The organism is Simplicispira psychrophila DSM 11588 (assembly GCF_000688255.1).
GTDB classification, from domain to species: domain Bacteria; phylum Pseudomonadota; class Gammaproteobacteria; order Burkholderiales; family Burkholderiaceae_C; genus Simplicispira; species Simplicispira psychrophila.
Map to the genome: position 1 here is coordinate 170,635 of NZ_JHYS01000003.1, position 56,038 is coordinate 226,672.

General features: G+C 59.4%; 57 protein-coding genes and 1 tRNA gene (2 of these 58 running past the window's edge). 27 read left to right on the forward strand and 31 right to left on the reverse strand.

Going from position 1 to position 56,038, the window contains the following annotated elements:
• The 17 genes from tolB to Q390_RS19015 all read left to right on the forward strand — a co-directional run.
• Positions 1-426: the end of a Tol-Pal system beta propeller repeat protein TolB gene (gene tolB / locus Q390_RS0104650; protein WP_027995021.1), read on the forward strand. Its footprint begins 894 nt before the window's first position; 426 of the gene's 1,320 nt are visible here — the last part of the coding sequence; the start codon falls outside the window, past its left edge; its stop codon occupies positions 424-426.
• 46 nt (positions 427-472) lie between these two features.
• On the forward strand, positions 473-1,015 hold the full coding sequence (gene pal / locus Q390_RS0104655; protein WP_027995022.1) for a peptidoglycan-associated lipoprotein Pal: 543 nt from the start codon (positions 473-475) through the stop codon (positions 1,013-1,015).
• Positions 1,015-1,806, forward strand: a complete 792-nt coding sequence (ybgF, locus tag Q390_RS0104660) for a tol-pal system protein YbgF (protein ID WP_027995023.1) — start codon at positions 1,015-1,017, stop codon at positions 1,804-1,806. Before pal ends, ybgF begins: the two co-directional genes overlap by 1 nt.
• Positions 1,806-2,612, forward strand: coding sequence for a tRNA threonylcarbamoyladenosine dehydratase (locus tag Q390_RS0104665; RefSeq protein WP_245606865.1), 807 nt, complete (start codon positions 1,806-1,808; stop codon positions 2,610-2,612). The genes ybgF and Q390_RS0104665 overlap by 1 nt, the downstream gene beginning before the upstream one ends.
• Positions 2,613-2,679: 67 nt before the next feature.
• Positions 2,680-2,755 (forward strand) — tRNA-Lys (locus tag Q390_RS0104670).
• Between the two features lie 391 nt (positions 2,756-3,146).
• Positions 3,147-4,634, forward strand: a complete 1,488-nt coding sequence (gene atpD / locus Q390_RS0104675) for a F0F1 ATP synthase subunit beta (protein WP_027995025.1) — start codon at positions 3,147-3,149, stop codon at positions 4,632-4,634.
• Positions 4,624-5,013, forward strand: coding sequence for a F0F1 ATP synthase subunit epsilon (locus Q390_RS0104680; protein WP_027995026.1), 390 nt, complete (start codon positions 4,624-4,626; stop codon positions 5,011-5,013). Before atpD ends, Q390_RS0104680 begins: the two co-directional genes overlap by 11 nt.
• Positions 5,003-5,338, forward strand: coding sequence for an AtpZ/AtpI family protein (locus Q390_RS0104685; protein ID WP_027995027.1), 336 nt, complete (start codon positions 5,003-5,005; stop codon positions 5,336-5,338). Before Q390_RS0104680 ends, Q390_RS0104685 begins: the two co-directional genes overlap by 11 nt.
• Before the next feature lie 6 nt (positions 5,339-5,344).
• Entirely contained in the window at positions 5,345-5,674 is a 330-nt protein-coding gene (locus Q390_RS0104690; RefSeq protein ID WP_027995028.1) for an ATP synthase subunit I, read from the forward strand.
• Positions 5,675-5,743: 69 nt separating this feature from the next.
• The gene (locus tag Q390_RS0104695) at positions 5,744-6,442 is read left to right on the forward strand and encodes a F0F1 ATP synthase subunit A (RefSeq protein WP_027995029.1); all 699 of its coding nucleotides are present in this window, start codon (positions 5,744-5,746) and stop codon (positions 6,440-6,442) included.
• An 18-nt stretch (positions 6,443-6,460) separates the two neighbouring features.
• Entirely contained in the window at positions 6,461-6,751 is a 291-nt protein-coding gene (locus Q390_RS0104700; protein WP_027995030.1) for a F0F1 ATP synthase subunit C, read from the forward strand.
• Positions 6,752-6,754: 3 nt separating this feature from the next.
• Positions 6,755-7,525 (forward strand): ATP synthase subunit B, encoded by a 771-nt coding sequence (locus Q390_RS17530; protein ID WP_051603034.1) that lies wholly within the window; start codon positions 6,755-6,757, stop codon positions 7,523-7,525.
• Complete coding sequence (locus Q390_RS0104710; RefSeq protein WP_027995031.1) at positions 7,522-9,120, forward strand: alternate F1F0 ATPase, F1 subunit alpha; 1,599 nt, start codon at positions 7,522-7,524, stop codon at positions 9,118-9,120. The genes Q390_RS17530 and Q390_RS0104710 overlap by 4 nt, the downstream gene beginning before the upstream one ends.
• The gene (locus Q390_RS0104715) at positions 9,117-10,055 is read left to right on the forward strand and encodes a F0F1 ATP synthase subunit gamma (RefSeq protein ID WP_027995032.1); all 939 of its coding nucleotides are present in this window, start codon (positions 9,117-9,119) and stop codon (positions 10,053-10,055) included. Before Q390_RS0104710 ends, Q390_RS0104715 begins: the two co-directional genes overlap by 4 nt.
• Before the next feature lie 10 nt (positions 10,056-10,065).
• Positions 10,066-12,441, forward strand: coding sequence for a phosphoketolase family protein (locus tag Q390_RS0104720; RefSeq protein ID WP_027995033.1), 2,376 nt, complete (start codon positions 10,066-10,068; stop codon positions 12,439-12,441).
• Positions 12,442-12,814: 373 nt separating this feature from the next.
• Complete coding sequence (locus tag Q390_RS19010; RefSeq protein WP_156949825.1) at positions 12,815-13,807, forward strand: hypothetical protein; 993 nt, start codon at positions 12,815-12,817, stop codon at positions 13,805-13,807.
• Positions 13,808-14,256: 449 nt separating this feature from the next.
• Entirely contained in the window at positions 14,257-15,348 is a 1,092-nt protein-coding gene (locus Q390_RS19015; protein ID WP_425423933.1) for a sigma-54 interaction domain-containing protein, read from the forward strand.
• A gap of 31 nt (positions 15,349-15,379) precedes the next feature.
• Here the strand turns inward: Q390_RS19015 and lexA are convergent, their stop codons facing one another.
• On the reverse strand, positions 15,380-16,051 hold the full coding sequence (lexA, locus tag Q390_RS0104735; protein ID WP_027995035.1) for a transcriptional repressor LexA: 672 nt from the start codon (positions 16,049-16,051) through the stop codon (positions 15,380-15,382).
• 97 nt (positions 16,052-16,148) lie between these two features.
• Between lexA and Q390_RS0104740 the strand changes: the two genes are divergently transcribed.
• The gene (locus Q390_RS0104740; RefSeq protein WP_027995036.1) at positions 16,149-17,120 is read left to right on the forward strand and encodes an asparaginase; all 972 of its coding nucleotides are present in this window, start codon (positions 16,149-16,151) and stop codon (positions 17,118-17,120) included.
• Positions 17,121-17,182: 62 nt separating this feature from the next.
• On the opposite strand, the gene adk is transcribed toward Q390_RS0104740, so the two are convergent.
• The 6 genes from adk to Q390_RS0104770 all read right to left on the reverse strand — a co-directional run bounded on the left by adk (position 17,183) and on the right by Q390_RS0104770 (position 21,119).
• Positions 17,183-17,839 carry an adenylate kinase gene (gene adk, locus Q390_RS0104745; RefSeq protein WP_027995037.1) on the reverse strand — a complete coding sequence of 219 codons (657 nt, stop codon included), beginning with the start codon at positions 17,837-17,839 and terminating at the stop codon, positions 17,183-17,185.
• A gap of 163 nt (positions 17,840-18,002) precedes the next feature.
• Positions 18,003-18,809 (reverse strand): 3-deoxy-manno-octulosonate cytidylyltransferase, encoded by an 807-nt coding sequence (kdsB, locus tag Q390_RS0104750; protein WP_027995038.1) that lies wholly within the window; start codon positions 18,807-18,809, stop codon positions 18,003-18,005.
• Positions 18,806-18,988 carry a Trm112 family protein gene (locus Q390_RS0104755; protein ID WP_027995039.1) on the reverse strand — a complete coding sequence of 61 codons (183 nt, stop codon included), beginning with the start codon at positions 18,986-18,988 and terminating at the stop codon, positions 18,806-18,808. Before Q390_RS0104755 ends, kdsB begins: the two co-directional genes overlap by 4 nt.
• A gap of 20 nt (positions 18,989-19,008) precedes the next feature.
• Positions 19,009-20,049 (reverse strand): tetraacyldisaccharide 4'-kinase, encoded by a 1,041-nt coding sequence (gene lpxK, locus Q390_RS0104760; RefSeq protein ID WP_084153775.1) that lies wholly within the window; start codon positions 20,047-20,049, stop codon positions 19,009-19,011.
• Between the two features lie 6 nt (positions 20,050-20,055).
• Positions 20,056-20,493, reverse strand: coding sequence for an ExbD/TolR family protein (locus Q390_RS0104765; protein WP_027995041.1), 438 nt, complete (start codon positions 20,491-20,493; stop codon positions 20,056-20,058).
• On the reverse strand, positions 20,490-21,119 hold the full coding sequence (locus Q390_RS0104770; protein ID WP_027995042.1) for a MotA/TolQ/ExbB proton channel family protein: 630 nt from the start codon (positions 21,117-21,119) through the stop codon (positions 20,490-20,492). Before Q390_RS0104770 ends, Q390_RS0104765 begins: the two co-directional genes overlap by 4 nt.
• A gap of 325 nt (positions 21,120-21,444) precedes the next feature.
• On the opposite strand from Q390_RS0104770, the gene xseA reads away from it, so the two are divergent.
• Together xseA and Q390_RS0104780 are read left to right on the forward strand one after the other, a co-directional pair.
• On the forward strand, positions 21,445-22,773 hold the full coding sequence (gene xseA / locus Q390_RS0104775) for an exodeoxyribonuclease VII large subunit (protein WP_027995043.1): 1,329 nt from the start codon (positions 21,445-21,447) through the stop codon (positions 22,771-22,773).
• Between the two features lie 203 nt (positions 22,774-22,976).
• Positions 22,977-23,558, forward strand: coding sequence for a superoxide dismutase (locus Q390_RS0104780; protein ID WP_027995044.1), 582 nt, complete (start codon positions 22,977-22,979; stop codon positions 23,556-23,558).
• 162 nt (positions 23,559-23,720) lie between these two features.
• On the opposite strand, the gene Q390_RS17545 is transcribed toward Q390_RS0104780, so the two are convergent.
• Complete coding sequence (locus Q390_RS17545) at positions 23,721-24,239, reverse strand: DUF192 domain-containing protein (protein ID WP_084153776.1); 519 nt, start codon at positions 24,237-24,239, stop codon at positions 23,721-23,723.
• A gap of 121 nt (positions 24,240-24,360) precedes the next feature.
• The gene (locus tag Q390_RS20610) at positions 24,361-24,768 is read right to left on the reverse strand and encodes a hypothetical protein (protein ID WP_342666079.1); all 408 of its coding nucleotides are present in this window, start codon (positions 24,766-24,768) and stop codon (positions 24,361-24,363) included.
• Between the two features lie 75 nt (positions 24,769-24,843).
• On the opposite strand from Q390_RS20610, the gene Q390_RS0104795 reads away from it, so the two are divergent.
• Entirely contained in the window at positions 24,844-27,081 is a 2,238-nt protein-coding gene (locus tag Q390_RS0104795; RefSeq protein ID WP_027995046.1) for an NADP-dependent isocitrate dehydrogenase, read from the forward strand.
• A gap of 182 nt (positions 27,082-27,263) precedes the next feature.
• Entirely contained in the window at positions 27,264-28,526 is a 1,263-nt protein-coding gene (gene icd / locus Q390_RS0104800; RefSeq protein WP_027995047.1) for an NADP-dependent isocitrate dehydrogenase, read from the forward strand.
• 90 nt (positions 28,527-28,616) lie between these two features.
• Here the strand turns inward: icd and Q390_RS17550 are convergent, their stop codons facing one another.
• The 4 genes from Q390_RS17550 to Q390_RS0104820 all read right to left on the reverse strand — a co-directional run bounded on the left by Q390_RS17550 (position 28,617) and on the right by Q390_RS0104820 (position 33,546).
• Entirely contained in the window at positions 28,617-29,606 is a 990-nt protein-coding gene (locus Q390_RS17550) for a CBASS cGAMP-activated phospholipase (protein WP_051603037.1), read from the reverse strand.
• A gap of 101 nt (positions 29,607-29,707) precedes the next feature.
• Entirely contained in the window at positions 29,708-30,601 is an 894-nt protein-coding gene (mmsB, locus tag Q390_RS0104810; RefSeq protein WP_027995048.1) for a 3-hydroxyisobutyrate dehydrogenase, read from the reverse strand.
• Between the two features lie 105 nt (positions 30,602-30,706).
• On the reverse strand, positions 30,707-31,873 hold the full coding sequence (locus Q390_RS0104815; protein ID WP_027995049.1) for an acyl-CoA dehydrogenase family protein: 1,167 nt from the start codon (positions 31,871-31,873) through the stop codon (positions 30,707-30,709).
• 152 nt (positions 31,874-32,025) lie between these two features.
• Complete coding sequence (locus Q390_RS0104820; protein WP_027995050.1) at positions 32,026-33,546, reverse strand: CoA-acylating methylmalonate-semialdehyde dehydrogenase; 1,521 nt, start codon at positions 33,544-33,546, stop codon at positions 32,026-32,028.
• A gap of 174 nt (positions 33,547-33,720) precedes the next feature.
• On the opposite strand from Q390_RS0104820, the gene Q390_RS0104825 reads away from it, so the two are divergent.
• From Q390_RS0104825 to Q390_RS20485, 3 genes are all read left to right on the forward strand, one after another.
• Positions 33,721-34,611, forward strand: coding sequence for a LysR family transcriptional regulator (locus Q390_RS0104825; protein ID WP_027995051.1), 891 nt, complete (start codon positions 33,721-33,723; stop codon positions 34,609-34,611).
• Positions 34,612-34,949: 338 nt separating this feature from the next.
• The gene (locus Q390_RS19365; RefSeq protein ID WP_084153778.1) at positions 34,950-35,882 is read left to right on the forward strand and encodes a DUF4214 domain-containing protein; all 933 of its coding nucleotides are present in this window, start codon (positions 34,950-34,952) and stop codon (positions 35,880-35,882) included.
• A 304-nt stretch (positions 35,883-36,186) separates the two neighbouring features.
• The gene (locus Q390_RS20485; protein ID WP_281174772.1) at positions 36,187-36,312 is read left to right on the forward strand and encodes a hypothetical protein; all 126 of its coding nucleotides are present in this window, start codon (positions 36,187-36,189) and stop codon (positions 36,310-36,312) included.
• Between the two features lie 304 nt (positions 36,313-36,616).
• Here Q390_RS20485 and Q390_RS0104840 read toward each other — a convergent pair whose 3' ends face one another.
• The 8 genes from Q390_RS0104840 to Q390_RS19375 all read right to left on the reverse strand — a co-directional run bounded on the left by Q390_RS0104840 (position 36,617) and on the right by Q390_RS19375 (position 43,646).
• Entirely contained in the window at positions 36,617-37,231 is a 615-nt protein-coding gene (locus Q390_RS0104840) for an ATPase (RefSeq protein WP_027995053.1), read from the reverse strand.
• The gene (locus Q390_RS0104845; protein ID WP_027995054.1) at positions 37,228-37,560 is read right to left on the reverse strand and encodes a TA system antitoxin ParD family protein; all 333 of its coding nucleotides are present in this window, start codon (positions 37,558-37,560) and stop codon (positions 37,228-37,230) included. The genes Q390_RS0104840 and Q390_RS0104845 overlap by 4 nt, the downstream gene beginning before the upstream one ends.
• A gap of 188 nt (positions 37,561-37,748) precedes the next feature.
• On the reverse strand, positions 37,749-38,948 hold the full coding sequence (locus Q390_RS17560; RefSeq protein ID WP_211250414.1) for a type II toxin-antitoxin system HipA family toxin: 1,200 nt from the start codon (positions 38,946-38,948) through the stop codon (positions 37,749-37,751).
• A gap of 2 nt (positions 38,949-38,950) precedes the next feature.
• Positions 38,951-39,205, reverse strand: coding sequence for a helix-turn-helix transcriptional regulator (locus Q390_RS0104855; protein WP_037472232.1), 255 nt, complete (start codon positions 39,203-39,205; stop codon positions 38,951-38,953).
• A gap of 244 nt (positions 39,206-39,449) precedes the next feature.
• Positions 39,450-39,608, reverse strand: coding sequence for a DUF3309 family protein (locus Q390_RS19370; RefSeq protein ID WP_084153779.1), 159 nt, complete (start codon positions 39,606-39,608; stop codon positions 39,450-39,452).
• A gap of 286 nt (positions 39,609-39,894) precedes the next feature.
• A complete protein-coding gene (locus Q390_RS19865; protein ID WP_156949827.1) occupies positions 39,895-41,127 on the reverse strand; it encodes a hypothetical protein in 1,233 nt (410 codons plus the stop codon).
• Positions 41,128-41,180: 53 nt separating this feature from the next.
• The gene (locus Q390_RS17565; RefSeq protein ID WP_037472176.1) at positions 41,181-42,731 is read right to left on the reverse strand and encodes an MBOAT family O-acyltransferase; all 1,551 of its coding nucleotides are present in this window, start codon (positions 42,729-42,731) and stop codon (positions 41,181-41,183) included.
• A 756-nt stretch (positions 42,732-43,487) separates the two neighbouring features.
• Positions 43,488-43,646 carry a DUF3309 family protein gene (locus Q390_RS19375; protein ID WP_084153780.1) on the reverse strand — a complete coding sequence of 53 codons (159 nt, stop codon included), beginning with the start codon at positions 43,644-43,646 and terminating at the stop codon, positions 43,488-43,490.
• Positions 43,647-44,026: 380 nt separating this feature from the next.
• Between Q390_RS19375 and Q390_RS0104880 the strand changes: the two genes are divergently transcribed.
• Positions 44,027-44,278, forward strand: a complete 252-nt coding sequence (locus Q390_RS0104880; protein ID WP_027995058.1) for a DUF2789 domain-containing protein — start codon at positions 44,027-44,029, stop codon at positions 44,276-44,278.
• Positions 44,279-44,445: 167 nt separating this feature from the next.
• Here Q390_RS0104880 and Q390_RS0104890 read toward each other — a convergent pair whose 3' ends face one another.
• The 10 genes from Q390_RS0104890 to Q390_RS0104935 form a co-directional block, all read right to left on the reverse strand.
• The gene (locus Q390_RS0104890) at positions 44,446-45,633 is read right to left on the reverse strand and encodes a VanZ family protein (RefSeq protein ID WP_027995059.1); all 1,188 of its coding nucleotides are present in this window, start codon (positions 45,631-45,633) and stop codon (positions 44,446-44,448) included.
• A gap of 170 nt (positions 45,634-45,803) precedes the next feature.
• Positions 45,804-47,378, reverse strand: coding sequence for a DHA2 family efflux MFS transporter permease subunit (locus tag Q390_RS0104895; protein ID WP_037472178.1), 1,575 nt, complete (start codon positions 47,376-47,378; stop codon positions 45,804-45,806).
• 10 nt (positions 47,379-47,388) lie between these two features.
• The gene (locus Q390_RS17570; RefSeq protein ID WP_084153781.1) at positions 47,389-48,603 is read right to left on the reverse strand and encodes an HlyD/EmrA/EmrK family protein; all 1,215 of its coding nucleotides are present in this window, start codon (positions 48,601-48,603) and stop codon (positions 47,389-47,391) included.
• 58 nt (positions 48,604-48,661) lie between these two features.
• Positions 48,662-50,131, reverse strand: a complete 1,470-nt coding sequence (locus Q390_RS0104905) for an efflux transporter outer membrane subunit (protein WP_027995061.1) — start codon at positions 50,129-50,131, stop codon at positions 48,662-48,664.
• 76 nt (positions 50,132-50,207) lie between these two features.
• The gene (locus Q390_RS17575) at positions 50,208-50,720 is read right to left on the reverse strand and encodes a MarR family winged helix-turn-helix transcriptional regulator (RefSeq protein ID WP_051603057.1); all 513 of its coding nucleotides are present in this window, start codon (positions 50,718-50,720) and stop codon (positions 50,208-50,210) included.
• Positions 50,721-50,839: 119 nt separating this feature from the next.
• Positions 50,840-52,201, reverse strand: a complete 1,362-nt coding sequence (locus Q390_RS0104915) for a sensor domain-containing protein (RefSeq protein ID WP_027995062.1) — start codon at positions 52,199-52,201, stop codon at positions 50,840-50,842.
• Between the two features lie 145 nt (positions 52,202-52,346).
• Positions 52,347-52,886 (reverse strand): hypothetical protein, encoded by a 540-nt coding sequence (locus Q390_RS0104920; RefSeq protein WP_027995063.1) that lies wholly within the window; start codon positions 52,884-52,886, stop codon positions 52,347-52,349.
• 212 nt (positions 52,887-53,098) lie between these two features.
• Positions 53,099-53,662, reverse strand: coding sequence for a hypothetical protein (locus Q390_RS17580; protein ID WP_051603038.1), 564 nt, complete (start codon positions 53,660-53,662; stop codon positions 53,099-53,101).
• 307 nt (positions 53,663-53,969) lie between these two features.
• A complete protein-coding gene (locus Q390_RS0104930) occupies positions 53,970-54,530 on the reverse strand; it encodes a hypothetical protein (protein WP_027995064.1) in 561 nt (186 codons plus the stop codon).
• A 63-nt stretch (positions 54,531-54,593) separates the two neighbouring features.
• Complete coding sequence (locus tag Q390_RS0104935) at positions 54,594-54,944, reverse strand: hypothetical protein (RefSeq protein WP_027995065.1); 351 nt, start codon at positions 54,942-54,944, stop codon at positions 54,594-54,596.
• Between the two features lie 369 nt (positions 54,945-55,313).
• Between Q390_RS0104935 and smc the strand changes: the two genes are divergently transcribed.
• On the forward strand, positions 55,314-56,038 hold the beginning of the coding sequence (smc, locus tag Q390_RS0104940) for a chromosome segregation protein SMC (RefSeq protein WP_027995066.1). 2,815 nt of this gene lie beyond the right edge of the window; 725 of the gene's 3,540 nt are visible here — the first part of the coding sequence; its start codon is at positions 55,314-55,316; its stop codon lies off the right edge, out of view.

Genomic DNA, 56,038 nt, shown 5'->3' on the forward strand with positions numbered 1-56,038 from the left:
GAGCCGGTGTATTCAGCCGACGGCCGCAGCATTTATTTCGTCAGTGACCGCGGCGGTGCCCCGCAGATTTACAAGGTTGCCAGCACCGGCGGCCGTGCCGAGCGCGTCACTTTTTCGGGCAATTACAACATCTCGCCCAGCTTGAGCCCCGATGGCCGCTGGCTGGCCTACATCTCGCGTGTCGGCGGGGCCTTCAAGCTGCACGTGATGGATCTTGCCAGCGGCGTTGTCAGTGCTATCACCGATACCTCGGCCGACGAAAGTCCCAGCTTTGCGCCCAATAGCCGCTTGATCGTTTATGCAACACAGCAACAAGGCCGCGAAGCCCTCATGACCACGACCCTGGATGGAAAAATCAAGGCCCGTCTGGCCGGCCAGAGTGGTGATATTCGTGAGCCCGATTGGGGGCCGTTTCAGAAACAATGAGTGTCCAGTCTCTATCGCCATCGCTGAATTTCAGGAGTTCTTTTAAATGATGAAACGTATTTCTTCCGCCCTTGTTGCCGCTGCATTGATTGCAGGCTGCAGTTCTGGCGTTGATCTTGACAATGTGCCTGTGGAAGACAAGGCTGGCACTCCGCTTTCCACCACCGACGGCAACGGCGCCAACTCGGGCAATGCCGGACAAAGCGGTGTTGCCGGGGTCGATCTTTCGCAATCCGGCCGCGATGCGGCAGGGCCTGTGGGCATGAGCCGGATTTTGTATTTTGATTACGACAGCTACAGCATCAAGGGCGATTACCAGTCCCTGATCGAGTCGCATGCGCGTTTTATCAAGGCCAATCCAGCACGCAAGGTGATGCTGGAGGGCCACACCGATGAGCGTGGCGGACGTGAATACAACCTCGCCCTGGGACAAAAACGTGCCGAAGCCGTCAGCCGCGCCCTGGGCTTGCTGGGCGTACCCAGCGCGCAGGTAGAAGCTGTGAGCTTCGGCAAAGAAAAACCTGCCATGACTGGACACAGCGAAGACGCCTACGCACAGAACCGCCGCGTCGAGTTGTCGTACCGCTGATGTCCACGCAGGCTCTGGTTTCGCCCTTGCGAGCGCTGTGTGCACTGGCATTTTTTTGCGTCTGTGTGCCGGCCTCCCATGCGGCATTGTTTGAAGACAGCGAGGCACGCCGCGCCATTATTGAATTGCGCCAACGTATTGATACGCTGCAGCAGTCTAACCAGCGTGCCGGTGACGATTTGCGCCGTTCCGGCGACGACAGCACACAACTGCGCCGCAGCTTGCTGGAGTTGCAAACCCAGATCGATGCCCAGCGTGCTGAAACAGCCAAACTTCAGGGCCAGAACGAGCAGCTGATACGCGACGTGGCCGATTTGCAGCGTCGCCAAAAAGACATTTCCCAAGGTGTCGATGAGCGTCTGCGCCAGATCGAGCCGCTCAAAGTCACCGTCGATGGCCAGGAGTTTCAAGCTGATCCAGCAGAAAAACGCGATTTTGAAGCCGCCTTGGCGATGTTCCGTGCCGGCAAGTTTGCGGAGGCAAAAACCGCCTTCACAGGCTTCATCAAGCAGTATCCGCGCAGTGGCTACCTGACCTCCACACAGTTCTGGCTGGGCAATGCACAGTACGCTACGCGCGATTACAAAGAGGCCATTCGTAACTTTAACGCTTTGCTGTCTGCTTCTCCCAGTCATGCCCGTGCGCCCGAGGCTGCCTTGTCCATCGCTAACTGCCAGCTGGAGCTCAAGGAAACCAAGGGAGCACGCAAAACGCTGGAAGACTTGGTACGCGCCTATCCCCAGTCTGAAGCTGCCCTGGCTGCCAAAGAGCGTTTATCGCATCTGAAATGATGGATGAGTTAGCCGTTTTGCCGGTGGTTTCAGCTGCAGTGTCAGATCTGCCAGAAGCGCAGCAGCGCCGCTTTGGCGGACTGGAGCGGTTGTATGGCGTACGTGGTGCAGCGCATATTCGCTCGGCCCATGTGGCCGTCGTGGGTCTGGGTGGTGTCGGCTCTTGGGCGGCAGAGGCGCTGGCACGCAGTGGCGTGGGCCGACTGACTTTGATTGATCTGGACCATATTGCAGAATCCAACATCAATCGGCAGATCCATGCACTCGACAGCACTCTGGGCCAAGCCAAGGTGCAGGCCATGCGCGAGCGCATTGCCTTGATCAACCCCGCTTGCCAAGTCCACTGCATTGAAGAGTTTGTCGAACCCGCTAATTGGCCTGCCATCTTGCCGCCCGATGTGCAATGCGTCATCGATGCCTGCGATCAGGTGCCCGCCAAAACCGCCATGGCGCAATGGGCGCGCGCCACCGGCAATTTGTTTATCACTGTCGGCGCTGCTGGCGGCAAAAGGCATGCGCACCAAGTCGATATTGCTGACCTTGCCGCCGTTACGCACGATCCCTTGCTGGCACAGGTACGCAACCGTCTGCGCAAAAACCACGGCGCGCCCCGAGAAGGCCGGAAAATAGGCGTGGCCTGTGTTTTCAGCCGTGAGGCCGTAGCGCCCCCTGACGCATCGTGCGCTATTGAGGGCGGCGATGGCACACTCAATTGTCACGGTTACGGCTCCTCCGTCGCTGTCACCGCAACATTTGGCCAATGTGCTGCCGGCTGGATTTTACAAAATTTCTCGACAATTTCTTGATGCAGTTAAAATTGACGCTATAATTCAAGGCTTTACTGGTGTGTAGAAATAAAAATCAGTAAATTTGGGGACGTTAGCTCAGTTGGTAGAGCAGCGGACTTTTAATCCGTTTGTCGTGGGTTCGACCCCCGCACGTCCCACCATATAAGCCTTATAGGCATTGAAAAGCTCGCTGCAGAAATGTTAGCGGGCTTTTTTCATTTCTGGGCTCGGGACAGGCTGGAGCTAGATGCTCTGCATCGCTAGCGTAGTCTAGGTGGATTACCGAGTGCGAGCGAAGCTCGACGCCATCCGTACGCTGGCGAACAGAGGACAGTCCAAAGAAGGCGTATGGTGGATGGAAAGTGGTAGAAGCTAGATGCTCTGCGCCCATTCATCACCGAAGGAGGCAATTCATGCTACGAACCTTTGACGGACCACTCGACTGCACTATCGGCAATCTCTGCTACGGCGTTGTTTTGGCACGCGATTGCAACATCGTCTTCGACTTCATACCAAACTGCGCAGTCACTCAGTGGCCGGTGCGCTGAGACCATGGGGATCGAGCCAGCTCAGCCAAACCGGGGTGTAGTTACCGCGGTGCGCGGCAGCGTTGTTGACGCGCGCTTTGAGGGCCATCTGCCATCCATCCGCACCTTACTGCGTGCTGGCGCCGATGGCGCGATGGCGATTGAGGTGCTGACCCAGGTCGATGCCCGCCACGTGCGCGGCATCGCGCTTACGGCGACACAGGGCTTGGCACGTGGCATGCCGGTGACGGACACCGGTGGGCCGCTGCTGGCGCCGGTGGGCAAAGCCATCCTGTCACGCATGTTTGACGTGTTCGGCCATGCCATTGACCGCCAGGAGGAGCCCAAGGACGTGTCCTGGCGCTCGGTACACCGCGAGCCGCCGCCGCTGATCCATCGCTCCACCACCTCGGTGATTTTTGAGACGGGCATCAAGATGATCGACGTACTGGTGCCGCTGGAGGCTGGCGGCAAGGCCGGGCTGTTCGGTGGTGCGGGCGTGGGTAAGACGGTGCTGCTGACCGAGATGATCCACAACATGGTCGGCCAGCACCAGAGCGCGAACCAGGGCGTCAGCATCTTCTGCGGCATTGGCGAACGCTGCCGTGAAGGCCAGGAGCTGTACGCCGATATGCAAAAGGCGGGCGTGCTGAAAAACATGGTGATGGTTTTCGGCCAGATGAACGAGCCGCCGGGCGCGCGCTTTCGTGTCGGTCAGGCAGCGTTGACGATGGCCGAATACTTTCGTGATGAGGAACAGCGCGATGTACTGCTGCTCATCGACAACATCTTTCGCTTCATCCAGGCCGGCTCCGAGGTTTCTGGCCTGATGGGGCAGATGCCCTCGCGCTTGGGCTACCAGCCGACCATGGGCACCGAGTTGTCGGGTCTGGAAGAGCGTATTGCCAACACCGACAGCGGTGCCATCACTTCGATACAGGCAGTCTATGTACCCGCCGACGACTTTACCGACCCGGCGGCGGTGCACACCTTCTCGCACCTGTCGGCGTCCATCGTACTATCCCGCCAACGGGCCGGGGAAGGCCTTTTTCCGGCTATCGATCCGCTGCAATCGAGCTCCAAGATGGCCACGCCAGGTATCGTCGGCGAACGCCACTATGCCATCGCACAAGAGATCCGGCGCACCCTGGCGCAGTACGCTGAGTTGAAGGACATCATTGCCATGCTCGGCCTGGAGCAGTTGTCGCCAGCCGACCGTGGTGTCGTCGCACGGGCGCGCCGACTGGAGCGCTTCTTGACTCAGCCCTTCTTCACCACCGAGCAGTTCACCGGCCTGCCAGGGCAGCTGGTCAGCCTGGCTGACGCGCTCGACGGTTGTGAACGTATCCTGGGCGACGAGTTCAAGGACCGGCCTGAAAGCGCGCTGTACATGATCGGTGCGATCTCGCAAGTGAAGGCGGGCGCCAAGGCCGACGACGCAACGCCCAGCGCTAAAGCACCATCACCATCACCCGCAAAGATCGCGCCGCCTGAGGTAGCCCATGCGCCTTAAGGTGTTGCTGCCCTTCCGGGTCTTTGTGGACCAGGCCGATGTGTCGCGCATCGTTGCCGAAACGTGCGAGGGGTCGTTTGGCCTGCTACCGCACCGGCAGGATTGCATTGCCGCGCTGGTGCCGGGTATCCTGACCTATCAGAGCGCCGCGGACGGTGAAGTCTTCATCGCCGTCGATGAAGGCGTGCTGGTCAAGATCGGCGCCGAGGTGCAGGTATCGGTGCGGCATGCGTCGGGCGGCACCGATTTGGCCAGCCTGCGCGATGCGGTCCGACGTGACTTCCTGACGCTGGATGCGCTGGAACGGGGCGCACGTGCGGCTACGCAAAAGTTGGAGAGCGGCTTCGTCAGCCGCTTCGCGAGGTTCCATGCCCAATGATCCGACACCGTCCCACCGGACGGCCCAACAGGTGGATGCCAAGACAGAACGCAAGCTGCGCGCACGGCGCGACGGTGCTCCGGGCGTTTGGTCGGGGCTCGGCATGATGGGCTTGGTCGGTTGGTCGGTGGTGGTGCCGACGCTGGCCGGCGCGGCACTGGGCAGCTGGCTCGACGCGCACCACCCCGGCGCGCATCCTTGGTCGCTGGCCTTGCTGATGGCCGGCTTGGTGCTGGGCTGCTTGAACGCTTGGCGCTGGGTGGCCCAGCAGAATCGCGCCATGCACGAGGCCGATCGCCCTGCCGATTCGTCGGTCAATGACTGACGGACGATGTACAACCTGCTTGCACCTCTGCTCGCTGGCATTGCCGGCGGACTGCTCGGGCTATTGTTTTTTGGTGGCCTGTGGTGGACGGTACGTCGGGCCGTTCTTTCGCCCCGGCCGGCGCTGTGGGTCGGGGGCAGCCTGCTGTTGCGTATGGCTGGTGTCGCCACGGGCTTTGTCCTGGTTTCCGCCGGCGATTGGCACCGGGTGCTAGCGTGCCTGCTCGGATTCTGGTTCGCACGCTGGCTGGTCGTTCGTTTGACTGCTCGCCTAGAGGTCAAGGCAGGGGTTCAGTGCGATGGTGGCGATGCCGCAGGAGTGGAACATTCAAAGTAAAGGCGCCAAGATGAAGACCCAGAGCAACACCGATCACCACCTTTCCAGACGAACCCGATTGAGCCCGTCATGCGCCTCAGCCCCGATCAACTGATCTTCTGGCAGCACGGGCTGCTAAAGCTCAACAGCACTATCGTTTTCACCTGGGCCTTGATGGCGGTGCTGATACTGGGCTCAATGCTGGTCACGCGCCAGCTCTCTACCGAACACCAGCGCTCGCGCTGGCAGAATCTGCTGGAGATTGTCGTCACCGGGATTACGCAGCAGATCGGTGAAGTGGGTTTGCAGCGGCCGGAGCGCTACCTGGCCTTCCTGGGCACACTGTTTCTTTTCGTTGGCGCCGCCGCGCTGGCAACGGTGATTCCCGGCTACGAGCCACCTACCGGGTCGTTATCGACCACCGTCGCGCTGGCACTGTGCGTTTTCGTCGCAGTACCGCTGTTCGGCATCCGCGAACAAGGTCTGGCTGGCTACCTGAAGTCCTATCTGGAGCCGACCTTCATCATGCTGCCGTTTAATCTCATCAGTGAAGTCTCGCGGACGCTGGCGCTCGCCGTGCGCCTGTTCGGCAACATGATGAGCGGCGCCATGATCGTCGGCATCTTGCTCACCATCACGCCGTTTCTTTTCCCGGTGGTGATGACGTTGCTCGGCCTGCTGACCGGCATGGTGCAGGCGTACATCTTCAGCATCCTCGCCGCCGTCTACCTCGCCGCCGCTACGCGGCTGGAGCCCAAACTCGGCCCAGCCGCCACAACTACCACCTGACTTCACAAGGCAAACACCATGGACAGCCTGACCCTCATTGCGACGATCTCGATCGTCATCGCCGGCCTCACTACCGGTTTTGGCACCATGGGCCCAGCACTGGCCGAAGGCCGGGCCGTGGCCACCGCTATGACCGCACTGGCCCAGCAGCCCGACGCCTCGGCGACGATCACGCGCACGCTCTTCGTGGGGCTGGCAATGATCGAATCAACAGCCATCTACTGTTTTGTAGTGTCGATGATCCTGATCTTCGCCAACCCGTTCTGGAATGCGGCGCTCACGCACGCGGCCGCTGCGGCAGGAAAATAGGCCATGTTGATCGACTGGTTCACCGTCGGCGCGCAGGTACTCAATTTCGTCGTCTTGGTTTGGCTGATGAAGCGCTTTCTTTACCAGCCAGTGCTGCAGGCGATTGCTGCGCGCGAGAAACGCATTGCCGACCAGATCGCCAACGCTGCAGCGAAAGAGGCGCAGGCACAGACCGAACGCCAGGCTTTCGATGCCAAGAACACTGCCTTCGACCAGCAGCGTGCTGCCCTGTTGAGCCAGGCCACGGCCCAGGCTACCGCTGAAGGCCTTCGCTTGTCTGAAGAAGCCCAGAAGGCCGCAGAGGCGCTGGCGGCGCAGCACCAGCAGTCGCTGGCTTTCCAGGCCTTGCACCTGCAGCAATTGATCGCCAGTCGTGCCGCGCACGAGGTGTTCGCCGTCGTGCGCAAGACCTTGGCCGATCTGGCGAACGTCGGTCTTGAGGAGCGCATGGTCGAGGTCTTTATGCAGCGCTTGGGTGCACTGACCGGCCCAGCCAAAGAACAGTTGGTGGCAGCGTTGCAGCACAGCGCCGAACCCGCGCTGGTGCGCAGCTGCTTTGCGCTGCTGGCCGAGCAGCAGGCGGCGATCTGCCAGGCAATCAAGCAGGCATTCTCTGCCGACGTGCCGCTGCATTTCGAGACGGCGGCCGATGCCGTCTGCGGTATCGAGTTGCGCGCCGGTGGACAGAAATGGGCCTGGACCATCGATGAGTACCTGCGCGACTTGGAGCACAACGTGGCCGCGCTACTTCAGAGCACTGCGGTCGCCCCATGAACGCCGCAGCCGACGCCTTGCAGGCCCCGGAGGACGGCTTGGCCGCTGCTGCGCTTGATTGTGGCTTTGCCGCACTGGCCCAGGCGCGCGCTGCGTTCACGCCTGCGCTGGTATCGCGCGAGTTCGGCACTATCACGCAGGTGACTACCGGCATCGCCCGCGTCAGCGGACTGCCGGGCGCTGGTTTCGAGGAGCTGTTGACGTTGCCCGGTGGCTTGGCCGGCATTGCGTTCAACCTCGACGCCGACGAGATCGGCGTCGTGCTGCTGGGCGAATACTGGGACCTTCAGGCGGGTGACGAGGTGCGCCGCACCGGCCGCGTGATGGACGTGGCCGTGGGCCCAGCGCTGCTGGGGCGCGTCATCGACCCGCTGGGCCGCGCGCTCGACGGCCTTGGCGTCCTCCAGACCACCGAGCGCTTGCCGATCGAGCGCCCCGCCGCCGCCATCATGGACCGTGCGCCAGTCGATGTGCCACTGCAGACGGGTCTGAAGGTCATCGATGCACTAATTCCCATCGGCCGTGGTCAGCGTGAGCTGATCCTCGGTGACCGCCAGACCGGCAAGACCGCGATTGCCCTGGACGCCATCCTGAACCAGCGCGGGCAGGACGTGATCTGCGTCTATTGCGCCATCGGGCAGCGCGCTTCGGCAGTGGCCAAGGCAGTGGCGACGCTGCGCGAGCAGGCTGCGATGGACTACACCGTGGTGGTGGTCACCGAAGGCAACCAGCCGCCCGGGCTGGCCTACATCACGCCTTACGCAGCCACCAGCATCGCCGAATACTTTATGGAAGCGGGCCGCGATGTGCTGATCGTTTACGACGATCTGACGCAGCACGCCCGGGCCTACCGCGAGCTGTCGTTGCTGCTGCGCCGCCCACCGGGGCGCGAGGCCTTCCCGGGCGACATCTTCTATATCCATTCGCGCCTGCTGGAACGCTCCACCCACCTGAGCCCGGAACGCGGTGGCGGCTCGCTCACCGCGCTGCCGATCATCGAGACCGAGGCTGAGGACATTTCGGCCTACATCCCGACCAACCTGATCTCAATCACCGACGGCCAGATCTATCTGTCGCCCTCGCTTTTTGAGTTGGGCGTGCTACCGGCGGTGGATGTCGGCAAGTCGGTGTCGCGGGTCGGTGGCAAGGCGCAGCGCGGCCCGTTCCGCGCCGTGGCCGGTGACCTGAAACTGGCCTATGCGCAGTTCGAGGAACTCGAATCGTTCTCGCGCTTCGGCGCGCGGCTCGACGACGCGACGCGCCAGACCCTGGATCATGGCCAGCGCATTCGCGCCTGTCTGAAACAAGCGCAGTTCGCGCCCGTGGCGGTGCCGGCGCAGATCGCCATCTTGCTGGCGCTGACGGCGGGACTGTTTGACACCGTTCCCTTGCCGCGCATGGCCGAGGCCCAGCGTGCGGTACAGGACGCCGCAGCCGGATTCGCCGCGCCGCTGCGTAAGCGTCTGGTCGGTACGGACAAGCTCAGCGACGAGGATCGCCGTGCCGTCATCGACCATGCACGCGAAGTTCTCAACCCCTTCCTGCCACCGCCCGATGCCAAGCCGGTGGTGAAGGTGGCGAAAGGGGCTCCATGAGCGACAGTCTCGCAGCCCTGCGCCGCAAGATCGCGGGCGCCGGCGATTTGCACGCCGTGGTGCGCACCATGAAGGCGCTGGCGGCATCCAGCATCGGCGACTATGAACGCTCGGTGCTGGCGCTGGCCGACTACGACCGCATGGTTTCGCTCGGCCTGGGTGAATGTTTTCGCCAGGCCCAGGCGAACTCCACGGCCGCTCCCGAGCACGTGTCGGCAAAGTCGTCAGACCTGATGGGTGCCATCGTCTTTGGCTCGGATCAGGGGTTGGTCGGCCCTTTCAACGACGTGATCACCGAGCATGCCGTCCACGCTTTGGCCAGCCTGCCCGGTCGGCCCCAGGTCTGGGCCGTGGGCGAGCGGGTTCAGGCGCGGCTGACGAATGCGGGCCTGGAGGTGCTCGCTGGGTATGCCGTCCCGGGTTCGGTCGAGGCTATCGCACCGCTGGTCGCGCAGATCCAGATCGATACCGAAGCGCGCCGTGTGCAGGGCGGTATGGCGCAGCTCCATGTGTTTCACAACCGACCGCTGGCCGCTGCGTTGTACGAGCCGATAAGTCAGCGCCTGCTGCCGTTGGACGCCGCTTGGCAGCAGCACCTGGCGGCCGTGCCCTGGCCCGGAAAGATGCTGCCGCAAGTGCTGGACCAGGGCGCGACGACCTTGCGTGCGCTGATCCGCGAGTACCTGTTTATCTCGTTGTTTCGCGCCTGCGCCGAATCGCTGGCCAGCGAAAACGCCAGCCGGCTGGCAGCGATGGAGCGTGCCGATCGCAACATTCTGGAGTTGCTCGACCACTTGCACGGCAGCTTTCGCCGACTGCGCCAGGGCTCGATCGACGAAGAGCTGTTTGATGTCACGGCCGGCTACGAAGCCCTGGCTCCACCACCGAGGATCGGCCGCTCGGATGCTCCATCACTGGCCCCAATGGGCAACTGAAAGGTTCGTCATGACTTCGAAGATACGGACGCTGAGTGATCAGCAATTAGTGCGCATCGACGCCTATTGGCGCGCGGCGAATTACCTCTCGGTCGGGCAGATCTACCTGTACGACAACCCGTTGCTGCGCCAGCCGCTGGCGCTGTCCGACATCAAGCGCATGTTGCTCGGCCACTGGGGCACAACGCCGGGGCAGAATTTCATCTACGCGCACCTGAACCGCGTCATCAAAAAATACGATCTCGACATGATCTATGTCTCGGGCCCCGGCCACGGCGGGCCGGCGGTGGTAGCCAACACCTACCTCGAAGGCACCTACAGCGAGGTCTATCCGGATATCAGCCAGGACGAAGCCGGTCTGCAAAAACTGTTTCGGCAATTCTCGTTTCCCGGCGGCATCCCTAGCCACGCCTCGCCCGAATGCCCCGGATCGATCCACGAAGGCGGCGAACTGGGCTATTCACTCAGCCACTCTTTTGGCGCGGTGTTTGACAACCCTGCGTTGATTGTCGCCTGCGTCGTCGGCGACGGCGAAGCCGAAACCGGGCCGCTGGCCACAGCTTGGCATTCGAACAAGTTTCTCGATCCGGTGACCGACGGTGCGGTGCTGCCGATCCTGCACCTGAACGGCTACAAAATCGCCAACCCGACGGTGCTGGCGCGCATCACGCGCGAGGAACTGGAACAACTGCTGCGTGGCTATGGCTGGACGCCGCTGTTTGTCGCGGGCCATGAGCCGGCGCTGATGCACGAGGCCATGGCCACAGCGCTGGATAAAGCGGTTGAACAAATTCGCCAGATTCAGCACGCTGCCCGCGCCACCGGTAAGGCGGTGCGCCCGCGCTGGCCGATGATCGTCCTCGATTCGCCCAAGGGCTGGACTGGACCCAAGGAGGTCGATGGTCTGCCAATTGAAGGCACGTTCCGCGCGCACCAGGTGCCGATCACCGACCCGGCCACGCACCCGGGCCACCTCGCGTTGATTGACGCGTGGCTCAAAAGCTACCGCGCCGAGGAGCTGTTTGATGCGCAGGGCCGGCTGTTTCCGGAACTGGCCGAACTCGCGCCCGTTGGCACGCGGCGCATGGGCGCTAATCCGCACGCCAACGGCGGTCTGCTGCTGCGCGATCTGCACATGCCGGACTTTTGCGATTACGCCTGCGAGGTGCTGGTACCCGGCGCGCCCGGCATCGGCGACACCCATGTGCTCGGGCCTTTTCTGCGCGACGTGGCGAAGTGGAATGACGCGCAGCGCAACTTTCGCGTCTTCGGTCCCGACGAGACGCTGTCCAACGGACTGGCAGCACTGTTTGAGGTCACGCAGCGGCAGTGGGAGGCGGCAACCCAGCCGAACGATGAGTTCTTGGCACCTACTGGCCGCATCATGGAAATGCTCAGCGAGCACCAGTGTGAAGGCTGGCTGGAGGGCTATTTGCTGACCGGGCGGCACGGTGTTTTCAACTGCTATGAAGCCTTCATCCACATCGTGGATTCGATGTTCAACCAGCACGCCAAGTGGCTGAAGGTAACCTCGGAAATTCCGTGGCGCCGCAAGATCGCCTCGCTGAACTATCTGCTGGCGTCGCACGTCTGGCGCCAAGACCACAACGGCTTCACGCACCAGGATCCGGGTTTTATCGACCACGTCGTCAACAAAAAGGCCGAGATCGTGCGTGTCTACCTGCCGCCGGACGCGAACTGCCTGCTGTCGGTGATGGACCATTGCCTGCGCAGCCGGCACTACGTCAACGTAGTGGTCGCCGGCAAGCACCCGGCGCCGCAATGGTTGACGATGGATGCCGCCATCCAACACTGCACCGAGGGCATCGGCATCTGGGAATGGGCCAGCAACGGGGGCGATGCAGCGCCCGATGTGGTGATGGCCTGTTGCGGCGACGTGCCGACACTGGAGACGCTGGCCGCTGTGTCCATCCTGCGCGAGCACCTGCCCGACCTGAAGATCCGCGTCGTCAACGTGGTTGATCTGATGCGGCTGCAACCGCACACCGAGCACCCCCACGGCTTGGTGGATGCCGATTTTGATGCGCTGTTCACGAAAGACAAGCCGGTCATTTTCGCCTTTCACGCCTATCCATGGCTGATCCACCGGCTGACCTATCGCCGCACCAACCACGACAACATCCACGTGCGCGGCTACAAAGAAGAAGGCACGATCACCACACCGTTTGACATGACGGTGCTGAACGACCTCGACCGTTTCCACCTGGTGATGGACACCATCGATCGCCTGCCGCAGACCGGTGACCAGGGCCAGGCGCTGAAACGGCGCCTGAAGGAAAAGCTGCTGGAACACCGGCAATACATCCGCCTGCACGGGCAGGACATGCCGGAAATCAGGCACTGGACCTGGAGCGCTGCTACCTGAAGCAACCAAGGCGCACAAAAATAGCCCAGCCGACGCGGTGGTGGCTGCCCCGTTGATCTTGGGCACGATTGATCTGGGGCTTTCGCCAGAAATCGCCAGCATTTTTGGTGTGTAGCAGCGGAGGGTGCTTTCGGCAAAGCAGAAATTTTTGCCGTAAATATTGCTGCAGTGGCTATGTCTGCTGAGCACTTCAGTGCTTTAACGGCGCTTTTTGCTGGCTTTTTTGCTGTGCGAGCAGCTGCTGATAGCTATTTGGGCACGCTGTTTGCTAGTGCAGGGCTGTACATCCCGGTTCCGCAAAAATCGTGCGGCGCTAGGCATGTCACTAGCGGCAGGTCACTGCCGAACCTCTCTTTTAATGAAAGGATGTTCCATGCAATCACGTAACTACCAAGATCAGAGCCGGGGTGATGATGACCGAGGAACCAGCCAGGGAGGCTCAGATCAAGGGGACATGGGTGAGTACGGCAACTACGGTATGCGAGACGATGATCGCCAAGGTGACTCCCGCGGCTACCAAGGTGGTTCGCAAGGCTATCAAAACAGTTCCCAGGGTTATGGTGCCTCCCAGGGTCATCAAGGTGGTTCACAGCACTACCAACCTGGCTCGCAGGGTTACCAAGGGGGGGCGCAAGGCAACCAGGGCGGCTCACAGGGTTATTCAGGTGGGCATTCCGGTGGCTATTACGGCCAGCAAGGCGGCTATGGCAACCAGGGCTCGCAGCGCAGCGGCATGCGACATGACCTCACTGGCGAAATGGACTACGGCATAGAAGGCCGACAGAGCCGCAGCTACGGCAGCGACTCGGGTCACTCTGGCCGCAGTTATGGGGGTTCGAATCGCGGCGGCCAGGGGGATGTCTACAGCGGTGGCAACTATGGCTGCTCAGGAAACTATGGCAGTTCGGGCTATGGGTCAAGCCAGAACGACATGCAAGGGTACAGCCGCCAAGGGAGCCAAGCGAGTGGTCGGGGCCAAGGGGGTATGCACCATGACCACGACTACCACCAATGGCGCAATGACCAAGTACGGCAGCTTGATGAAGATTACGATGCATGGCGCCAGGAGCGCTATAGCAAGTTCTCAGACGAATTTGGTCAGTGGCGCAACAGCCGCAAGGGGGCACAGGGCAACCAGACCAGTACCACCATCAGTCTAGGCGAAAACCATTCATCGAATCAGCCAGCTCCAAGCAGCTCGACCAGTGGCAGCTCGGGGAGTTCAGGCAGTTTAGGCAGCAAGGCCGTGACCGGATCTTCGGGCGCACCCAGCACTGTGGGCACCAGTGGCTCAGCCGGTTCTGCTGCTGGTAGTGGCAGTGATACCGGCAGCTCTACATCTGCCAGCTCGGGCCACCATAAATAAATAGCACAAACTTTCGATGTGTATGGCCGCGTCCTTCAGGGCGCGGCCTTTTAAGGCCAGAGTGAAAAGGAAAACAGTTCCGCAAAATCGAGCCTGGCGTTGTTCTTCAGATGGGCAGGAGCGGTGCACGTGCTCTGCACGCGGGCCGTAATGCCATGCTGGGAGAGCAGTGTAGACCCCCTCGTATGCTGTTGCAGCCTGACCGCGTCTCAGCTGTGTTGGCAGGCAAGCCGTGCCTTTCTTCTTAAAAGAAGACACCATGGCGTGCTCCCCTCCAAAGCCTCTGGCGTTTCTTTGGCCGTGCTATGGAACGCAGTGTTGTCCTACATGGGGTTGCAGCAAAGGCGAAGGCGAAACAGGGGTTGACTTGTTCAAAATGGCGATCGAACAAGCGGAGAAAATGCATGGAACGTGTGCTGATCGTTGATGACGACACTGAAGCAGCGCAAATGCTGACGAACCTTAGCGTGCTAGCTCCCCCGAATACGCCTGCAGAGTTCCAATCGTGTCACGACAATCTGGCCCAGGATGGCCGCTTTGGTTATTTGGTCGGGTGCTCCGAGCCCATGCAGCGTGTGTATCAGCAGATTTCCCGGGTTGCTGCCACTTCGGTCACGGTGTTCATCGGGGGTGAGAGCGGTACTGGGAAGGAACTGGTGGCGCAGACTGTGCACGACTTGAGTCGCCGGCGCGAACAGGCGTTTCTTGCTGTGAACTGCGGCGCTATTTCTCCGCAACTGATGGAAAGTGAAATCTTCGGTCACGAGAAGGGGAGCTTCACAGGTGCTGATCGCCAGCACCAAGGATTGTTCGAGCGCGCACACGGTGGCACTCTGTTTCTGGATGAAGTGACAGAGATGCCAATGGAGTTGCAGGTCAAACTGTTGCGGGTGTTGGAGACCGGCAGCTTCATGCGTGTGGGCTCCAGCGTGGCGCGCAGTACCGATGTGCGCATCATTGCTGCCACCAACCGCGACCCGCTAGCGGCAGTCCAGGCCGGTGCGCTGCGGGAGGATCTTTTGTACCGGCTGAATGTCTTTCCGATTGCCCTGCCGCCGCTGCGGGCGCGACCCCAAGACATTGCATTGCTCAGTGCCCACTTTTTGAGCGATATTGGCGAACGCGAAGGCGCCTTGCGCCAGCTCACACCCAGTGCGCTGCAGCGTCTGGAAGCCTATCGATGGCCTGGCAATGTACGTGAATTGCGCAATGTACTGCAGCGTGCCTACATCATGGCTGAAGACGCGCTCATCACTGAAGAGTGGTTGCCGACGGATGCCCCGGAGACAGAAGCCGGTGTGAATAGAAAAAATGGCCCTGGCGATGCCTTGAATTTCCAGCTCGGCAGTTCTTTGGCTGACGTGGAACAGCAACTTATCTTGTGGACTTTGAGCCGTTTTGACAACCACAAGGAACGTACTGCAGCCGCACTGGGGGTCAGTCTGAAAACGCTCTACAACAAGCTCAAGAGCTACCAAAAGGCTACTGCCATCCCCAGCCCGTCACCGCTGCCCCTGCATCCAGAGCAATCAAGTATGTGATTGGCTTGGCGGCTTGCCTAAAAAATTGAGACTACATCTGTCCGCTGTTGCGGATCAGACCCACGGCGAGGCCTTCGATTTCAAAGGGTTCACCGGGTCGCACCGTGATGCTGGGGTAGTCTGGATTGTCAGGTAGCAATTCAATGCTGTGGGCGGTGCGGCGCAGGCGTTTGACGGTGACATCGTCGCCCAGGCGCGCCACGATCAGTTGGCCATTGCGCGCTTCACGGGTGCTTTGCACGGCCAGCAAATCTCCATCCAGAATGCCGGCGTCGCGCATCGACATGCCGCGCACTTTCAGCAGGTAGTCGGGCTTGCTTTGAAACAGGTTGCTTTCTACGCAATAGGTCGTGTCGATGTGGGCCTGGGCCAGAATCGGCGAGCCGGCAGCGACGCGGCCAATAAGAGGCAGCACCAGTTGGGTGACTCCGGCCAAGGGCAGTGGCAGTTGTGTGCCGCGCGCTGCGCTCAGCGAGCGCATGGCACTGCTGCGCAGTCGAATGCCGCGTGAGGTGCCGCTGACCAGCTCGATCACACTCTTGCGGGCCAGGGCTTGCAAATGGTCTTCGGCGGCGTTGGCTGATTTGAAACCGAATTGCACTGCAATTTCTGCCCGTGTCGGCGGTGCGCCGGTGCGTGCGATGGCCGTCTGGATGCAGTCGAGAATTTGCTGTTGTCGGGGCGTGAGCTTGGGGGTGGGCATGGGTTGATTCTGTGCGAGCTAGGCGGATAGGCAGGGTATTTTGGATAGCAGGTCTGTAATTTAACCCAGGACTGTGGTTTTCATCAGTTTGCAGGAGATGGACGTGGATGCAAAAAAATGGGTGCTGCTCGGCACGGGCGGGACGATTGCTGGCACGGCGGACGTAGCCAGTGACAACCTGCGCTATTGCGCGGCCCAGTTGTCGGTGCAGGCGCTGTGGCAGGCGTTGCCAGGCGGGCCCGAAAGGAGGCCAGAGGGGGCCGGGCCGTGGGTGCTGGAGCAGGTGGCGCAGGTGGATAGCAAGGACATGGATTTTGCCGTGTGGGCAGTGCTGGCGCAGCGCTGCCAGCAGCACCTGGCTGACCCGGGGGTGGGCGGCATCGTGATTACGCATGGCACCGATACGCTGGAAGAGACCGCCTGGTTTTTGCACTGTGTGTTGGACACGCACAAGCCGGTGGTGCTGACCTGTGCCATGCGTCCGGCTTCTGCCCTGGCGCCCGATGGGCCACAAAACCTGCGCGATGCCGTGGCCGTGGCGATAGCGCCGGGCGCCTGCGGTGTGCTGGTGGTGTGCGCTGGCGAGATACACGGCGCGCGTGCGGTACAAAAAGTGCATCCGTACCGGCTCCATGCGTTTAGCTCAGGCGATGCGGGGCCGCTCGGCTGGGTAGAAGAGGGGCAGGTGCGTTTATCACAAAATTGGCCTCTAGCCCAATCCCATCATGCACTAGTAGCTATTAAAAAAATAGTAGATGGAGTGCCGTGGCCAAGGGTGGATATCGTCATGAACTACGCCGGTGCCAGTGCCGCCATGGTGGCTGCGCTGGTGCACAGCGGTGTGCAGGGACTGGTGGTGGCAGCGACGGGTAACGGGACGCTGCATTACGCCTTGCAAGAAGCGTTGGAGCGGGCGCAGGCCGGCGGTGTGGCGGTGCGCGTGGCGACGCGCTGTCCACTGGGGCAGATGCTGCCGCACCCGGGCGACATGCTGCCCGATGCACAGGGTTTGAGTCCGGTGAAGGCGCGCGTGAGCTTGCTGCTGGAGTTGCTGGCGGCGCAGACGTAAAAACGCCCCAGCGCGTGGGGCGTTCTCCAGACCAAGCGGCGCTAGCAGCCGCTGCAGCCGAATCAGCCGGCCAGTGCTTCCATGGCGCGGGCGGTGATTTCTTCCACGCTGCCGGTGCCGTTGATGGCGCGGTATTTGGGCGCGTTGGTGGCATCCTGGCTGGCCCAGTTCGAGTAGTACTCGACCAGAGGGCGGGTTTGCGCGCTGTATACGTCCAGGCGGGTTTTGACGGTTTCTTCGGCATCGTCGGCGCGCTGGATCAGGTCTTCACCGGTTTCGTCGTCTTTGCCGGCCACTTTGGGCGGGTTGAACTTGACGTGGTAGGTGCGGCCGCTGGCCGGGTGCGAGCGGCGCCCGCTCATGCGCTCGATGATGGCGTCAAATGGCACATCAATTTCGAGTACGTAGTCGATCTTGACGCCGGCCGCCTTCATGGCGTCTGCCTGGGGGATGGTGCGGGGAAAGCCGTCGAACAAAAAACCTTGGGTGCAGTCAGGCTGGGTGATGCGCTCTTTGACCAGGCCAATAATGATGTCGTCGCTGACCAAGGCGCCCGAGTCCATCACCGCTTTGGCTTGCAGGCCCATTGGCGTGCCGGCTTTGACGGCGGCGCGCAGCATGTCGCCGGTGGAGATTTGCGGAATGCCATATTTTTGGCAAATGAACGTGGCTTGCGTGCCCTTTCCGGCGCCGGGAGCGCCCAACAAAATAAGTCTCATGGATGTCCTCTAAGTGTGTGAAACCTGCTGGCACCGTGGGCCCGGACGTGTGGTTCCGGGATGCGGCGCACTCGTTGGCAAGAAGGATAGCATGTGTATCCTTTGCTGCTCCTTACGGCGCGGCGTCGTTTTTAGCGCGTGGATGCCCCTGATGTGAGGGCTGTCACGACACCAGCTGGCGCACGCGCGACAAATCTTCCGGGGTGTCCACGCCGGGGCCGGGGGCGCTGGCGGCGATATGCACCGCAATACGGTAGCCATGCCAAAGCGCGCGCAATTGCTCCAGCGCTTCCATCACTTCGGTCGGCGCTTGCGCAAGCGCGGGAAATTGGCGCAAAAAATGTGCACGGTAGCTGTAGATGCCGATGTGGCGCAGCGGGGCAAAGCCTTGCAGTGCTGCCACGTCTGGATGCATTTGGGTGGCGCTGCCATCCCACCAGGTCTGCTGGGCATGATCGCGGGCGTATGGAATGGCGGCGCGGCTGAAGTAATGCGCCAAGCCACGCGCGTCCAGCACCACTTTGACCACGTTCGGGTTGTGCAGTTCGTCCAGCGTGCTGAGGGCGTGGGCAGCGGTGCCCATGCTGGCATCCGGGCGCTTGGCCAGTAACGCGGCCACGGCGTTGATGAGTTTCGGATCGATCAGCGGCTCGTCGCCCTGCACATTGACCACGATGTCGTCCCCGTCCAGCCCGAGCAGCTCGCAGGCCTCGGCCAGGCGGTCGCTGCCGCTGGGGTGGTCGGCGCGCGTGGCAATGGCCTCTATGCCGTGCGCGGCGCAGGCCTGCAGGATGCGCGCATCGTCCGCTGCCACCACCACCCGCGCCGCGCCGCTGGCCGCTGCGCGCCGCGCCACCTGCACCACCATCGGCAGGCCGGCGATGTCGAGCAGAGGTTTGCCCGGCAGGCGACTGGACGCCATGCGCGCCGGGATCAGCACAGTGAAGGGCACGGTGAGCGGCGTGGTCACGCCTCTAGCTCCTCGTCGGTGAGGGTGCGGGCTTCGTCTTCCAGCAGCACCGGAATGCCGTCGCGTACCGGGTAGGCCAGGCGGGCGCTGTGCGAAACCAATTCTTGGCGCTCGCGGTCATAAGTGAGGGGGCCTTTGGTCACAGGGCAGACCAGCAGTTCAAGCAGTTTGGGGTCCATGGCGGGCAGTAGTCAGTGGTTCAGTGGGGGGATGATAGTGCGCACTGTAAGCGTGCATCGAGTGCGGCAAAGAAGCCTTCGCCCAACTGCAGTTGCAAAGGCACCGCCAGCGCATCGGGGTGCTGCGGCCACAGTTTGACAGCATCTTTTTCAGTACAAATCAGGGTGTATCCCTTATTTGACGGGCGCTTCCAGCTATTAAAATCAAAGTGATCTGGCAGTGCCAGCGTCTCCACCAGCACCAATCCTTGGGCTTGCAGCAGGGTAAAAAAATCTTCGGGGCGGGCAATGGCGGCCAGTGCCAACAAAGGCGTGGCGTGCAAGCTGGCCAGTGGCACCCGGCGGCCATCGGCGCGCAGGGCAAAGTCGGCCAGCTGGCGTTGCAGGGCAAAACGTGGCGCACTACCGCCTTGGGGCGCGGGGCCAGCGTGCAGCACGATATCGACCGGGCGCGGCCAGGGTTCGCGCAACGGGCCGGCGGGCAGCAAAAATCCGTTGCCAACACCTTGGTCGTTGAAGACACATATTTCGATATCGCGCGCCAGTGCCCAATGCTGCAGACCATCGTCGCAGACGATGACGTTGGTATCCGGGTATTGAGTGCGCAACAGGCGCGCCGCCGCGCTGCGCTGCGCGGCCACTACCACCGGCACTTGGCAACTGCGGGCGATCAGCGCCGGCTCGTCACCGACCATGCTGGGCGGGCTGTCCGGCAGCACCACACGGCTGTCGTGCGTGTTGCGGCCATAACCGCGCGAGACCACACCGGGGCGCCAGCCCTGCGCCTGCAGGTGCTGCACCACGGCCATCACCACTGGCGTTTTACCGGCACCGCCGGCGATGACATTGCCCACCACGATGACCGGTATGCCCGGGTGGCTGGATCTGAAGAGACCCGCCCGGTACAACGCCCGGCGCAGCGCCACCAGCAAGCCATAGCACAGCGACAGCGGCCACAGCGTCCAGGCCAGGGCGCCGCGCTGGCGCCACAGGCGCTGCCAAGTGCCGGCGGGAGCGCTGTCAGAAGGAGGCGGGGCGGGCGGCTGCGGCGCGGCAGCCATCGGGGTTTACGGCTTGCCAGCGCCCGCACTGGCGGACGACTGGGTGGCAAAAGTGATTTGCGTCAGACCGACGCGGCGCGCGGCCTCCATTACCGTGACCACGGCCTGGTGCTGCGCAGTAGCGTCGGCGCTGATGATGACAACGCTGTCTTTGCCCGCTTTGGCCGCTTCACGCAGCGCGCTGGCCAGGGCGTCCACGCCATGGCCCTCCAGCGTCGCCTGGTTGACGGCATAGCGACCATCGGCGGCGACGGCCACGATGATTTCCTTGGGATGGTCGCGCTGCTGCTCGGTGTCGGCCACGGGCAGGGTCAGTTGCAGTTCAGTGAATTTGCTGTAGGTGGTGGTCAGCATCAAAAAAATGAGGATGACCAGCAGCACGTCGATGAACGGGATCAGGTTGATCTCGGGCTCGTCACGTACATGGCGTGGGCGAAAGTTCATTTGCGCAACTGGATCAGGTGGCGCAGGAAGGCCTCGGACGACAGTTCCAGCGTCAGCAGGTAGGCATCGACGCGGCTGCGAAAGTAGCGCCAGAAGATCAGCGTCGGAATGGCCACGATCAGGCCAAAGGCGGTGTTGTACAGCGCCACCGAAATGCCGTGCGCCAGTTGCGCCGGATTGCCGCCGCTGACACCGCCGGCGCCCGATTGAGAGCCAAAAATCTCGATCATGCCGATGACGGTGCCCAGCAGGCCCAGCAGCGGTGCGGCCGAGGCGATGGTGGCCAGCGCGCTGAGGTATTTTTCGAGTCGATGGACGACGGCGCGACCGGCACCCTCCATGGCGGCGCGCAGGTCGGCTTCGCTGCAGCGCGGCGTGGTGTTGAGCGTGCGCAGGCCGCTGGCCAGTACCTCGCCCAGGGCTGAATTTTGTTGCAGCTGGTTGACCACGTCCGGGCCCGGCAGGGTATTGGACGAGATGGAGATCGCCTCACTCAGCAGTTTGGGCGGAGCCACGCGGGTAGTTTTGAGCGCGACAAAACGCTCGAAAATCAAGGCCATGGCCAAGATGGAGCAGGCAACCAAGGGCCAAATGGGCCAGCCTGCGGCTTGTATGATCGACAGCAATTCACTCTCCGCGCAAATAAAGCAAGCGGCGATTATGGCTTAGCCTGGGTCTGCTTTGGCGCCGGTGTCCAGGCGCTACAACCCACAAAATCTGTGGATAACTTTGTGGAGAACCCTGGGGGGAACCTGCGCAAAGTGGCGCCAGTGCGCGATTGCGACAGATTGCTTAAAATCTGATCAGTAAAAAACATATATAAATCAATAAGTTGCATGTGTATGCGTGATGTTGGCGGTATTTTTTTGGGCGTTTCAGGCCAGATTTCAACTTCTTCGGCGCTGTGGAGTACTGGCGTACGCAAAAACTGCGCAAGCTGCGCTAACGCTGATGTTTGAGCCACAAAACGATGGTCTGGCGCCACCTCTGCCGCACATCTGGGATGTGGGGGCGCTGTGCCACGCTGTGGCTGACCTGTTGCAGGCGCGCTTCAATCCGGTGGCGGTGCGCGGTGAGATCAGCGGCTTTTCGCGCGCTGCCAGCGGGCATTGCTACTTTTCCATCAAGGACGCCCACGGCCAGATCCGCTGCGCCATGTTCCGCCGCGCCGCCAGCCTGCTCGGATTCACGCCGCGCGATGGCGAATGGGTCGAGCTGCGCGGGCGCCTGGGTGTGTACGAGCAGCGCGGTGATCTGCAGCTGGTGGTCGAGAGCCTGCAGCGGGCCGGTCAGGGCGCCTTGTTTGAGCAGTTTTTACGCCTCAAGGCGCTGTTGGAGAAGGAAGGACTGTTTGACAGCGCCCGCAAACGCCCGCTGCCCGCCTTCCCGCGCGGCATTGGCCTAGTGACCTCGCTCGGTGCGGCGGCGCTGCACGACGTGGTGACAGCGCTGCGCCGGCGCTTGCCGCACATTCCCGTCGTGCTGGTGCCGGCACTGGTACAAGGCGCTGGCGCGGCACCTGCACTGGTTTCTGCGCTATCAAAACTGTATCTACTAGCGCAGGTGGAGAAAGGGCTGGAGGCTGATTTGACCCAAAATCCACCGATTGACGTCATCTTGCTGGTGCGCGGTGGCGGCTCCATCGAGGACTTGTGGGCGTTCAACGATGAGCAACTGGCACGCACCATCGTGCAAAGCCCGGTGCCTTTGATCACCGGGGTGGGGCACGAGACCGACTTCACCATCGCCGACTTCTGCGCCGACCTGCGCGCGCCCACGCCCACGGCCGCTGCCGAACTGGTGGCGCCGCCGCGCGAGGTCTGGTTAGGCGCGCTCACCCAGCTGGTCGATCGCCTGCACCGGGGTACGCAGCGCCACCTCGACCGGCGCCAGCAGCGCCTGGACCAACTGGCTGCGCGCCTGGGACGACCCTCGGGCCTGCTGGCGCGCCAGCAGCAGCAACTGGCGCAATTGGCACAGCGTATGCGCCATGCCGTGCTGCTGAAACTGCAGCGCCTTGCGCACTCCCAGCAAGCGCTACAGGCCCATTGGCCCGCTGCATTGCAGCGTAACTTGGCCCAGTACCAACAGCACCTGGAGCGCACTGCTCTGCGCCTGCAGCTGCTTGACCCGCGCTTGGTGCTGCAGCGCGGCTACGCCTTGCTCACCGATGCCCACGGCGGCGCCCTCACCAGTGTGCAGCAGGCCCGCGTGGGGGCGCCGCTGCGCGCCACGCTGGCCGATGGCACGCTGGAATTGACGGTGGTGGCGCGGCGTTGAAACGGTGCTGGCACTGCGTTGAAGTTGTGCAGCGGCGCGGTACACACTGTGTTTCGAGGGAGTAGTTGGTGGCCTACAGCCAAATTTTGCTTTCATTCCTACAATCTGCGCTGGGTTTGCGTGCGCCGGCAGCCCGCGCCGCCAAGTGCAGGCTGCCAGCACGCCAAGCCGGTTTTCACAACTCAAACCAAAAAGGAATCCCCATGGAACACACCCTTCCCCCGCTGCCTTACGCCATGGACGCCCTGGCGCCTGCCTGTAGCCAGGAGACATTGGAGTACCACCACGACAAGCACCACAACGCCTACGTAGTGAACCTGAACAACCTGCAAAAAGGCACTGAATTTGAGACGATGACGCTTGAAGAGATCATCAAGAAATCCAGCGGTGGCATCTACAACAACGCCGCGCAAATCTGGAACCACACCTTCTTCTGGAACTGCATGGCGCCTCAGGGCGGTGGCGAGCCTACCGGCGCTCTGGCGACGGCGATCAACGCCAAGTTTGGCTCCTACGCAGCCTTCAAGGAAGCTTTCACCAAGTCCGCCGTGGGCAACTTTGGCTCGGGTTGGACGTGGCTGGTGAAAAAGGCCGACGGCAGCGTTGATATCGTCAACATGGGCCCTGCCGGCACGCCGCTGACCACCGGCGACACGGCGGTGATGACCGTGGACGTGTGGGAACACGCCTATTACATCGACTACCGCAATGCCCGCCCCAAGTTTGTCGAAGCCTTCCTGGACAAGCTGGTGAACTGGAAGTTTGCTGAGGCCAACTTCGCCTGAAGTCGCCCCCAGTGATATAAAAAAACGGCCTGCGGGCCGTTTTTTTATGATAGCTGCAACCGCAGGTATTTAAAGGGTTTCAGCTACTTTCACTGTTGAAATCGTTGTGTGGTGTGCGGTTGTAGCTCTATTTTTTGATTTATCTGGCGTTTCACCGCGCATTTAGCGCGGCGTAAACGGTGCCCCCTTCAGCTTAGCGCCTGGCTTGAGGCCCTTTTTGGCAAACCAGCCCTGGTTCATTTCCAGCACATAGCGCACCGGCTGGGCACTGCAATGCGAGTCGGTGCTTTGCGGTTGCATATCGACTAGATTGACGATGGTGCCGTCGTCAGCGACGAAAGCGGCGGTCAGCGGCAGCAGGGTGTTTTTCATCCAGAAGCACTGGGTGGCGGGCTGCTCAAACACAAACAACATGCCCTCTTGCTGCGGCATCTTCTGGCGGTACATCAGGCCAGTCTGGCGCTCCTGCGGCGACTGCGCTACCTGGGCGTCGATACGGTGCATTCCCGCTGTCAGATCAACGCGCTGCAAGCCCAGTTGCGCGCTGTCCTGCGCCAGGCCGAGTGTGGCTGCGCACAGCAGCACCACCGCTAGAACGGCGGTGCGCGTGTGTTGACTGGAGAACTGATTAAAACGCTGCTGGGGACGGGTACGGCAGAAAAGGGCGCAAGGTGCTGGCATGGATCAGGCTTTCAACGAGGGGGTAGAAGGCGGCAGCGGGCAGGCATCACCAAAAAAATCGCCCGCAGATGCGGGCGATTTTGAAGCCAAAGCTGTCATGCGCGGGCTAGGCCCGCTTGGTTCAGACAGCCTTTGCAGCGTGCTTCTTGACCTTTTTGTGGCTCACTTTTTTGTGGGCAGTGTGCTTCTTCACAGGCGCTTTGGCCATGTGAGCAGGAGCAGCAGGTGCAGCCAGAGAGGCGGGTGCAGCGTCTGATGCGGGGGATGCAGGCGCCTGGGCGAAAGCACCTGCAGCGAACAGGCCGGCGGCCAATACAGCGAGGAATTTATTCATGATGGCCATTTCTTTAACGATATATCGTGTTGAGAAGCTTACAAGCTCGGGATGAGCTTTGTTAATAACGGCAGCCGGGCCAGCGGCGTTGACAAAAAAATCGCGCCTGGATAGCGAAATAAGTAAAAAAAACCATTTGTGGATTCTAATTTTGTATGATGACATTCCGTTGAAAAACGGCGCGTCGGACTGCACACTTGCGTTCTCTGACCACTGCTACCGGCTGATGGCCCTGCCGGTGGTTTCTATAGCCATTTCCTGAGGCAAACGATGAGCACCCAGCAACCCACCATCATCTACACCCTGACCGACGAGGCTCCTCGCTTGGCCACGGCTTCTTTCCTGCCGATTGTTCGCGCTTTTGCCGCTCCTGCTGGCATCGAAGTGACCGAGACCGATATCTCTGTGGCAGCCCGCGTGCTGGGCGAGTTTCCTGAGTATTTGCGCGACGACCAGAAGGTGCCGCACACCCTCTCCGAGCTGGGCAAGAAGACGCTGGATCCGGAAGTCAACATCATCAAGCTGCCCAACATCAGCGCGTCGGTGGGTCAGCTGGTCACCTGCATTAAGGAATTGCAGTCCAAAGGCTACGCCATTCCCGACTACCCCGAAGACCCCAAGACCGACGAAGACAAAGCCGTGCGCACACGCTACGCCAAATGCATTGGCAGCTCTGTCAACCCGGTGCTGCGCGAAGGCAACTCCGACCGCCGCGCGCCCAAAGCCGTCAAAGAATATGCCCGCAAAAACCCGCACAGCATGGCCGAGTGGAGCCAGGCCTCGCGCTCGCATGTTTCACACATGCACAGCGGCGACTTCTATCACGGCGAAAAATCGATCACGTTGGAAAAAGCGCGCGACGTGAAAATGGAACTGCTCACCAAGGACGGCGAAACCATCGTCCTCAAGCCCAAGCTGTCGCTGCTGGCCGGTGAGATCATCGACTCGATGTTCATGAGCAAGAAGGCGCTGGAAGAGTTCTACGAAAAAGAAATTGACGACGCCTACAAGACCGGCGTCATGTTCTCGCTGCACGTCAAGGCCACCATGATGAAGGTCTCGCACCCCATCGTGTTTGGCCACTGCGTGAAGATTTTCTACAAAGACGCCTTTGCCAAGCACGGTGCGTTGTTTGATGAGTTGGGTGTCAACGTCAACAACGGCATGGCCAGCCTGTACGAAAAAATTACCACGCTGCCCCAGTCGCAGCAGGACGAAATCCGCCGCGACCTGCACGCCTGCCACGAGCACCGCCCCGAGCTGGCCATGGTGGACTCGGCCAAGGGGATCACCAACTTCCACTCGCCTAACGACATCATCGTGGACGCCTCCATGCCCGCCATGATCCGCAACGGCGGCAAGATGTGGGGCGCCGATGGCCGTCTGAAGGACGTCAAGGCGGTGATGCCGGAATCCACCTTTGCCCGCATCTACCAGGAAATGATCAATTTCTGCAAGTGGAACGGCAACTTTGACCCCAAGACCATGGGCACCGTGCCCAACGTCGGCCTGATGGCGCAGCAAGCCGAAGAATACGGCTCGCACGACAAAACCTTTGAAATGGCGCAGGACGGCGTGGCCAACATCGTCGATCTGGCCACCGGCGAAGTGCTGCTGTCGCAAAACGTCGAAGCCGGCGACATCTGGCGCATGTGCCAGGTGAAAGACGCGCCGATCCGCGACTGGGTGAAGCTGGCCGTGGCGCGTGCGCGCAACTCCGGTATGCCGGCCGTGTTCTGGCTCGATCCGTACCGCCCGCATGAGAACGAGCTGATCAAGAAGGTGCACACCTACCTGAAAGACCACGACACCACCGGTCTGGACATCCAGATCATGAGCCAGGTGCGTGCCATGCGCTACACGCTGGAGCGCGTCATCCGCGGTCTGGACACCATCTCGGTGACCGGCAATATCTTGCGCGACTATCTGACCGACCTGTTCCCGATCATGGAACTGGGCACCAGCGCCAAGATGCTGTCCATCGTGCCATTGATGGCCGGTGGCGGTATGTACGAAACCGGCGCTGGTGGCTCGGCGCCCAAGCACGTGCAGCAGTTGGTGGAAGAAAACCACCTGCGCTGGGATTCGCTGGGCGAATTTCTGGCACTGGCCGTGTCGCTCGAAGACCTGGGCCTGAAAACTGGCAACGCCAAAGCTACGGTGTTGTCGAAAACACTGGACGCCGCCACTGGCAAGCTGCTGGACAACAACAAGAACCCCTCGCCCAAAACCGGCCAGCTCGACAACCGTGGCAGCCAGTTTTATCTGGCCATGTACTGGGCGCAAGAGCTGGCCGCGCAAACCGACGATGCCGCCCTGGCCGCGCAGTTTGCACCGCTGGCCAAGCAGTTGAGCGACAACGAGAAAGCCATCGTCGCTGAACTGCTGGACGTGCAAGGCCAAGCGGTGGATATCGGCGGCTACTACCTGCCTGACCCCGCCAAGCTCGAAGCCGTGATGCGCCCCAGTGCGACCTTGAACGCGGCGATCGCCACTTCGCTGGTGTAAGCGTTTAAAAGCCCCCTTCAAACGGACTGCAGGCCATGGCTTGCAGTCCGTTTTTTTGTGGGCAGTGGGCGCAGCAGCATCCGTTAAGATTCTTCGTTGGTGCAGATAGCCATCATCAGTTGCCGTACCTGTCCAGATTCGCGTCCAGATACTTGCCTCGATTTCACCGGAGACCCTCGTCCATGACCCCTTACCAGCACATCCAGGTGCCTGCCGAAGGCCAAAAAATCACCGTCAACGCCGACATGTCGCTCCATGTGCCGGACGCGCCGATCATTCCCTTCATTGAAGGCGATGGCACTGGGGCCGACATCACCCCGGTGATGCGCAAGGTGGTCGATGCCGCCGTGGCCAAGACGTATGGCGGTATCAAAAAAATTCACTGGATGGAGGTGTTTGCCGGCGAAAAATCCACCCGTGTTTACGGCCCTGACATGTGGCTGCCCGAAGAAACCTTGCACGCCATCAAGGACTACGTCGTCTCCATCAAAGGCCCGCTGACCACCCCCGTGGGCGGCGGCATCCGTTCGCTGAATGTGACGCTGCGCCAGGAGCTTGACCTGTATGTCTGCCTGCGCCCGATCCAGTACTTTGAAGGCGTACCTTCGCCTTTGAAAGAGCCGCAAAAAACCAATATGGTGATCTTCCGTGAGAACTCGGAAGACATCTACGCTGGGATCGAGTTTGAAGCCGAAAGCGATAAGGCCAAAAAGCTCATCAAATTTTTGCAAGAGGAAATGGGCACACAAAAAATCCGTTTCCCCGCCACCTCCGGCATAGGCGTCAAGCCAGTCTCGCGTGAAGGCACCGAGCGCCTGGTGCGCAAGGCCATCCAGTACGCCATCGATAACGACAAGCCCAGCGTGACCATCGTGCACAAGGGCAACATCATGAAGTTCACCGAAGGAGCGTTTCGTGATTGGGCTTACGGTCTGGCTGCCAAAGAGTTTGGTGCCGAACTGATCGACGGCGGCCCCTGGATGAATTTCAAGAGCCCCAAGACGGGCAAGGAAATCACCATCAAGGACAGCATTACCGACGCCTTCCTGCAGCAAATTTTGCTGCGCCCGGCCGAATATTCGGTGATTGCCACGATGAACCTGAATGGCGACTACATCTCCGACGCCCTGGCTGCACAGGTCGGCGGCATCGGCATCGCTCCGGGCGCCAACATGAGCGACACCATTGCCATGTTTGAGGCCACCCACGGCACCGCACCCAAGTATGCTGGCAAGGACTACGTCAATCCCGGCTCAGAAATTTTGTCGGCTGAAATGATGCTGCGCCACATGGGCTGGACCGAAGCCGCCGACCTGATCATCAGCGCCATGAAAAAAGCCATTGCCAGCAAACAGGTCACTTATGACTTCGCCCGCATGATGGACGGCGCCCGCCAAGTCAGCTGCTCCGGCTTTGGTCAGGTCATGATTGACCAGATGCAATAGCCTTGGTTGGCCCTTCTGAGCGCCGCTGGGCGCCTTCACATGCAGCCCCGTGCCCCATAAGCCGGGGTTTTTTGTTGGGCGTTGCTGCGCTCAGAGAAATGTGCGCAACTGCTGCGGGTTGGCGGCGTGCAGGGTCTGCTCGGCCAGGTTGAGCAGGATTTGCGCGGCTTGTGGGGTGGCGATATCAATGCCCAATCCGGCCTGCGGTGGCCAAGTGGCATCCAGGCGCAGGTAGTGTTCGCCCAGGCGGTTTTCCATCATCGCCTGCACATGCTGCTGTTGCACCGCAATCAGCGTCATGATCAGGCGTCCATCAGCCAGCCAGCCAATGGCGCCGGCATCCTCGCTGAGGCCCTGCGCTGGCTGGTAGCCCACGGTGGCAGTGCCCACGGACAGCATCCGCACGCGCGCCAGCGGCACCTGCATGAAGTGTTCTGCCTCGTGCAGCGCCACCTGGTCGGGCGCCACGGCAAACAGGCCGCCGTCGGCATACAGCGCGTCGCCAATGCGCACCGCCGGAAAATACGCCGGCGCCGCACTGCTGGCCATCACGGCGTCGATGATCGGCACGTCTTCATCGCCGCGTGAGGCTGCGGCGTGGGGTGTCTTGAACACCTTGGTCAGACTGCGCGAGACGTTCACCGCCGGCAGTACCAGCGGGTGTGGCACCTGCGCCAGGGTGCGATCGCCCAAATGCCGGTGCAGGGCCGTGCGCAGCGCAGCACTGGAGTATTTGGGCCCCGTCACCGAACGGCCCATGTCGATCAACCGCCCCACCACACCAGTGGGCAGTGAGCGCGGCGAGAACACCTGGGTGCCATGGCGCTGAAACAGCTCAACCATGTCGCGCAACGGCACTTCCAGCGCCACCGCCGCCGCGACGATGGCACCGACCGAGGTGCCAGCGACCAGATCAAAGCGCCGGCCGATGGGCTCGCCGATCTGCTCTTCCAGCGCCGCCAGCACGGCGGCGGTGTACAAACCCAGATAGCCCCCGCCCGACAGCGCCAAGATGCGAAATTCCTTGGTGTCGGGGCTGGTCGCTTTGGCGCGGGCAGTCTTGTCGCTGGAGGAGGGCATGGCAAGGGCACTTCTGGATAGAGGAACTGCCCCCATGCTACCTACTGCGCTGTAGTCCCGTAGGTCGGATTAGCGCAGCGTAAGCCGACACCACTCAGTTTTTAGCCCTTCTGCACCATCTTGATGATGCTGGAGAAGTCCAGCGCGCCGTTGCCGGCCAGGCTGTGCGCGGCGTACAGGTTGCGCGCCAAGCCGCCCAGCGGGGTGCTGGCTTTGACTTGGGTAGCGTTCTCTTGCGACAGGCCGAGGTCTTTCAGCATCAAATCGGTGCCAAAACCGCCGGCGTAGCCTTTGCTGGCCGGCACGTTCTCTTGCACGCCGGGGCAGGGGTTGTACTTCTCCAGCGCCCAGTTGCCGCCCGAGCTGCGGCGCATGATTTCTGACAGCACTTTCGGATCAAGCCCGTTGGCCACGCCCAGCGCAATCGCCTCCGACGTGCCGGCCATCAAAATGCCCAACAGCATGTTGTTGCAGATTTTGGCTGTCTGGCCCGCGCCGACGCTGCCGGCGTGGAAGATGTTGGCGCCCATTTTTTCGAGCAGCGGACGGGCGCGCTCCAACTGTTCGGCGCTGGAGCCGACCATGAAGGTCAGCGTGCCAGCAATCGCGCCACCGGTGCCGCCGGAGACGGGGGCGTCGATGAAGTCAATGCCAGCCGCCTGCGCTGCCTTGGCCACTTTTTGGCTGGTGGCGCTGGCAATGGTGGACGAATCAATCACCAGTGCGCCCTTGGCGATGTGCGACAGCAAACCCTCTTGGCCGCCGGTGCCGAGGAACAAACCTTCGACATGCTGGCTGGCCGGCAGCATGGTAACGATGGCTTCAGCGCCTTGCACGGCAGCTTGGGCGCTGGCGGCAATCGTCAGGCCGTCGGCGGCGCTTTTCTCGCAGGCGGCTTGGGACAGGTCAAAAGCGGCGACGGTATGGCCGGCTTTTTGCAGGTTCAGGGCCATTGGGCCGCCCATGTGGCCGAGGCCGATAAATGCGATTTTCATGCTGTTGTCTCCGGTGTGTGGAATAAGTAATGATTTATGGCTAAAAGTGCCTCTAGCCCTTTAAGCACGTGCGCTAGCAGCTATCTTTTTATATAAAAATGGCGCTTAACGAATGCTGTCAATCGCGTCGCTCTCCAGCATCCGCCGGGCGACAATGACGCGCATGATTTCGTTGGTGCCTTCCAGAATCTGGTGCACGCGCGAATCGCGCAGCAGGCGCTCTAGCGGGTATTCGCGGATGTAGCCGTAGCCGCCGTGCAGTTGCAGCGCCTCGTTGCAGACGTTAAAGCCCACGTCCGTCGCAAAGCGTTTGGCCATGGCGCAATAGGTGCTGGCGTTGGCATCGCCCGCGTCCAGTTTGCTGGCGGCCAAGCGCACCATTTGGCGGGCGGCGACCAACTCGGTCGCCATGTCGGCCAGCTTGAATTGCAGCGCCTGAAAGCTGGCAATCGGCTTGCCAAACTGTTTGCGGTCGTGCATGTAGCGCTGTGCGTGGCCCAGCGCGCCTTGCGCTGCGCCGATGGAGCAGGTGGCGATGTTGATGCGCCCGCCGTCCAGGCCCTTCATGGCAATTTTGAAGCCCTCGCCCTCTTGGCCCAGCAGGTGATCCGCCGGGATACGCACGTTGTCAAAGCTGATGGTGCGGGTCGGCTGGCTGTTCCAGCCCATTTTTTCTTCTTTTTTGCCGTAGCTAATGCCGGCCGCGTCGGCTGGTACGGCAAAGGCGCTGATGCCGCTCGCGCCCGAATTGGCGTCACCGGTGCGTGCCATCAGCACCAGCACATCGGTCGCGCCTGCGCCCGAGATAAAGGCTTTGCTGCCGTTGATGACGTATTCATCACCAATCCGTTCAGCGCGGGTTTTCAGCGAGCCAGCGTCCGAGCCAGCGCCGGCTTCGGTCAGGCAGTAGGAGGCCAGCTTTTCGCCGGTGGTCAGCAGCGGGCCCCAGTGCTCGCGCACGGCGTCGGTCGCCCACGTGCCGAGCATCCAGGTGGCCATGTTGTGGATGGTGATAAATGCCGTGGTCGATGGATCGACGGCGGCCATTTCTTCAAACACCATCGTCGCGTCGAGGCGGGGCAGGGCCAGGCCGCCGGCGTTTTCCGGGGCGTACAGGCCGCAAAAGCCCAGCTCGCCGGCTTTGGCGATGGCTTCTTTGGGGAAGATGCTTTCGGCATCCCAGTGTGCGGCGTGGGGAGCGAGTTCTGCCAGCGCAAACGCGCGCGCTGTGGCGGCAAACGCCTGTTGTTCTTCGGAGAGGTCGAAATTCATACGCGGTGTATCTCCCAAGCGAGCACTTTGAAAGCTGCGGTGCTCTGTTTTTAATAGCTACTAGCGCACGTATTGAAAGGGCTAGAGGCTGATTTGACTTAAATAAACGCCCCTTTCAGCCAAGAAAGGGGCGTTTTGAGTGCCGAAGCAGATTACTTCAGGCTGATGGTGGTGTTGACACCGTGGCTGGTGGTGCTGTCGTCAAACCAGCGTGCCGTGACGGTTTTGGTCTGGGTGTAGAACATGACCACTTGCTTGCCGTACGGGCCGAGGTCGCCCAGCTTGGAAGCGCGCGAGCCGGTGAACGAGAACAATGGCACTGGCACGGGGATTGGCACGTTGATACCGATTTGGCCGACGTCGATTTCCTCTTGGAACTTGCGCGCCGCTGCGCCCGACTGCGTGAAGATGGCGGTGCCGTTGCCGTTGGGGTTGTCGTTGATGAACTCAATGGCTTGGTCGATGTCGTCCGCAGCCACCAGAGCCAGCACCGGGCCAAAGATTTCTTGGTCGTACACGGCCATGCCGGGTTTCACGCCCGAGAAAATGGTTGGGCCAACAAAGTTGCCCTTCTCAAAGCCGGGCACGTTGGGCTTGCGGCCATCGAGTTCCAGCTTGGCGCCGTCGGCAATACCGCGCTCAATCAGACCTTCGACGCGCGCCAGCGCCGCGCAAGAAATCACCGGGCCGACGTCGGTGCCTTTTTCGGTACCGGCGTTGATTTTGAGCGTCTGCGCCTTGGCGATCAGCTCGGGAATCCATTGTTGCGTTTCGCCGACTAGCACCACCACCGGCAGCGCCATGCAACGCTGACCGGCTGCGCCAAACGCGGCGCCGGCAATGGCGTTGAGCGTTTGTTCCTTGTTCGCGTCAGGCATGACGATGGCGTGGTTTTTGGCGCCCATCATGCACTGCGCACGCTTGCCGGCCAGCGTGGCGCGGTTGTAAACGTGGGTGCCGACCTTGGTCGAACCGACAAACGACACCGCCTTAATGTCTTTGTGATCGCAAATCGCGTTCACGGCGTCTTCACCACCGTGGATGACGTTCAGCACGCCGGCAGGAATGCCGGCTTCCATCGCCAACTCGCACAGGCGCATGGTGACCATCGGGTCTTGCTCGGACGGCTTCAAGACGAAGGTGTTGCCGGTGGCAATCGCCATCGGGAACATCCACAGCGGAATCATCGCCGGGAAGTTGAACGGCGTGATGCCAGCGCACACGCCCAGCGGTTGCAGGATGGTGTAGGTATCGACGCCGTTGGCCACGTTGTTGGCCAGCTCGCCCAATTGCAGGTTGCCAATGCTGGCAGCGTGCTCGACCACTTCCAAACCACGGAACACGTCGCCTTCAGCGTCGGGCAGGGTCTTGCCTTGCTCGGCGGTCAGCAGCGCGGCCAGTTCGCCCATGTTTTCGCGGATCAGTTGCTGCAGCTTCAAGAAGATGCGAGCGCGGGTGCCAATCGGGGTCTTCTTCCAAGTCTTGAAAGCTTCTTTGCCCGAAGCCACGGCGGCGTCGATTTCAGCCGGTGTCGCAAACGGCACGCGGGCCAGCACTTCTTGCGTGGCTGGGTTGACCACATCGCGCCACTGGGTGGTGGTGGACTCGACAAACTTGCCGTCAATCAGCAGCTTGACGGTGGGGATGGATTGGGTAGCGGTGGATGCGTTCAAGGAAGTCTCCTGAGACAAAAGAAGAAATGAAGCCGGGTGGCAGAGCGCGTTGCACAGTCAACGTCCGCCCTATCAGCAACGTATCGTAGCTGTGCATAATTGTTTGCACAATAGAGAATGTTGCAATTGACATCTGCAAAATTGCACATATAAATCTAGCAAACAAGGAGAGCCATGGGCTGGGACAACCTGCGTTATTTTTTAGAGCTGGCCCGCACCGGCACTCTGGTCGGCGCAGCGCGGCGCTTGGGCGTAGAGCACACCACGGTATCGCGCCGCATCCAAGCGCTAGAAAAGCAAATCGGCGACACGCTGTTTGCCCGCGAAGCCGGCGGCCACCGCCTGACCGAAGCCGGCCGCCACCTGCTGCCCGGTGTCGAGGCGATGGAAACGGCGGTGCTGGGCGTTGAGCGCCTGATGCCCGCGCCCGGCAGTGGGCCGTCGGGCGTGGTGCGCGTCGGCGCAACCGAAGGTTTTGGCACGCTGATCTTGGCGCACCACTTGGCTGGCCTGACGCAAAAACACCCGCATTTGTCCATCGACCTGCTGGCGCTGCCGCGCATGTTGCACCTGAGCCGTCGCGAGGCCGACATCGTTATCTCGCTAGAGCGCCCGACGCGCGGCTCGGTCATCGTGACTAAATTGGCCGATTACACGCTGCATTTATACGGCCAGCGTGAATATCTGGCCCGCCGCCCCTTAGTGCAAAGCCGCGAAGATTTACGCCACCACGCGTTTATCAGTTATGTCGATGATTTGTTATTTACTAAAGAGCTACAGTTTCTCGACCAGCTTTATCAGCCGGAGCGGTTTGCTTTTCGCAGTACCAGTATTACGGCGCAATATGAGGCGGTGCGGGCGGGCGCTGGTTTGGCGGTGCTGCCAGCTTTTATGGCGGACAGCGATCCAGTATTGGCGCGGGTGCTACCGCAGGAGGCACGATTTACGCGCACATTTTGGATGTCGATGCCGGCGGAGGGCAAGCATTTAGCGCGGATGCAGGCAGTGTGGGGGTTTTTGAAGGAAACGGTGTTGGGGGAGGCGGGGAGGCTGGGGGTGAAATAAATGTGATGGATAGCGGTGATTGTCAGGTTGGCGTAACTAAAGGTTTTATGATGGGTTGGATGCAGTGCTACTGATCCAATTTAGCTGGTTAGAACATTCCAAGTATCGATACCTGTGATGTTTGCGGTATGAATCCATAAAGGTTAGCATTATGTCTGGCTTATTTTAATTTCGGAAAATATATATCATTATGAACTCTAATATCAATTACGCTACGATTGATGGTTTGCCAGATTTGACATTATCTGAAAAAAATAAATGCTCGCAGTTTATTTTTTAAACCGTATTCAAGTTCAAGCAGTACAAATACTTGGGATTACACTGCATCTGTGTCTGGAATGGACTCCTATGCTATTTTGCATGATATTTATAAATTTGAGGCAAAAGCTGGCGCAACATATGATGTTTTTTCAACTAGCTATCTAGATCCTTTTTTATTAAGAATTTATGATAGCGCTGGAAATACAATTGTTGCCAATGATGAGGCGGATGATGGCCCTGATATGCTTTTAAGTGGTGCTTACTATTCCAATGATATCATTTGGAATTGGGTGGCACCTTACGATGGGACTTATTATGTTGCTGCAAATTGGCATCAAGGATCGTATAATAAGTTTTATGCCCTTAGTTTGTATGAAGATGTTGATACTATTCCAGTGCAGCAAACAACTTTTTTTGGCTCTGATATTAATGATAATTTCAATAGTTCAGCACGTAATGAGTTTTTCTATGGCTATGGAGGCGTAGATACTGTAAATTATACTGGCATGCGTTCTTCGTACACGCTAACTAAAAATTATGACTCTTGGACAGTTAGCTCAGTTTCTAATGGTGTCGATAAGATTTTTAATGTTGAGCGTTTGAAATTTGCTGATAAAATTATTGCTCTAGACATAGATGGTGTTGCAGGTCAGGCATATAGAATTTATCAGGCCGCATTTGACAGAAAGCCTGATAATGATGGTCTGCGTTATTGGATTTCTCAAATGGACAATGGAAAGACCCAGCAGCAAGTAGCAGATGGCTTTATTTCAAGTTCTGAATTTTCACAAAAATATGGATTAAATCCAAGTAATGCTGATTTTTTGACAAAAATTTACAATAATGTTCTTCATCGGGCACCTGATAAAGGTGGTTATGATTGGTGGTTGTCTAATTTGAATTCTGGTCAAAATACAAAAGCAGAAGTTTTATCTGGGTTTGCTGAGTCTCCAGAAAATCAAGCTGGCGTAATTGGTGTTATATCGAATGGTATTGAAATATTCCTTTGACATTTATGCGCTTTGCATCGCACCCTGAATGCCGGCCACGGGGTCAGAGCACGAGTTTTTTCCCGCAAGCGTCCAAAAATCGTGATCTGACCCCATGGCCTACAGCAGTGTGGTCATTTAGAATCAAAATTGATAGCTGCTAGCGCACGTATCTAAAGGGCTAACGACTCTTTATGGAGTACGAGGGCTTTGGGGGATGTTGGGCAACCTACGGAGCTTGCGCCAATGCAGCTTTGAATACCGATAAGGTATCTATAAGATATTCCTTTGCAGCTACCAAACCTACCCCGCCAGCGAGGCCCCTATGGCAAAAGAAGTACAGATGTCGATCAAGATGGAGTCTGTGCTGCGCGACCAGTTCATGGCCGCCGCAGCCCAGCGCCATCGTCCTGCGGCACAAATCATTCGCGACCTGATGCGCTTGGAATAATGGGGGTCAGAGTAACATTAACTGCATGCACCAAAGCTGAAAGCGTGTCGCTCAATACCCTGGTGCTGGGGTTGATCGAAATAAGAATAATGGGGGTCAGATTCCAATTAAATTGCTGGCGCGCTTTGCACCGCACCCTGAATTCCGGCCCCGAGGTCAGAGCACGAGTTTTTTGCCCGCAAGCGTCCAAAAATCGTGATCTGACCCCACGGCCTACAGCGGTGGCATTGCTTTTGGCCATTTAAACATCAAAATTAATAGCTTCTAGCGCACGTATCTAAAGGGCTAGAGGCTATTTTGATAATCAAATAGCCGCAGTAGTGCCCAACATGTTTTGTACCCAAAGCGGCAGAGCGTCGGTCAGTACCGTGGTAGCTGAAACGGTGCGAATGGCCACCAAGCGTGGGCCGTCTTCGGTTTCATCTACCGCGTCATATAGATAAGCCACATCAGCCAAGCGCACCGCCTGCGCGAGGTTGTGCATGGTGCGCGGGTAGCGCGCCAAGATACGTTCGGGTGGCACGGGGTGGCCGCCTTCACGCACGCGCTGCGCTACGCGGGTCAGCAATCGAGCGGGGTCGTCCAGCGCCACGATGTGCAGCGCGACGGTAAAGCCGTGGCTTTGCGCCTGCGCAATCAGAGCGAGTTTTGAGGGATGTGAGAACACTGTTTCGCTGGCGAAGGATATGCGTGCTGTCAGCAGTGCTGCGCGGCGGGCATCCGCCCAAGTGCGGGCGGTTTCGGAGCGCTCCTGCGCATCAGCAATGTGCTGGAGATGCGCGCTTTCGTGCAGGTCAGCATTCACGAATTCAAGCGGTGGCCCCAAGATGCCTTCGCGCACCAAGGCACGGTACAGCGTGGATTTACCCGCGCCATTCGGGCCGGCGAGCAGGTGAAACCAGATGGGCGCAGCCATCAGATTGAAGTCGTGCGTTCTTGGTTCTCACGTACCACTTCGCGCACGCGCTGTGCCAGCGAGCCGTTGGTCTGTGCGGCCAGCAGGCGAGCACTCAGGGCGTCAATCGACGCTGGGGCGGTGATTGGCTGATGGGGCGGGGCGGCTTCGTATTGCTCGATGGCCGCGCGCGCCTCTTGCACGCTCAAGCCGGTGTGCTCAACGATCTGGCCGAGCGTGGCCCAGTATTCAATTTGGCTGGCGACTGAGCGGCGCATGGGTTGCGCGGCTTGGCGGGCTTGCTCGACGAGGGTACTGGGAAGTTTGACGGATGCAAATGCGGTAGCGGCCATGGTTTTCTCCTGATTGGCGCATTTTGCGCCAATTGGCTTTGGTATAGCAGTGTAAATACATATTTGCGCTGTGTCTTTTGCTATTGAAAAAGTAGCTTCTAGCGCACGTATCTAAAGGGTTAGAGGCTATTTAGACTATAAAAATCAGGATTTATCGGCTTGGCCTGATACTGCTAACCGGCGCACCGTCAAGCCACAGCGCTGGGCCACCAACGCTGCGATGTGCTCAAGGACGGGATGGCTGTAACCCTGTGCCTGCCACGCCTCGCACTGCGTTTGTGCCAGCGTCGGCAGGCGTTGGGCGATATGCAGTATGCGTTTTTGACCTGTGCGGGCGACAGGCCAGCGTCCACGGCAAAGCACTCCCAGTGCGGCGCTTGCACTTCGGTGAAGCGGTATTTGCTGCCGATTTTCATGGCCATTTTGTCGGGCAGGCGCGGGTAAACAGCGGTGGCTAGCAGGTTGTACAGCGGCGCTAACACCGCGCCGCGTGGCGTGTAGAGCAGTGAGAAGTTTTTGCCGTGTGCGTCGTGGTTGCCGATCAGGGCGTTAAAAATCACTGCGTCCAGCAGTTGCAGCACCTGCGGCGTGCTGGGGCGGGTGGCACGGCGCAGCAGCGCAAAGCTTTGCGCCAAGTCAGGGCCGCCCTCGTTTTGGTATTTGATCTCTGGCGGCATGCCCAAGGCTTGGCAAAAATCTTCTTGGTGCAGGCGCTGTTTGGTGTCCTTCTGGCGGTCGTAGCGCTCGACCAGCAGATAGGGCCGATCGCCCACCTGCGCAATCGCCGTGGGGGCCACGTTCAACTGCAAGGTGCTGGCCAGTGCCATGCAAAAGCCTTCGTTAAAAACGCTGCCTTCAATGCCCAATGCGCTGGTCATCATTGGCTTGAGGATGTGGGTGCTGGGCGTACCAAAGCGGGGCAAGCCGATGCGAACGCCCCGAACGCCCTCTATCACTACCGGCAGTTTGTCTTGTGCGCCGGCCAGCGACAGGCGCATATCGGCGTCGCCCGCCAGCATCGGGCGCTGGGGCATTTCTTCAATCAGGCGCAGCAGTTCGGTGTCGTTTGACCAGCGCACGGCGTTGGGCACATCGGCGCTCGGTGGAGTTTGGCCCGGCTCCAGCAGGGCAAAGTCGTTTTGGCGCGAGATGTGCAGCGCTTGGGCGATGCGTTTGCGCTGCTCGCCCTCGGGCAGCAGTCCGGCAAAAAAAGGGCGGGTGGCACGGTCATCAAACCATTTGGCTTGCCGCGGTAGCGATTGGGACAGCGGCGTAGCAGCGTTGTGCGCCAGCCAATCCGGTGCGTAGCTAAAGCCCAAACGGCCATTGATTTGCACCAGCGTACCTACGGGGGAGTCAAACAACCACACCGTCAATTGACCCGGCATGTTCAGTCTCCTGCGGATGGGGGCAAGCCCTCCACTGCCAGTTCACCGCCCAAGGCGTGCAGTACGCGCAGGATGTGCGCTAGGCGCAGGGTCGGTTTGCCAGCTTCCAGCTCGACCATAAAGCGCACGCCGACACCGGCGGCCAGTGCCAATTGCGGCTGGGTTAGTCCCAAGCCTTTGCGGGCACGGCGCACCGCTTGGCCGAGTGCTTCGGGCGTGGGGATCGGGGTGTAGGCGGTAGACGCGGGAGCGGGCATATTAATTTCCTGATCGGGAATTATGTCGCCTTGTGCGGGGTTTTGCACATAAAAATTCCCGATAGGGAATTTTTATGTGCTGGCCTCGGGGTGAGAGCAGGCTGATACTGGACAGCAACTCGGTCAGCGTCACGCTGAAACGGCTGGATCAGAGCACGAGTTTTTTATCCGCAAGTATCTAAAAAATCGTGATCTGACCCCACGGCCTGCGGCGATGTTGTTGTGACTGTCCCGGTCTGGGGTCCTATATCCGTCCCATCAGCAGCAAAATCACCAGGATCAGCACCACCAGTCCGATGCCGCCACTGGGCCCATAGCCCCATGATTTGCTATGGCCCCAACTGGGCAGAGCGCCCACCAGGATCAGGATCAGGATGATTAAAAGAATCAAGGACAGCGACATAAAAATTTCTCCCGGAATGTAATAAAGAGATTGTTGTTTGTCGGCATGTTTCGTTGCGTCAGGTTTGCGGTAGCTGAGCGTGTCATCGTTTGCTGATGCATCGAGTCGGACAGAGCGCCGTGCAGGAACTGCTCAGAGGCCCAATAAGCTGACGTCGACGCCGGTGACAGCTTGCTTTGCGGGTGCTTGCGCCGTTTTTATGGAAAGCAGCAATCCAGTGCTGGTGCCAATACGGGCGATATCGAAATTTTTAAACCAGACAGTTTTCAGGCGCTAAAAATTGCAGTTAGCGCTTCGATGGGGGCTGGGATGCAAGCCCTGCAAGCGCAGCCACTTCTAATGCATGACTTTGCCTATAAGCGTCGCCCTGTGCACGCAGGGTGGACAGATGGTTTTCGATCATTGCAGGTGTCAGTAAAACACCCCACTCCTCTGTCGTATTTGTGCTTGCAAAGATGCGGTCGAGGATTTTATTGCCTAGCTCCGATTTGAAATGTCCTGCTTCCCAATACCACTGGGTCACTGATTTTCGATCACCTTTGAGAGGCACTGCCTCAGTGGAGTACTGGTTGAATCCACTGAAATCCCATAATTTAATCAATGATGACGAAGAATATTGTGATTCTGCTTCGACCATCTGCGTCACAGCGCGTTTCAAGTTTTCAAAATCTTGCCAGTGACCGGTAAAACGGATGCTTTCAAGAAAACGTGCATGATAAGGATAAATTACCAAATTGACTGATATGCCGTGCTGTCGACATAGGGTTAAAACCTGTTGCAGGTTTTTAAAGCGAGAAGAAGAAATTCCACTGTTATCAAAAATATTTTTTGGAAGTCGTTGGAGAATTTTTATGTTGGCTTGATCTTTGGCTTTAAATAAATTATTGTAACCTTCGTTTTTTGCCAATTTTTTATAATTTTGCATCGGATTGAATCCCTGTACGGTCAGGTTCGAAGCATAGGGATTATTTTGATTCAGAATGGTTTCTATCGAGTCTGTCAGGGTACTCAATGTGAATGTTGATTCGAAATAATCTTTAAATTTAATAGGCCATTTTTTATATTTTGACTGTGTATCAAAATTATTTAAAAGTCGGCTTTCTTTGTGCGGATTTTTTTGTATTGCATCATCCCTCTCCTTGTCAATCAAAAAATCTATCAGATCAATGCCTAAAATAAGCATTTTAGGCATGGATGCTGAATTATTTTCAGTATTAATAATGACATGTTGCAAGTAGTTTTCTGTGGTTGCAGTGCCCGTTCCAGGAAGTGCCAAATTGAGTACTGGCTTGGTGTCGGCCGGCCATGCAGCATATTCTGGATCAAAGCCCATTTCTGCACGAGAATTGCCTAATACCAGTCCTCCAGGTTGAGTACGCAAGGCTTGGTAGGCTTTTCCCATGGGGCCTTGGCTAGCAGCTGCAGGTTTTATTTTATTGAAGCCATCGATATCGATAAATCTAAACAAACCATAGGGGTCAATTATAAAATTGATTCCAGCCACCACGAGTAGAAGCATGCATGTCAAGGAAATCCAGGAGAAAAGGTAGTTCTTCATAAATTACCAAGGACTTAAAACTGGAAATACAAAAATTCACTTGGACGGGTCAGTGATAACAGTCCACCTGCAAAGACAAATGCCATGGTCAGCCCCCAGCGCCAATTGGCAGTCCAAGCCATTGCTGCGTTGTCATGGGCATCTTGGTCAAGGGCTGGTTTAAATTTTTGCATGATCTCCTGGCTGTTAGGCGCCAAAAAAATAATGGGTAAAAGCGCAATGATCCAAGTAAAGGTCATGGTGAATTCACGGCCGCCACCGGGGGTAAAAATAACTCCTTTTGTAGCAAGCCAGGGATAAATAAATCCTAAATGCAATGCTATGCCATCTGGAATACTTATTCCATTCATGCCCAGCATGGCCCGCACTATGGCAATTGCCGCATCTAAAGTGGTAGCGCGAAAGAAGATCCAGGCTAATACAACAACGAAAAAAGTTAGCGCAATGCCAAAAAATTGCCCCACTAACGACGTGCGTGAGGTGTCAAATCCAAATTTTTGCTTTATTTTCTGCCAACCTTGGTGAATGGCTAGATAAAAACCATGCAGGCAGCCCCAAATGACAAAGGTCCATCCTGCGCCATGCCAAAGACCGCCAAGAAACATAGTAGCCATCAGATTGATATAGCGGCGACTTTCTCCTTTTTTGTTTCCGCCCATCGGAATATAAATGTAATCGCGTAGAAAGCGAGAAAGTGTGATATGCCAGCGTCTCCAAAATTCTGAGATGTTAGCGGCTTTATAGGGTGAATTGAAGTTAATCGGCAAACGAACACCAATCATGTATGATAATCCAATGGCCATATCACAGTAACCTGAAAAATCAAAATAGAGCTGCAGTGTATAAGCCAGGGCACCGCCCCATCCTTGAAGAAATCCTATGGTGTCTCCTTGACTTGCAGCTAAAAAAACGGGCGACGCGTAGGGTGCTATGCCGTCTGCAAAAACAGTTTTTTTAAACAAACCAATTGCAAAAATAGTTAATCCAACTGTAAAATTATTAATATTAAATTGATAGATAGATTTATTTTTAAATTGCGGCATCATTTCTTTGTGATGAAGCACCGGACCGGCAATCAAGTGTGGATAGTAGGTAACAAATAAACTATAGTGAATAAAGTCAAATTCTTTGGCTTCACCACGCGCTGCATCTACCAGAAATGCAATTTGTGTAAATGTAAAAAAAGATATTCCAAGTGGCAATATGATGGTATCTATATAATAAGATGTGTGCAGAGTTTTATTTATATTCTCAACGAAGAAATTGGCATATTTAAAATAACTTAAAACAGCTAAATTGCAAAAAATTCCAAAAATAAGTAAAAATTTTCTTTTCTGAGATTTTATTTCGCTGTAATTGGCTATTGAGTAGCCAATAAAAAAATTAAATAAAATTGAGGCGGATAATAGTAGTACATAAATTGGATTCCACCAGGCATAAAAAATGACGGAAGCTGCGACTAGCCATATTTCACCAACTCTGTGATTTATCTTGCTTGCTAAGTAAAATATTACTAGCAGCAGGGGTAAAAAAATAAATATAAAATAGCCTGAATTGAAAAGCATTTTTTCTTATCAAAGTTGATGGATTGATAGCAAACGCAGTAGATGGAGTGTCTGTTCTGCAAAATTTTTATTTTTATATCCAGTGGTGTCTGTAATTTGTAAAAGACCCATAGCTAAACGTAATTATTTTATTTTGTCAATATGAGTTTATTGTTACAAACATATTAATATGTAATGTATGGCTGTGGGATGGTAAATAATTGCCTGGACTCCAAGCGCTGTCCGCTGTTCAGGGCGCGTAAGGCCATAACAGGGTGAGGGATCAATTCCAAATATTTGGCACGTGGCTTCGCGTGGACATCCAACGGCCCCAGAGCGCGTGCACCGGGTGCAAGCCACGCTGAAGCCGGTGCAAGCAGTCGGCTTTGCTCCAGCCGCGCATACACAGCTGCTGGCGCTGGACAGCTTGTTGGCGGTAATGCGGGAATTTCTAGGCGTGTACAGCCATGAGTCAGGCGACTTGCGTATGGCGGTGAAATACCTGTCACAGACGGTGGCTGCGAGCTGCCGTAACGCACTGTTCAAACGTGAGAGGTCAGTGGATCAGTGAACGAATTTTTTATTCGTAGCTGTCCAAAAAACAGCAGCGCGCCCGCTGACTTGGAGCGGTGTTTATTTCTGAGCTGCTGAAAGGCCCCAATAGCTATTAAAAAATAATAGCTACAACCGCACGCCAGTATTGGGCTGTGGGCTTTTTTAATACTTTTTTTATCAGCGCTGGGCTGTAGTGCTCTAGTGATCAGCCCAGCGTGGCGCCTAGATTCGCCCCATCAGTAGCAAGACGACCAGGATCAGCACCACCAGGCCGACGCCACCGCTCGGCCCGTAGCCCCAGGAACGGCTATATCCCCAGCTGGGCAGGGCACCCACCAGAATCAGGATCAGGACGATCAAAAGAATCAAGGACAGTGACATGGCAGTTTCTCCTGGGGTGATGGAGAGATTGTTGGGCGCTGTCCGGCTAGTTTGCGACAGGGGGTAGCCGCTGAACGTGTCAGCGTTTGCTGATGCCCAGGGTCGGACAGGGCGCCGCGCACGCCCTGCCATGTGCAAATGTGTGTGCCGGTGCCAGCGGCGCCCGAAAATGGCAAAACACTGATTGTCCTGCAGTCATGGCCGACCGGGTCTGGTTGGGTGATTGCGTCAGTGTGACGCGAGAGCGTTATTTTTGAGTTTGTCATCCTTCTTCGCTTGTTGGCACGCAACAGGCGAGTTGCAGGGAATTCCTGCGGATACTGGGAGGTAATATTTTGCTTACATCACTTTCCCCCTTTGCAACTCAGGAGTTCTACACCATGGACAGCAGCATTCACCATTTTTCAGAATTGTTTGCGCAGTTGGGCTTGCCCACGGACGATACGGCGATTGAGGCTTTTTTGCGCCAGCATTCCCCTTTGGCGGGAGATATCGAACTGGCAAATGCGCCTTTCTGGACATCGGCGCAGGCGGCTTTTCTGCGTGAGGAGTGGCGTGAGGATGCCGACTGGGCCGAGTTGGTGGATCAATTCAACTTGGCGTTGCGTGCGCCGGTCAAGAGTGGATCGTGATCTTGAATCCAGGCTCTGCGGCGGTGCTGTTTTCTGGCACTCCATAAAAAACCGGGATGCCTCACAAAACATCCTCGTCCAAGCCGGCGCGCGGGAACATGCTTTGTGTGAACTGTGCCGGATTGCGCGGGGCCGTGGCAGATGGTGCAGCGCTGGAAAAATATTTTTCACCCGGCGTCATGGGAGGCGGTGGACTGAAATGAGACACGACCCATGCAGACCGACAACATCCAGCCCATGGCCAGCGCGACCAGCACTGACGTGATCTCGGCGGTGCGCGTGGGCAGATAGCGCTGCGTCCACTCGCAGGCGAACGCGAGCAGTGCCGTGGAAAATGTCATGCCGGGCAGCCCGGCGCCGTGGCGCACCGTCGTGCTCCAGAGGATGGTGCCAAAGCACAGACCTTCAAATGCCCGTGCCGTGATCGCCGCCTGCACCGAGGTCTTCAGCGCCGACGCAAACGGCATCCAGTCCATGGCAGTTGGCGGGTTGCGCCATTGCCAGGGCCAGAGGGCATCTAGCACATAGGTGAACAAGGCCAGTCCAGCCATAGCCGTCCAGCGTTGCCCGGCTGGCCAAGTGTCGATCCAGCGCCACAGCAGAAAGCCGCCGACGATGCCGGCCACCACCGCCATGCCGGGCGATTGGCCCACGATGACGAACTTGCCCGCCAGCACGGCCAAAGCCACCAGCAGGGCCAGCGGGCGTGCATACAGTGCGAGTTGGGCAGTGCGCGCCAAGTGCGTGACGGCCGACAGGCCGATCACCGCCATGCCCAGGTGCAGCAGCATGCGCCGCGGTTGCCACGGATTCTGTTGCCACAGCGATTTGACGTTGTGTGCAACCGAAGAAACATCGAGCGTCGGAATCAGCGGATACAGCTCTGCCACTAGCCACAGTGCCAGCAGCACCAGGGCGAACCGATCTGCCTCGGCCCATTGTGGGTGCCGGTGCAGCAGCCGCGCCACGCGCCAGCCCGAGGCCAGGCCAGCGGCCCAGCCCAGCGTGTAACCGGCCAGGTTGAAGAGCACATCCGAGAGCGCCGGGGTGCGCGGCAGGTATTTCTGCAGCCACTGCAGGGTGCTGGCCAGCACCAGCGCCAGCACAAACCAAGTGGCGAAATGGCGGCCCTTGTGCGTATTCCCTTGGGCGGACCAGCCTAGCAAAGCGCCCAGCGGCAGGAACAGGATGACGTTCTCGATCAGGTCCATCAGGCCGATGGGACCGCACCAGATGAAGTCTTGCGGCGCCGAGAAGTTCCAGGTGAGCGGGTACAGCGAGCCATACACGATCAGTAGGCACAACAGGCCCAAGGCGACCCGGAAGCTTTTGGAACTGGCGTGGAGCGATGTCATGCGTGCCTCTGATGCCTGAATCAGATATCACACCACATTTGTTTGCCAAGCTATAGCTCAGCGCTTTCCGGCGGGTTTTTACTATAAATAAAAGAGCTGTGAGCGCTTGGTACACAAGCGCTGGCAGCTCTTTTGGCTTCAAATGTCTCGGGTGTGAAAGCGTCAAGCCATCAATGTGCGCCGCTGGCTTCGGCGGCTGCGCCGGCACCCGCGTTGGCCGGGCGCTGGGTGAACCAGATCAGGCCGATCAACGCCAGAAACAGGTAAGCCGAGCCGAGGAAAATATCGTCCACAGCGCGTGTGTAGGCCTGCTGGTCGATCAGGCGGTTGACCTGTGCCAGTGCCTGCTCCATCGACAAGCCACTGTTGGTCAGGCCGTTCAGCGTTTGGGCAAATACGCCCTGGCCTTGCACCATCCCTTCCGTCAGGTGGGCGTGGTGCAGGGCGGCGCGGCTCTCCCACAGGGTGGTGGAAATGGACACGCCCATGGCTCCGGCTGTGATGCGGGTGAAGTTGCTCAGGCCCGCGGCGGCCGGGATGTGTTCGGGTGACAGGCCCGACAGGGTGATGGTGGTCAGCGGAATGAAGAAAAACGCCATCGCCGCGCCCTGGATCACCGTGGGGATGAGCACCGAGACAAAGTCGGTCTCGGTGGTGAACTGCGCGCGCATCCACAGCACCAGCGCAAACACGATGAAGGCGCCGGTTGCCATGCGGCGTGGGTCCCAGCTGCCGACTTTGCGGCCAACGATGGGTGTCAGCAAAATCGCAAACAGCCCTACCGGCGCCAGCGCCATGCCGGCGGAAGTGGCGGTGTAGCCCATCCACTGTTGTAGCCACAGCGGCAACAGCACCACGTTGCCAAAAAACAGCGCGTAGGCAATCGACAGCGACAACGCGCCAAAGGCGAAGTTGCGCCTCTTGAATAGGCGTAAATCGACCACTGGGTGCTTGTCGGTCAGCTCCCAGACGATAAATACCGCCAGCGCGACGACCGCCACCACCGCCAGGGCGATGATTTCTGGCGAAGAAAACCAATCCAGCTCCTTGCCCTTGTCCAGCATCAGTTGCAGCGCACCGACCCACAGCACCAGCAGCGTCAGGCCGATGGTGTCGATGGGCAGCTTGCGCGTCGGTGTTTCGCGTTTTTGATAGATGGCCCAGGTGAAGCCGGCCGCCAGCAGGCCGATAGGCACGTTGATGTAAAAAATCCATGGCCAGGAGATGTTGTCGGTGATCCAACCGCCCAGCAGCGGCCCGACGACCGGCGCCACCAGTGTGGTCACGCCCCACAGCGCCAGCGCGGTGCCAGCCAGTGCGCGCGGAAAGCTCGACAGCAGCAGGGTTTGCGACAATGGAATCATCGGCCCCGCCACCAAGCCTTGCAACACGCGAAAGAACACCAGCATTTCCAGCGATGAGGCAAAGCCGCACAGCCACGACGTGAGGACGAACAACAGCACGCTCATGCTGAACAGGCGCACCGCGCCAAAGCGCTGCGTCAGCCAGCCGGTCAGCGGCACTGAGATGGCGTTGGCGACGCCAAAGCTGGTAATCACCCACGTCCCTTGGCCGGGGCTGACGCCCAGGTCGCCGGCAATGGCGGGAATGGACACGTTGGCAATCGACGAATCGAGCACGTTCATAAATGTCGCCAACGACAGCGCCAGCGTACCCAGCAGCAGCGTGCTGCCGCTGAGGGGCTCGGGCGGAATGTAGGCGGCGGGAGCAGCGGGGGCAGTCATGTGGGAGCGTTCAATGGCTCAACGCCTTGTTGCGCCCCAGGTTGGCGGCGATGATGGTTTGCACCTGCGCATCGGCGGCGTGCAGTTGCGCGTCAAACACCTCGGTGGCCTGGGGCGGCGTGGTGCTGGGGGTATCGGACAACATCTTGCCGTCCTGCTGGCGGATGTCCACCGACACGTCCATCGACAGGCCCACGCGCAGCGGGTGCTCGGCCACTTCCTTGGGGTCGAGCGCGATGCGCACCGGCACACGCTGCACCACCTTGATCCAGTTGCCGGTGGCGTTTTGCGCCGGCAGCAGCGCAAAGGCTGCGCCCGTACCAGCGCCCAGACCGGTCACGGTGCCGTGGAACAGCACCTGGCTGCCATAGACATCGGCCTGGAGGGTGGCGCTTTGGCCGATGCGCAGGTTTTGCAGCTGGCTTTCCTTGAAATTGGCATCGACCCACAGATCGCTGAGCGCTACCACCGTCATCAGCGGTGCGCCGGCGGCTACGCGCTGGCCCAGTTGCACGCCGCGCTTGGCGATGGTTCCGGAGATGGGGGCCTTGAGCTGCGTGCGCTCCAGTGCCAGCCAAGCTTCGCGCACGCGGGCGGCGGCGCGCTGCACATTGGGGTGGTCTTCGGGGCTGGTGCCTTCGGTCTGCGTCTGGCTGGCGACCAGCTGCTCCTGGGTGGCCAGTACGGCCGATTGGGCGGCGGTCACGGCGCTTTTGGCGGCGGTCAGCTGCGCCGTGGCGTGCTGGAATTCTTCCTTGCCGACGGCGCCGGTGGCCAGCAGCGGGCTGCGCCGGTTGACGTCTTCTTGGGTGCGGGTGGCTTCGGCCTGGGCGCGTGCCAAGTCAGCTTGGCGCAGGCTGACCTGGGCTTTGAGCGGGGCGTTGTTGGCAAACAGCGTGCGCACTTCGCGCACCGTCTGGGCCAGTTGTGCATGGGCTTGTTCCAGCGCCACGCGGGCATCGGCCGAGTCCAGCGTGACCAGCATCTGACCAGCGCGCACGAAGTCAGTGTCGTTGACGCCGATTGCCACCACGGTGCCACCTATCTGTGGCGTGATCTGCACCACATTGCCGCTGGCGTAGGCGTTGTCGGTCGTTTCAAAGTGGCGAGTGTTCATCCAGTGCCAGCCACCCCAGGCCAGGCCGCCCAGGACGACGAGGGCTGCTATCACGGTCAGGCCGCGCCGGCGTGCGGTGTTGTGTTCGTGTGAGTTCAGTTCGCTCATGAAAAAATCTCTCGGTTTATGTATTCGGTGCTGTCTGTGGCTATGGCTGTAGCCGGCGTCAGCGCGCTGGCGTGGACGCGAGCTTGGGCTCGGTGTCATTGCTCCAGCCGCCGCCCAGCGCCTGCATCAGCAACACGTGGGTGTCGAGCTGGCGGGCGTGCAGGTCCACGCCCAGGCGGCGCTGGGCCAGCAGGGGGCTTTCCGTGTTCAACACCACCAAATAGTTGCCTAGCCCCGCGCGAAAGCGCTGCAAGGCAAAGTCGTAGGCGGTTTCGGCCTTGGCGGCGGCCTGTGCCTGCAGCGCTTGCTGGCGGGTGAGCGACTGCACTGATCCGATGGCGTCGCCAGCCTCTTTGACAGCTGTCAGCACGGCGCCGTTGTATTGCGCAATGGCGGTATCGAGTTCGGCTTGGCGCGCACCCAGCTGGGCGCGCAGGCGGGTGCCGTCAAACAGCGGTAGGGTCAGCGCCGGAGCCACGCCCATCTGGCGTGAACCGGCACTGAACAGGTGGTTCAGCCCCAGTGCGTTCAGGCCGACAAAGGCGCTCAGGTTGATGTCTGGATAGAACGCGGTGCGCGCTACCGCCACGTCTTGTGCAGCGGCTTCGACGCGCCAGCGTGCAGCCACTACGTCAGCGCGGCGGCCCAGCAGGTCGGCGCCCAGCACTTCGGGCAGGGTGCCCAGCGCCAGTTGTTCCAGTCGGGGCGACAGCTCTGTCTGCGCATTCGGCGCTTGACCGCACAGTGCCGCCACTTGGCGACGCACCAGCATGATCTGCTCGTCTAGCGCCTCGATCTGTACGCGCACATCGGGCAGGGCGGCTTGGGCCTGGGTCAGTTCGACTTGGCTGTCCAATCCGGCCTGGGTGCGCTCCTGCGTGAGTTGGAGCAGGGCATTGCGCTGTGCCAGATTGCGTTCGGCCACGGTGCGCTGCGCCAGCAGGCGCGCCAGCGCCACGTAGCTGCGGCTGACCTGGGTGGCCAGTGCGCTGGCAGCGGCGGCACTATCTGCTTGCGCGGCGCGCGCTTGGCCCAGGGCGGCTTGCAGTTCGGCGCTGTGCCGGCCAAAAAAATCGGGCGACCAGCGCAGGCCGGCCTGCAGGTTGGCACTGTTCCAGGTATTGCCGGCAACGGGCGGCGGAAACAGGCCATTGGCGCTGTAGCGCTGGCGCGAGGCGTCGGCCTGCAGTGTGGCGTGTGGCTGGCTGGCGGTGCGGGTGGCATCGGCCAGTGCCAGTGCGCGTGCTAGGCGGGCCTGGGCCATGTCTAGACTGGGATTGCCTTGCAAGGCCTGCGCGATGAGTGTGTTGAGTTGGGGGTCGCCCAGCGCCGTCCACCACTGCGCGCCGAGGGGCTCCGATGTGGCCTGGACCAAGCCCAGCGCAGCCGCTGGGGTGGCCGCCAGGGGCGTATGGGTCGGGCCGGGCGAGGCGCAACCGGCTGCCAGTAGACAGGCAATGGTCAGCGCGCACAGTGCGGCGGGCCGGCGCAGCGCCAGGGCCCGGGTGCGAACGGAGGTCAGAGGCATAAAAAACCTGGAAGAAAAAGCGGGGAAAGTGAAAGAGCGGAAAGGCGGAAAGGCGAAAGGCAGGCGGCGCCAGATGTCAAGCGGCGTGTTTGCTGGACGACTGGCGCAGCGCATCGCCATTCGCCAACATGCGCTGCAAAAACTGCAGCATCTGCTGCCATTCGGCATAGCTGAAATCGCTCAGGTGGCCGTTGAGTACCTCGGCCAGCACCCCGGGTACTTGGGTGGCGACGGCGCGGCCGGCATCAGTCAATGCCAAGTGCACTACACGGCGGTCTGCGGTGGAGCGCTCGCGCCGCACCAAGCCCTTGGCTTCGAGCCGGTCGAGCGCACGTGTTATGGCGCCCGGATCAATCTCTAGTTCGCGCGATAGTGCTGCGACGGTGTCGCAGTCACTGCGCAGCAGTTTGTACAGCGGTAAATATTGCACATAGGTGACGTCATGCGGCGCCAGTTGGGCGTCGGCTTGCGACAGGATGGAACTGAGCACCTTGCGCATCAGGTAGCCTACGCTCTTGTCAGGCGTGTATTGGCCGGGCACATAAAACGCAGCTGCGACAGTTTTGGCGGCGGATGGACGATCTTGCATGGTCAGCAATTTAATTGCATAGACAATAGTTGTCGCAACATTCAATTTAAATCCTAGACTGCTGCAGGGTTTTTAATGGCCCCAGCGAACGGTCTGGTTGGCCGTCGCCCGAAGTGGCCTTATCGCGTGGCGCTGGCAAGGTCGGTGGCGGTGGCGCGGCGGCCTTTTTTACTGGCATACATGGCGGTATCGGCATAGCTGAGCAACTGGTGCGCATCGCTGCCATGCTGGGGATATATGGCCATGCCAATGCTCGGCGCCATGGTCACGACATGCTGCTGCAGCACAAATGGCATGGCAAAGGTCGCGCGTATTTTTTGCACCACGTTTTGCGCGTGACTGGACGACTGGCCGCCTTCCAGCAGGACGACAAACTCGTCGCCGCCCAAGCGCGCCACCGTGTCGGTACTGCGTACGCAGCCATTCAGACGCTGTGCAAACTGCTGCAGCAACAGGTCGCCCATGGCATGGCCCAGGGTGTCGTTGATCTTCTTGAAGTGGTCCAGGTCTACAAATAGCAACGACAACTGGCTCTGTTCTCGCTGTGCGCGGGCCAGTGCGCTGTGCGTGCGGTCGAGCAGCAGGGCGCGGTTGGGTAGTCCGGTGAGGTGGTCGTACTGCGCCATATACAACAGCCGTGCGTGCAGCTGTTGGTGCTCAATGGCGATCGCCACTTGGCCTGAGACAAACTCCAGCAACTCCTTGTCCTGCTCGCTATAGCGCACCTCTTTGCCGTCGCCTTGCAGTATCAGTACGCCGATGGCACCTTGCTGCGTCAACAGCGGTACACCCAGCCAGTGCCGATGCGACTCTGTTGGATGCATGGGCGCAGCCGGATCGGCGGATGAGGTGATCAGCAGGGCCTGGCGCTGGCCGATGACCTGGGCGCAGCGCGCGTCATCGACCAGTGCGCAGGACTGCAGCGCCGCAGGCTGCACGGTGTCAACGTGGTAGGGGTAGCTCAGTTTGTCTGTGGCGGCGTCGTACAACGCTACGGCAAAGTTGCGCGCGTCCAGCAGTTCGCCAATGGTCTGATGCACCTGTGCGAACAGGGCGTCCAGGTCGGCTGACGAGTGGGTAGCCCTGGCAATGGCATATACCGCGGTCTGTCGTGCTTCGGTGTGCTTGGCCTCTGTGATGTCGTGGGCCACGGCCAAGCGCACTTGTCGGTCTGCCAGCCAGCGCGCCGTCCAACGGATATGCACGGTGTGGCCTTGCTTGTGCACATAGCGGTTTTCGAAGTCCAGTTGCACCGCGCCGTCGCTCACGTTTTGTGCTGCACTGCGGGTGCGCTCCACGTCTTGCGGGTGCACTAGGTCGAGCATCCGATGACCCACCACTTCTTCGGCTGTATAGCCAAAAATGCGCTCGAAAGCGGCGCTGACAAAAATGATGCGGCTGTCTGCTGCAACGATGCAGACAGCATCCAGCAGCAGGTCAATGAGATTGAGCGAAGCAATGTGGTTGGGCATGGCTTGCATGGGCCTTTCAAATGGAGCCGATCCCATTGTGCCCAGCCTGTGCGTGCCGCGCTGGTACGGGGCTGGAGTACTCGCTAGCGCTGCGCCACGGGTGCCATTAAAAATATTGGGTACGGCCCAGGTGGGGAACACTGAACATGGGTATTCAAGGCTTGCGGGGCGTGCTGCTGCCGCGGTTGCCCATGGTGTCCATGGGTTGGGCGGTATCTACGGCGCCAAAGGCATTGCCGTTGCCTTTGTCCGCGTTGTCGCGCGTGTTGCTGGCGTCGCCAGTTGTGGCCTTGGCCCCTGGCACCATTCCAGTAATCCCCATGGCAGCACTGGGCGTGGTGGTGTTGGTTACCGTACCGCTGGTTTTGTGGCCTGCTACGCCAGCAGGGCGCGGTGCCTGCTGCTGGCCGGCTGTGCTGGGGGTATGGGTTTTGCTGGGATGGATGTCCTTGGCTTTGGCATGGGCGCGCTTGGCACTAGCCGATTCAGTGCGCACCAGCGTGCCAGTCTGGGTGTTTGATGAGGCTTTTTTCATCGCCTCTTGCGTGTCTTGCGGTGTGACACCCACGGTCGTGATAGCAGAGGAAGCTGCGGGCGTACTGCTTCGTGTGGTGTCTTGTGCCATGCCTGTGGTGGTCACAAGCGCCAGTGCGGCAGCGAGAGGCAGGATGCGTATGGAAGGGATATTCAACATGGTGTTGCGCTTTCTTCAGAAATGGCGAAGCCCAAGACTGCAGGGCCGCTTGGGTGGTCAGCCGGCGACGCCGATGCATCGCTATGTGACATGCCCTTGCTTCAAGCCTGCAGTGTCAGCGGGTACGTGCGCTGCACGCGCCAACCAAGAGCGCGTACGGGTGTAGGAAAGTGTCTCGCAAGTGAACTGCAATGGGTTGCCATGCCTGCTGATCACGGATACATAGCCGGGTCAAAACCAAAGAAAAAGGCCGCTGGTTCGGTCTCGGGTAGGACGTAAATCACCCCTGACTGTTGACCCCAATAAGGTGCGACGTAGCGGTCATAGAAAGCCGTCGGCACATTGACGCAGCCATACGAGATGCGGTTGTCGGAGGCCGTGGCAGTAGCCAGGCGCTGCAGTCGACGCTCGGCGCTATTACTAGAGCGCACCCGGTGCAACGACACGGCGGTGTCGTATTCGATCCAGACAATGTCCTGGTTTTGCAGGTTGCGACCTGGCTCAGAGACAAAACGCCCGGCCGGCGTAGTGCGTTCATGGGGGCGTATCTCAGACATCTTGCGTTCGCCGATACCGGGCACCGAATAGTCGCCTCGTGCCAGCCCCAGCAGTATCGGTGATGCTGCACGCAGTGCGCCCTGGGCATCAAACAGGTATAGCTGCGCCGCTTCTTTGTCGATCAGCGCAAACGGCATCCCTTGCTGATTACCGCTGCCGACCACCCAGGCGTGCACTTGCCGGGCCTGCGCTGACAGCACCGGCAGCGCGGAGACCATGGCGTCACTAGGCTGCCCGCCTACTGGCGGCGGCACAGTGCCGGCGCCCCCTAGCGCAGCTGTCATCAGGGCCAGGCCAGCACAGGCGCAGCGCACAGTGCTATACCCTATGCGCTTGGGCAGAGAGCCGGGTGGGTAGGTAGGCACAGGGACGGGTAATGCAACAGGCATGGGGCAGGCATTGGACGGGTAGGTGAAAAGTGACAAGACCCCGCCCACCATCATAAAAAAGCCATCTCGGGGAGATGGCTGTACCTTGGCGACAGGGACTTGGCTTGGTTGTGACAAGTCAGGTCACTGCAACGCTTTAGCTATAGATATGGCGGCCGCCGGCGTTCTTCCATTCATTCTCAAAGTAGGCTGCGTCTTCAGGGTTGCGGGTACGCAACCCCATCAGAATGCCACCTTGCTTGACGCCATCTTCGTAGTCCTTGACGCGCTCATCTGGCATGTTCCAGCCAATCAGCGCGCCAATCAGGCCACCGCTTGCAGCGCCCGCACCAGCGCCGGCAATAGCTGCAGCCAGCGGTCCGGCAATCACCAAGCCCAGGCCTGGCAGCGCCAGTGTGGTGCCTACGGCAGCCACCGCTGCAGCGATAGCGCCAATAGTGCCGCCAATCGCGCCGCCTACGCCTGCGCCTTCAGCTGCCTTGTTGCCCAGTTCGGTCTCGACGACTGTGCCATCGTGGGGGAAGTGGGTTTTACGGGTGTCATCCGACATCACCAGATCCACGTCGTCGCGGGTGTAGCCACGGGTATAGGCGGTCTGGTAAGCCGCTTCGGCGGTGGCGCGGTCAGGAAACAGGCCGGTGACCATGGTGCCGGAGGGAGTCGTTGTAGTGTTGGTGGTAACGGTATTGGTATTCATGAGGTGCTTTCAAGAAAAGGAAAAAGGGAAAGAAAAAAGAGACGGGGGATGCGTGGCAACGCGTCAGTTGCGGTCAGCGCGGGCACGGCGCGGCATGCTGCGTGTGGTGTTGCGCTTAACGTGGGTATCGTTATTCATGGTGGCGGCAGGCATGGCTGCGTTGTTCGCACGGGTTGTATCCACGGCACTGCGTGCCTTGTCGGGTGCCGATTCGTCGGTGCGCACCACCGTGCCGGTGTCGGCGCGTGGCACTGCCTTCTGCATGGCCTCCGAGGCATCCTGAGGGGTGACGCCTACTGTGCTGGGGTTGGTCGCTGGCGCGGGGGTTTGTGCCACGGCACCGGTAGCAGCCACCGACAGTACGGTGCTGGCCAACAAAGTTTTCAGAGGGACTGAGAAAAATGGATATTGCATAAAAGTTCCTCCTAGAGTGAAACAAAAAATGAACCGTTTGGACATTCCAGCCCATCTGGGGTGTCCATTGATTGGGCGACTTTGCTGGTTGCCTTGGATGCAAGTGTGCTGGCCTTGCCGAAGCTGGCGCGGCTCCAAAACGCTGACTTGTTTGTAGGAGAGAGCCCGATGCGCACCACGGTGTTTGGGCTACGCCTGCGACGCTGCATTTTTCTGTGGGGCGAGGGCTTTTTGTCTGCGGGGAATCGTGCGGTGCAGCATCTGCCTCAGTTACCATTCACCCCTTGTACTGCTGCACGCAAAAGCGCGCGGCGGCGGCTACCGGCCGACTCTGGCGCTGTGCCAGTGGTGCGGCTTTACAGGTGATTCGTGCGTCTCAATTCCATCAAACTCTCTGGCTTCAAGTCGTTTGCCGAGCCCACCAACTTTCTGCTCCCCGGCCAGCTGGTGGGTGTGGTCGGGCCTAACGGCTGCGGCAAATCCAACATCATGGATGCGGTGCGCTGGGTGCTGGGCGAGAGCAAGGCCAGCGAGCTGCGCGGCGAGTCGATGCAGGACGTGATCTTCAGCGGCACCACCACGCGCAAGCAGGCCAGCCGCGCCAGCGTTGAGCTGGTGTTTGAGAACCACGACCACCGTGCCGGCGGCCAATGGAATCAGTACATCGAAATCGCCGTCAAGCGGGTGCTGACGCGCGACGGCACCAGTAGCTACTACATCAACAACCAGCCGGTGCGCCGGCGCGACGTACAGGACGTGTTTTTAGGTACCGGATTGGGGCCGCGCGCCTACGCCATCATTGGTCAGGGCACTATTTCCCGCATCATCGAAAGCCGACCCGAAGAGTTGCGCCTGTTTCTCGAAGAAGCGGCCGGTGTCTCCAAATACAAAGAGCGTCGCCGCGAGACTGAAAACCGCTTGGGCGGCACGCGCGAGAACTTGACGCGGGTGGAAGACATTCTGCGTGAGTTGAACCTGAACTTGGAAAAGCTGGAGCTGCAGGCCGAGGTGGCGCAGCAGTACCACGCGCTGCAGGCCGAGGCCACGCTCAAACAGCACCAGCAATGGTTTTTGAAGCGTGCCGAGGCCGAGGC

Bases quoted from the DNA above. Each gene is read 5' to 3' on its own strand.
- Q390_RS17575 (WP_051603057.1), bottom strand. From the start codon at position 50,720: ATGCAAGATCGTCCATCCGCCGCCAAAACTGTCGCAGCTGCGTTTTAT.
- Q390_RS0104890 (WP_027995059.1), bottom strand. From the start codon at position 45,633: ATGACATCGCTCCACGCCAGTTCCAAAAGCTTCCGGGTCGCCTTGGGC.
- Q390_RS17560 (WP_211250414.1), bottom strand. From the start codon at position 38,948: ATGCCGGGTCAATTGACGGTGTGGTTGTTTGACTCCCCCGTAGGTACG.
- Q390_RS0104915 (WP_027995062.1), bottom strand. From the start codon at position 52,201: ATGCAAGCCATGCCCAACCACATTGCTTCGCTCAATCTCATTGACCTG.
- Q390_RS17545 (WP_084153776.1), bottom strand. From the start codon at position 24,239: ATGCCAGCACCTTGCGCCCTTTTCTGCCGTACCCGTCCCCAGCAGCGT.
- Q390_RS0104710 (WP_027995031.1), top strand. From the start codon at position 7,522: ATGAACGCCGCAGCCGACGCCTTGCAGGCCCCGGAGGACGGCTTGGCC.
- Q390_RS17570 (WP_084153781.1), bottom strand. From the start codon at position 48,603: ATGAGCGAACTGAACTCACACGAACACAACACCGCACGCCGGCGCGGC.
- pal (WP_027995022.1), top strand. From the start codon at position 473: ATGATGAAACGTATTTCTTCCGCCCTTGTTGCCGCTGCATTGATTGCA.
- Q390_RS17550 (WP_051603037.1), bottom strand. From the start codon at position 29,606: ATGCCCTCCTCCAGCGACAAGACTGCCCGCGCCAAAGCGACCAGCCCC.
- Q390_RS20485 (WP_281174772.1), top strand. From the start codon at position 36,187: ATGGCAAAAGAAGTACAGATGTCGATCAAGATGGAGTCTGTGCTGCGC.
- Q390_RS0104690 (WP_027995028.1), top strand. From the start codon at position 5,345: ATGTACAACCTGCTTGCACCTCTGCTCGCTGGCATTGCCGGCGGACTG.
- Q390_RS0104920 (WP_027995063.1), bottom strand. From the start codon at position 52,886: ATGTTGAATATCCCTTCCATACGCATCCTGCCTCTCGCTGCCGCACTG.
- Q390_RS19370 (WP_084153779.1), bottom strand. From the start codon at position 39,608: ATGTCGCTGTCCTTGATTCTTTTAATCATCCTGATCCTGATCCTGGTG.
- Q390_RS19365 (WP_084153778.1), top strand. From the start codon at position 34,950: ATGGACTCCTATGCTATTTTGCATGATATTTATAAATTTGAGGCAAAA.
- mmsB (WP_027995048.1), bottom strand. From the start codon at position 30,601: ATGAAAATCGCATTTATCGGCCTCGGCCACATGGGCGGCCCAATGGCC.
- Q390_RS0104765 (WP_027995041.1), bottom strand. From the start codon at position 20,493: ATGAACTTTCGCCCACGCCATGTACGTGACGAGCCCGAGATCAACCTG.
- Q390_RS17580 (WP_051603038.1), bottom strand. From the start codon at position 53,662: ATGGTCTCCGCGCTGCCGGTGCTGTCAGCGCAGGCCCGGCAAGTGCAC.
- icd (WP_027995047.1), top strand. From the start codon at position 27,264: ATGACCCCTTACCAGCACATCCAGGTGCCTGCCGAAGGCCAAAAAATC.
- Q390_RS0104895 (WP_037472178.1), bottom strand. From the start codon at position 47,378: ATGACTGCCCCCGCTGCTCCCGCCGCCTACATTCCGCCCGAGCCCCTC.
- Q390_RS19015 (WP_425423933.1), top strand. From the start codon at position 14,257: ATGCTGACGAACCTTAGCGTGCTAGCTCCCCCGAATACGCCTGCAGAG.
- Q390_RS0104815 (WP_027995049.1), bottom strand. From the start codon at position 31,873: ATGAATTTCGACCTCTCCGAAGAACAACAGGCGTTTGCCGCCACAGCG.
- Q390_RS19010 (WP_156949825.1), top strand. From the start codon at position 12,815: ATGCAATCACGTAACTACCAAGATCAGAGCCGGGGTGATGATGACCGA.
- Q390_RS0104905 (WP_027995061.1), bottom strand. From the start codon at position 50,131: ATGCCTCTGACCTCCGTTCGCACCCGGGCCCTGGCGCTGCGCCGGCCC.
- atpD (WP_027995025.1), top strand. From the start codon at position 3,147: ATGGGGATCGAGCCAGCTCAGCCAAACCGGGGTGTAGTTACCGCGGTG.
- Q390_RS0104700 (WP_027995030.1), top strand. From the start codon at position 6,461: ATGGACAGCCTGACCCTCATTGCGACGATCTCGATCGTCATCGCCGGC.
- Q390_RS0104845 (WP_027995054.1), bottom strand. From the start codon at position 37,560: ATGGCCGCTACCGCATTTGCATCCGTCAAACTTCCCAGTACCCTCGTC.
- Q390_RS0104685 (WP_027995027.1), top strand. From the start codon at position 5,003: ATGCCCAATGATCCGACACCGTCCCACCGGACGGCCCAACAGGTGGAT.
- Q390_RS17530 (WP_051603034.1), top strand. From the start codon at position 6,755: ATGTTGATCGACTGGTTCACCGTCGGCGCGCAGGTACTCAATTTCGTC.
- Q390_RS19865 (WP_156949827.1), bottom strand. From the start codon at position 41,127: ATGCTTCTACTCGTGGTGGCTGGAATCAATTTTATAATTGACCCCTAT.
- lexA (WP_027995035.1), bottom strand. From the start codon at position 16,051: ATGCCCACCCCCAAGCTCACGCCCCGACAACAGCAAATTCTCGACTGC.
- Q390_RS0104795 (WP_027995046.1), top strand. From the start codon at position 24,844: ATGAGCACCCAGCAACCCACCATCATCTACACCCTGACCGACGAGGCT.
- Q390_RS0104680 (WP_027995026.1), top strand. From the start codon at position 4,624: ATGCGCCTTAAGGTGTTGCTGCCCTTCCGGGTCTTTGTGGACCAGGCC.
- Q390_RS17565 (WP_037472176.1), bottom strand. From the start codon at position 42,731: ATGCTTTTCAATTCAGGCTATTTTATATTTATTTTTTTACCCCTGCTG.
- Q390_RS0104715 (WP_027995032.1), top strand. From the start codon at position 9,117: ATGAGCGACAGTCTCGCAGCCCTGCGCCGCAAGATCGCGGGCGCCGGC.
- Q390_RS0104935 (WP_027995065.1), bottom strand. From the start codon at position 54,944: ATGCAATATCCATTTTTCTCAGTCCCTCTGAAAACTTTGTTGGCCAGC.
- adk (WP_027995037.1), bottom strand. From the start codon at position 17,839: ATGAGACTTATTTTGTTGGGCGCTCCCGGCGCCGGAAAGGGCACGCAA.
- Q390_RS19375 (WP_084153780.1), bottom strand. From the start codon at position 43,646: ATGTCACTGTCCTTGATTCTTTTGATCGTCCTGATCCTGATTCTGGTG.
- Q390_RS0104825 (WP_027995051.1), top strand. From the start codon at position 33,721: ATGGGCTGGGACAACCTGCGTTATTTTTTAGAGCTGGCCCGCACCGGC.
- Q390_RS0104780 (WP_027995044.1), top strand. From the start codon at position 22,977: ATGGAACACACCCTTCCCCCGCTGCCTTACGCCATGGACGCCCTGGCG.
- Q390_RS0104855 (WP_037472232.1), bottom strand. From the start codon at position 39,205: ATGCCCGCTCCCGCGTCTACCGCCTACACCCCGATCCCCACGCCCGAA.
- Q390_RS0104665 (WP_245606865.1), top strand. From the start codon at position 1,806: ATGGATGAGTTAGCCGTTTTGCCGGTGGTTTCAGCTGCAGTGTCAGAT.
- lpxK (WP_084153775.1), bottom strand. From the start codon at position 20,049: ATGGCTGCCGCGCCGCAGCCGCCCGCCCCGCCTCCTTCTGACAGCGCT.
- Q390_RS0104755 (WP_027995039.1), bottom strand. From the start codon at position 18,988: ATGGACCCCAAACTGCTTGAACTGCTGGTCTGCCCTGTGACCAAAGGC.
- Q390_RS0104880 (WP_027995058.1), top strand. From the start codon at position 44,027: ATGGACAGCAGCATTCACCATTTTTCAGAATTGTTTGCGCAGTTGGGC.
- Q390_RS0104930 (WP_027995064.1), bottom strand. From the start codon at position 54,530: ATGAATACCAATACCGTTACCACCAACACTACAACGACTCCCTCCGGC.
- Q390_RS0104695 (WP_027995029.1), top strand. From the start codon at position 5,744: ATGCGCCTCAGCCCCGATCAACTGATCTTCTGGCAGCACGGGCTGCTA.
- ybgF (WP_027995023.1), top strand. From the start codon at position 1,015: ATGTCCACGCAGGCTCTGGTTTCGCCCTTGCGAGCGCTGTGTGCACTG.
- Q390_RS0104740 (WP_027995036.1), top strand. From the start codon at position 16,149: ATGGACGTGGATGCAAAAAAATGGGTGCTGCTCGGCACGGGCGGGACG.
- Q390_RS0104720 (WP_027995033.1), top strand. From the start codon at position 10,066: ATGACTTCGAAGATACGGACGCTGAGTGATCAGCAATTAGTGCGCATC.
- xseA (WP_027995043.1), top strand. From the start codon at position 21,445: ATGTTTGAGCCACAAAACGATGGTCTGGCGCCACCTCTGCCGCACATC.